The organism is Marinobacter halotolerans, from assembly GCF_008795985.1.
In the GTDB taxonomy this organism is placed as follows: domain Bacteria; phylum Pseudomonadota; class Gammaproteobacteria; order Pseudomonadales; family Oleiphilaceae; genus Marinobacter; species Marinobacter halotolerans.
The window spans coordinates 746386-804056 of record NZ_VMHP01000002.1; the positions used below are offsets into that span (position 1 = coordinate 746386).

Genomic DNA, 57671 nt, shown 5'->3' on the forward strand with positions numbered 1-57671 from the left:
CGAAGACCAGGTGGCACAGAAGCGTTGCGGCCATCGGCCGAACAAGGAAATCGTCTCCCAGGACGAAATGGTCGACCGCATCAAGGCCGCTGTGGATGCCCGTGAGAACGACGACTTTTTCATCATGGCCCGGACTGATGCCTTCCAGAAAGAAGGCCTGGAGCCAGCCATCGAGCGCGCCAAAGCCTGCATCGAAGCCGGCGCCGACGGCATCTTTGCCGAAGCGGTGACCGAGCTTGAGCATTACAAGGCATTCGCCAAAGCCCTCGACGTGCCCATTCTGGCAAACATCACGGAATTCGGTGCCACACCGCTGTATAACCGGAAAGAGCTGGCCGAGGCCGGCGCCGACATGGTGCTGTACCCGCTGAGCGCCTTCCGTGCCATGAACAAAGCGGCGCTAACGGTGTACCAGAACATACTCGACAAAGGCGACCAGAAAGACGTGGTGGATCTGATGCAAACCCGCAACGAGCTGTACGAGTTTCTGAACTACCACGATTTCGAACAGAAGCTGGATCAGCTGTTCCAGCAGAGCAAAGGCTGAAGTCTGTGTTGGATTAGGGCTTCGCCTAATCCAACCTACAAACACAATGGAAACACCGTAGGTCGGATTAGCCGCAGGCGTAATCCGACAACCCGGACAGAAATAACGAGGGAGAGACAACAATGGCTGAAGCAAAAAAACTCAGCGGCGCAGGCCTCCGCGGCCAGGTGGCGGGTGAAACTGCCCTATGTACCGTCGGCAAAAGCGGCGCAGGCCTGACCTACCGCGGTTACGAAATTGCCGACCTGGCGGAAAAAGCCCAGTTCGAAGAGATTGCCTACCTGTTACTGCGGGGCAAACTGCCAAATCGCAAGGAACTGGATGACTACAAGCGCAAGCTCATCAGAATGCGGGAACTGCCTTATGCGGTGAAATCCGTTCTTGAGCATATCCCCAAAGACGCCCACCCGATGGACGTAATGCGCACCGGCTGTTCCATGCTGGGCAATCTGGAAACCGAAACCGACTTCAGCCAGCAGGACGACCGCATCGACCGCATGCTGGCGCTGTTTCCGGCCATCATCACCTACTGGTACCGCTTCGCCCACGAAGGCAAACGCATCGACACGGCAAGCGATGTGGACTCCATCGGCGGCCATTTCCTGGAACTGCTGCACGGCAAGAAGCCCAGCGAACTGCACGAGAAGGTGATGAACGTCTCGCTGATCCTCTACGCCGAGCACGAGTTCAACGCCTCCACCTTCACCGCCCGGGTGTGCGCCTCCACGCTGTCTGATATCCACAGCTGTGTGACCGGCGCTATCGGCACCCTGCGAGGCCCCTTGCACGGTGGTGCCAACGAAGCCGCCATGGCCCTGATCCAGAAGTTCAAAACCCCGGACGAAGCCGAAGAAGGCCTGCTGGGCATGCTGGAGCGCAAGGAAAAGATCATGGGCTTCGGCCACGCCATCTACAAGGACTCCGATCCGCGCAACGCCATCATCAAGCAGTGGTCGAAAAAGCTGGCAGAAGAAACCGGCGACACGGTTCTGTACCCGGTTTCCGAGCGCTGTGAAGAAGTCATGTGGCGGGAAAAGAAACTGTTCTGCAACGCAGACTTCTTCCACGCCTCGGCCTACCACTTCATGGGCATTCCCACGGAGCTGTTCACGCCCATCTTCGTGATGTCCCGCGTGTCCGGCTGGACCGCCCACGTCAAAGAGCAGCGTGAAAACAACCGCATCATCCGCCCCAGCGCCGATTACACCGGCCCGGCGGACTCGAAGTGGGTGCCGATTGAGGAACGTCCATGAACACGAATTACCGCAAACCCCTGCCAGGCACCGACCTGGACTATTTCGATACCCGCCAGGCCGTAGAAGACATCCAGGCCGGCGCCTACGACAAGCTGCCATACACCTCCAGAATCCTGGCGGAGCAACTGGTGCGCCGCTGTGATCCCGAGGTACTGACGGACTCACTGAAGCAGCTGATCGAGCGCAAGCGCGACCTGGATTTCCCCTGGTACCCGGCTCGCGTCGTGTGCCACGACATCCTGGGCCAGACCGCACTGGTGGACCTGGCAGGGCTGCGTGATGCCATCGCCGAGAAGGGCGGTGACCCGTCCAAGGTCAACCCGGTTGTACCCACCCAGCTGATTGTGGACCACTCTCTGGCCGTGGAGCACGCCGGCTTCGAGAAAGACGCGTTCGAGAAGAACCGTCAGATTGAAGACCGCCGCAACGACGACCGTTTCCACTTCATCAACTGGACCAAAACCGCCTTCGAGAATGTGGACGTGATTCCCCCCGGCAACGGCATCATGCACCAGATCAACCTTGAGAAGATGTCGCCGGTAGTGCAGGCGAGGGAAGGCGTGGCCTATCCTGACACCTGCGTGGGCACCGACAGTCACACGCCCATGGTGGATGCCCTGGGCGTCATTTCGGTCGGTGTCGGCGGGCTGGAAGCGGAAAGCGTCATGCTCGGCCGCGCCTCCATGATGCGCCTGCCGGACATCGTGGGTGTGGAACTTCAAGGCAAGCTCCGCCCCGGCATCACCAGCACCGATATGGTACTGGCTATCACCGAATTCCTGCGCCGGGAACGGGTAGTTGGCGCCTATCTGGAATTCTACGGTGAAGGCGCCGACAGCCTGACCGTGGGCGACCGCGCCACCATCTCCAACATGACGCCGGAATACGGCGCCACGGCAGCGATGTTCTTCATCGACGACCAGACCATCGACTACCTGAAGCTGACCGGTCGGGAAGACGACCAGGTGGCGCTGGTGGAAAAATACGCCAGGCACACCGGGCTCTGGGCCGACAGCCTGAAAACCGCGGAATACGAGCGGGTGCTGACGTTTGACCTGTCCACCGTGGAGCGCACACTGGCTGGCCCGTCCAATCCCCATGCCCATCTGCCCACCTCCGACCTGGCCAAAGCGGGTATTGCCGGCGCCTGGGAACAGGAAGAGGGCAAAATGCCCGATGGCGCGGTGATCATCGCGGCCATTACCAGCTGTACCAACACCTCCAACCCCAGAAACATGGTGGCCGCCGGCCTGATCGCCCGCAACGCCAACAAATTGGGCCTGACCCGCAAGCCCTGGGTGAAATCCTCCCTGGCACCGGGCTCCAAAACCGTCAAGATGTACCTGGAAGAAGCCAACCTGATGTCCGAGCTGGAAGACCTCGGCTTTGGCGTAGTGGCCTTCGCCTGTACCACCTGCAACGGCATGAGCGGCGCCCTGGATCCAAAGATCGCCCAGGAAATCATGGACCGGGACCTGTTCTCCACCGCGGTACTGTCCGGCAACCGGAACTTCGACGGGCGGATTCACCCCTACGCCAAGCAGGCATTTCTGGCGTCGCCGCCGCTGGTGGTTGCCTACGCCATCGCCGGCACCATCCGCTTCGATATCGAGAAAGACGCTCTGGGATATGATCAGGACGGCAAGCCCGTCACCCTGAAAGACATCTGGCCGGACGATGCGGAAATCGACGCCATCGTGAAAGCCAGCGTCAAACCGGAGCAGTTCCGCAGCACCTACATCCCGATGTTCGATGTCACGAAGAAAGAGCAGGCCAAGAGCAACCCGCTCTACGACTGGCGCCCCATGAGCACCTACATCCGCCGCCCGCCATACTGGGAAGGCGGCATGGTAGGCGAGAAGGCCCTCAAGGGCATGCGCCCGCTGGCCGTGCTGCCGGACAACATCACCACCGACCACCTGTCGCCGTCCAACGCCATCCTGATGGACAGCGCATCTGGTGAATACCTGCACAAAATGGGCGTGCCGGAGGAAGACTTCAATTCCTACGCCACCCACCGTGGTGACCACGAGACAGCCCAGCGCGCCACCTTTGCCAACCCGAAACTGTTCAATGAAATGGTCCGGGATGAAAACGGCAAGGTGAAGCAGGGTTCCCTGGCGCGGATCGAACCGGAAGGCAAGGTCACCCGCATGTGGGAGGCCATTGAAACCTACATGGACCGCAAGCAGCCGTTGATCATCATCGCCGGCGCCGACTACGGCCAGGGCTCCTCCCGCGACTGGGCCGCCAAGGGCGTCGCCCTGGCGGGTGTGGAAGCCATCGTGGCAGAAGGCTTCGAACGCATCCACCGCACAAACCTGGTGGGCATGGGCGTGATGCCGCTGCAGTTCAAGGAGGGCACCACGCGCCATACGCTGAAAATCGATGGCACCGAAACCTTCGATGTGGAAGGCGCCGTGTCGCCAAGGGCGGAACTGGTACTGACCATTCACCGTGCGAGCGGCGAATCCGAACGCGTGCCGGTAATCTGCAGGCTGGATACGGCGGAGGAAGTGTCGATCTACAGGGCGGGCGGTGTGCTGCAGCGCTTTGCCGAAGATTTCCTCCAGTCGGAGGGAGCGGCATGAAACCCCAGATAAAAATCCCCGCCGCCTATATGCGCGGCGGCACGTCAAAAGGCGTTTTCTTTCGCCTGCAGGATTTACCTGAGATTGCACAGCAGCCCGGCAAAGCGCGGGATGAACTGCTTCTGAGGGTCATCGGCAGCCCTGACCCCTACCAGAAACACACCGACGGCATGGGCGGCGCCACCTCCAGCACCAGCAAAGCGGTGATTCTGGCGGCGCCTACCGAGCCGGACCACGATGTCGACTACCTGTTCGGCCAGGTCTCCATCGACAAACCCTTCGTCGACTGGAGCGGCAACTGCGGCAACCTGAGCGCCGCTGTCGGGGCCTTTGCCATTAGCGGCGGATTTGTTAGCCCGGACCGCATTCCGGAGAACGGCACCTGCACGGTACGTATCTGGCAGGCCAATATTCGCAAAACGATCATTTCCCATGTGCCCATCACCAACGGCGAAGTGCAGGAAACCGGCGATTTTGAGTTGGACGGCGTGACTTTCCCGGCGGCAGAAATCAAGGTGGAATTCATGGACCCGGCGGACGGCGAGGGCGCCATTTTCCCCACCGGCAACCTGATCGACGATCTCGAAGTGCCCGGCCTGGGCTCGCTGCAGGCGACCATGATCAACGCCGGCATTCCCACCATCTTCCTCAACGCCGAAGCCATCGGCTTCAAAGGCACCGAATTGCAGGAGGACATCAACAACGACCCGGGCGTGCTGGAGACATTTGAAACCATTCGTGCCCACGGTGCGGTAAGAATGGGTCTGATAGACAACATCGAACAGGCAGCAAGCCGGCAGCACACGCCGAAGATTGCGTTTGTCGCGGAACCGACCGATTACCAGGCTTCCAGCGGCAAACAGATCAATGCAGACGACGTGGACCTGCTAGTGCGGGCGCTCTCCATGGGCAAACTCCATCACGCGATGATGGGAACCGCCGCCGTGGCGATTGCCACCGCCGCAGCCATTCCCGGAACCGTGGTGAACCTCGCCGCCGGTGGCGGGGACCGCACTGAAGTCGTGTTCGGTCATCCGTCCGGAACCCTGAAAGTAGGCGCAGAGGCAGAGATCACTGACGGTAACTGGGCGGTGAAGAAGGCGATCATGAGCCGAAGTGCCCGGATTTTGATGGAGGGCTCGGTGCGGATTCCCGCGTCAGATTTTTTAACAGGTGAATAAAACGCCTGCTTTGTAAATATCTGACATAGGGCGCTTTCCTTTATCTGGTTTGGTTTTTGCGTTGTGAAGAATTCATCAATGGAAATCACGGAGGAAGTGACAATGATGAATCACAACGCAAAAAAACTTGCCGCAGCGGTTAGTTTCAGCCTCTTTGCCGGCAGTGCAGCCGCTGTGCCGTTTTCAGAAATCAGGATCGGTGACAACGACGGGTTTGGCTATGACGCTGACCCCAATTTCGCGAGCCTCACCGGTGATGGTGGCGCAGCCGATCGGAATTCAGATGGCCATCTGGGTCCTACGGATGTCTTGCCCAGCCACAATGGCGACAGCACCGTTGCGACCGGTTCCGGTGACGATTTCGATAATCGTAATGGGGAGTCTGTGTCAGGCACTGGTTTTACAGATACGGGAACCCAGGGCACAGAGTTTACCGATATCAGCCTGTCCACCAGTTACGATTCGTCTTCCTCGAGCAACCAGGTGTATAACGCAAACGATGGAACGTCAGGTAGCGGAGGTACTTTCCCTGCGGGTTCGTCCACAAGCCTGCCAAACCAGCCTGGTTTCTCTTTCCTTTTCGAAGTATCACAGTCAGACATTTTGGCTGGGACACCCATCTTCTTTAACATGGTCTTCGCGGACTATGACGTTACTCCGGCCGCTATCGACTTTGTTTTTGCGTCTGGCAGTAAAACAATTGGCGTCACTCCGCAGAACAACAGCTCCAACGATGGGTTGATTCAGGGCGCATTCGCCACTCTGGATTTCTATGACGTGTTCACAAACACTGGCAGTGGCATCTGGGGTGGCGAGGTAGCTGTAAACTTCGACGCTCCAAGGGAGCCTTACACCGCATTTGACTATGTTGAACTGAGTGTGGAACCTCTGGTTGTGGACGTTCCTGAGCCCGGCACTCTGGCGCTTTTTGCGCTAGGCCTGACAGGGCTTCTGAGTGTGAGAGGTATGTCGCGCAGGGCGGCGTGATGCAGATTGGTTTTGTTTAAGTGGTACGGAAAACCGGGGCAGTTGCCCCGGTTTTTGTTGTAGCCATGAAATCTCAGGCCTTGCGGCGTGAGAGGCCGAGGCCCAGCAGGCCAAGCCCCATCAGGGCCAGGGTTGCTGGCTCCGGAACCGCTGTGGCGGTGATGCTGAAGCCGGTACGGCCGCCGTGATCTTCTCTAAGCAGCTGCAGGTAGTGGGTGCCAGCGCCCAGGGTTGTTCCAAACGAATACTCCCCAGCGAAGTCGCCACCGGGTGCCATGGCACCAAAAACGTAGCCGCCGTTGATCCAGGCATAGATTCCGTTGTCGATTCCGATATCAACCGTCACTGTGGCAGACTCGGTGAGTTCGAACTCATAGATGATCGCAGTCTCGTGGTTCACGGTCCATGTAGCGGGAATGTCCATCAATCCTGACCAATTAGCCGAGAGATTCGCAGGATCGGTCAGCCAGTTGCCCAGCGCTGGGGTTGAATCCAGAGTCGGCTCGCTCAGCGGATTTTGAAGCGGGTCACCCTCAGAAACGTTTGGTGCAGGGAAATAAACCGGGTCTGATCCATCGTAGGTTGAATAAAGATCGCCCAGATTATTGTTGTAATAACCCTGTGTGGAACCGTCGATGATCACGGTCGCAGAGGCAACACTGGCAAAAAGGCTCAGGGCGGCGCCGGCGAGGATTTGATGGGATGTTTTCATAACTTACTCCGTTGACTTCATGGGGATACTACCAACCCAGTCGTCTAAGCAAGTTTGAAGCCAAGAAAATAAATCTATTTAAAACATGGCTCTAGGGGGTTTCCTGGTCAAGCTACTCCAGGAAGTGTAAATAAAACCGACGTATCTGGGTTCGCTGAACTCAGCGGCCAAATAGTCTAGGCTGATAGTAGTGCCAATCGCAGGAGTATCCAGCGTATGACCACCAACGCCGAACAGAACCAACGCCCTGATTACGATCAGGTGATCCAGCAAATCGCCGATTACACCCTTAATTACCGCATAAGCAGTGAGGAAGCCTGGAACACGGCCCGCTACTGCCTGATGGACACCCTTGGCTGCGGGCTGCTGGCCCTGCGCTTCCCGGAATGCACCAAACATCTGGGGCCACTCGTGGAAGGCACGCTGGTTCCCCACGGCGCGCGAGTGCCAGGCACCCAGTTCCGACTGGACCCAGTGAAAGCCGCCTGGGACATTGGCTGTATTATTCGCTGGCTGGATTACAACGACACCTGGCTGGCAGCAGAGTGGGGGCATCCCTCGGATAACCTGGGCGGCATTCTGGCGGTTGCGGACCATCTCTCCCAGAAGCGCATTGCGGAGGGCTACGCGCCAATCACCGTAAAATCAGTGCTGGAAGCCATGATCATGGCCCACGAGATCCAGGGCGTGCTAGCGCTGGAAAACTCCTTTAACCGCGTCGGGCTGGATCACGTGGTATTGGTGAAGGTGGCCTCTACGGCCGTCTGCGCCAAGCTCATGGGCGCCAACCGCGACCAGATGTTGTCCGCCCTGTCCCACGCCTGGGTGGATGGCCAGTCGTTGCGAACCTATCGGCATGCGCCCAACGCCGGCTCCCGTAAATCCTGGGCGGCTGGTGATGCAACCTCTCGGGCGGTAAGGCTTGCGGACATGGCCATGCGGGGCGAAATGGGCGTACCGGGTGCCCTGACCGCGCCCCAGTGGGGCTTCTACGATGTATTGTTCAGCAAGACCAACAAAGACCAGAAGCTGAAGCCGGACGACAAGCGTCAATTTTCTTTACCACAGGACTTCGGCTCCTACGTGATGGAGAACATCCTGTTCAAGATTTCGTTTCCAGCAGAGTTCCACGCCCAGACCGCGGCCGAAGCGGCTGTTCAGCTGCACCCCCAGGTGAAGGGCCGGCTTGATGAGATTCAGAAGATCGTGATCACCACCCACGAATCCGCCATCCGCATCATCTCCAAGCAGGGCAAGCTGGCCAACCCGGCGGACCGGGACCACTGCCTGCAATACATGACGGCCGTCCCGCTGATATTCGGTTCGCTAACCGCTGAACACTATGAAGACGAATTTCACCAGACCCATCCGGAAATCGATCGCCTTCGGGACGTGATGGAAGTCGTGGAAGATCCCCGGTACACCCAGGAATATCTGGAGGCGGACAAACGTTCGATCGCCAATGCTGTACAGGTGTTTTTCACTGATGGAAGCAGCACGGATCAGGTAGCTGTGGAGTACCCCATCGGACACCGCCGGCGCAGAGAGGAAGGCATGCCGGAGCTGGAAGCGAAATTCGCAAATAACCTGAGGACCCGTTTCCCGCCGCAGCACTGCGAGCGCATTCTGGAGGCTTGCCGTGGGGGAGTGGTGCTTGAGCGAATGTCGGTGAATGAGTTCGTGGGATTATTTGTGATTTAAGCTCACTGGAACGCATAATCCTGACCCGGAATCCCGAACTGCGGCTTTTTTTTGGGGGGGATTACCGTTGAGCATTCGAGAAATCCCCGAGCTTATCGGGGACCCTTACCAAAAAACATTTCAGCTGGATTTTTTTCGGCGAAGGACTCCCAGTCCAATTAAACCGAGGCTGAACATCGCCAATGTACCCGGTTCGGGAACGGAAACCGTGGGAGGTGTCTCTTCCTGCGCGTCCTGGTTGCCGAATATTTGTGTCCTTATTTCGATGCTGCCACTAGAGTTGAATTCAGGGAAAGAAAACCCGGTTAAATTCTGGTTTTCTTCCAGTGAACGGATACCGTTTTCTTCTTTGCCACCCTGGCTGAAGTAATAAGAAACACGTGTCGATATATTTGTCGTTAAGCCAAGCCCGTATGTCTTGCCTGTTTCCAGGAACAGCGACAGTGCATCTGACTGTTTGAACGTCAAACCATCGTCCGCGAAAGACTTCTCCCCTTGGTACAGCAAGGTCCCACTGTTCGAGTTTGGTCCCTGATCAACGTCATAGATCACAAAATTGACGTCGGCATTCTCGGAAAGGTCAAACTCAATAGAAAAACTGGTCAGGTTGGTTCTTTGGTCAACCTCGAAAAACGAAATGATTCCTTGATTTCCTCCAACATTAAAAGTGCGATCGAGGTTATTGCTCTCAAAGAGTAGAGTCGACATCGCGATGCTGGGAGATGCTGCCAGGACCGCCGTGAGAAGAAATGTTGGGCCTGTTCGGTTAGCAGAAAAAAACATGTTGGTTCTCCGTCCGTGTTGCTTGCAATGGATTCATTCCAAATGGGGCAATTATTGATCCAAGACTACATTAACAAGGTGAAATCAGTAACGTAGGTTATTTTCCAAATAAAAGTTTGTTGTATGTGTAAATAATGTCGACATGAATGCACACCTTCACGAATGTCACATTGATTTGCATGCGCTATTCGTATCATCTTCGGTTCGCCAACTGCTGAACATCACGAAGACGGGTTCCACCAGACCTACCCTGAAATCGACCGCCGGCGCAGAGAGGAGGGCAGGCGAGAGCTGGAAGCGAAATTCGCCGCCAACCTGCGAACCCGGTTCCCGCCGCAGCACTGCGAGCGCATTCTGGAAGCCTGTCGTGGGGGGGTGCTTGAGCAAATATCGGTGAATGAGTTCGTGGGGTTATTTGTGATTTAAGCTCACTGGAACATAACGTAAAAACCCCACCTCAGTGGGGTTTTGTAACCGCAGTGGCTAGAGCTGGAATCAGGCTTTGCGCCGGCGAGCCAGCCCAAGTCCTGCCAGGCCGAGACCCAGCAAAGCCAGTGTGCCAGGCTCTGGTACTTCAGTAATCTTGCCGGAGTACAGTAAACCGAATGGGTTAGACGTTGTATCAGTGCCTGAGCCGACTTGATAGGACACCATCTCGATGGAATAGGTTCCTGCACCGAGTGAAGTGTTGTAGTTATAGCCTTCGTCAACTTCGCATCCAATCGGGCCATTGGCGCAGGTGGATTGAGTGAAGTTGGCTCCCTTGATCAGGATTCCATCAAAATAAAAATCAGATGTGTCATCGGTCCAGATCCAGAAATCCAGCAGGCCGCTGGAAGAAAGTGTGAAGGTCTCCGTTACCTTCATGATTGACTGTTTACCGTCCGAATTTTCAGCGCTGCCAGCCCTTGGAGCAAGAACATCCCCTTGATAGCCGGTGTCGTCGTAGGAAACCCACACGGATCCTTCATAAGGATTGTTCTCCGGTGCCCATGAGGGATGTGCATCTACCTCTTGCAACGTACACGAATCGCCAGCCGATCCGCCAAACGCTGCGCCCAGTTCGCATGATGCTGTTCCACCGCCGGAAACGATCGGTGTGGCTGCTGCAAAGGCGGAAAAGCCTAATCCCAGGGCAGCTACCGCCAACGTTGTTCTGACCTTCATGTTATTTCTCCCAAAAGCTTGTTTGTGGCGATTGCTGAAATTTTTCGGGCATCGCCCCTGGGGTAAGGCGCTGCGAGTTTTATGCCAGATTTTATAAAGTAGAGACCCCTAAGGGATTTAAGTCTGTTTGTGGTTGCTTTGTCGTTATATCTGTAAAAATTATCGACACAATTCATGCTCACGATGACTTGTCAGGTATCCCGGATGGGAGATGGGTAGGCCTTTCTTTAGTTGGTTTGTTGTCGTTAAGTCTCTAGAAAACAAAAAACCTACCGCAGTGGAATTTTCTCAATGAGAGTGCCTGAGCCTGAAATCAGACTTTGCGGCGAAGGGCCAGAACCAGTCCAGCGGCTCCCCGAACTCTTCAGTTTGCTGTGACAGAGGATGCTTTGCATCGTAAGAGCCGATCAGAACCGCGCTGCTGTTATTGCTCGGTGCCGAGTCGAGGGCTGCAGTGTCTTCAAAATTCTTCAATAAATGATTCTGGGTTTAAGAATATAAGCCCTCCTCGCCTGGAACATCGCCGGTCTGGCTCAAAAGTGGTGTGTCAACATCCTTTACAGAAGCTCTTCATGAAATGTTTGGTCGAAAATTAACCAGGTGAAATCGAAGCCTTTTCTAGCGATGGCATGCGGGTTGCTATCTGGCTTGTCGAGAGCAAGGCTTTCCCAAAAGGACGGGGGCTTTGACCACCCACAAAGAAGACGTCATGCAGAGGTGAAAAGGATGAACAGATCCATCGGTTTGTTAATGGGAGCGGTTGTCGCAAGCACTTTTTCTCTGAGTGCAACGGGAGCGGAAATCAAGTTTGATGAAAAAAACTACTTTCTGCCGGGCGACCCGACTGACTATGGGGTAGAGGTGAAGTCACCGACACTCTATTACCCGGATTTTTCGGTAAGCGCTGGCTATTCCAACAAGAATCTGGCGGACGGTGTTTCCTTCAATCGCGACACGGACATAACAACAGGCGATAACGTAAAGGTCTGGAGGGATACCGGTCCGGCACATGGTGGTCTTGGTGTCGAATCGGGCTTGACTGGTGATAGTGACAACTTTGAAGGCAGTCTTAATAATAACGTCAACAACGACGAGGTTCTGTTTTTTGACTTCAAGAGCATCGTAAGCCTCACGAAAGTCTGGTTGAACGCAGGCGATGATGGAAATCCGGGCAATGTGAGCCCTGGCAACAATAGCCACCAGGATTTCTTCACCTCAGATGCAAGCGATGTGTTTGATGTGTTCTTTTCCAATGACGGAAAAAATTACACCTCGATCATGGGCAACACAGCCCCCCAGGATAGTGGATTCGGACTGGAGCTGTTAACTGTGCTGGATTCTTTGGGTAGCAGTGTTGAGTCGAAATGGTTTGCAGTTTCCCATGTTGGCCCTGTTGATTCGGTAGGCGGCTACATCGAGAAGATCGAGTACGCAAGCGTACCCGAGCCAGGTACCCTCGCTCTGCTGGGTCTTGGCCTTGCCGGTCTGGGCCTGTCCCGCAGGCGCAAGCAGGCCTGATATCAGGCTGTAAAATCCACCGACAACCCGGAAGGAATCCGGGTTGTCGGTTTTATTTATGTGCGGTTAGGCTTTAAGTTGTCGTTGCGGCGGTTGCCGCAACCGTAAATTGCAGTAAACTGCTATCCACAAAGTTTGTAGCTGGACGCATCGGATGCGTCTGATCTTATTGTGAATAGCACAAGGAGTTGACGTGGCCCACGTCAGACTGTTCAGACACTACATACATCTTCCTTATGTCATTCTTGGCCTGATCGACTTTCTGGTCCTGGTCTTCGCCTTTGCTCTGGCTGTTTTCTTCAAATATTTCGGCGATCTGTCTTTTTTCGGCGAAAATCTTCAGTTTGTGCTGCCATCCGCGGCGGTGTTCGGGCTCTTCAACCTGCTGGTGATGATCTCCCTGGGTGTTCATCAGTCCCGTATCGAAGACGGTATGTCGGGCATGATGTTGCGCACCATCATGTCCCTGATCGTGGGCATTCCATTATGTGGTTTCGGTTATCTGGTGGCCTCTGACTGGCTCTGGTACCTGGGGTCCAGCAATGTTTTGACGACCGGCACCGTGTTCGGCGTGTTTCTGCTTGGCGCCGTGCGCTCGCTTTTCTTCGCCACTGCTGGCAAGGAACGGTTCAAACGCAAGGTGCTGGTACTCGGGGCCGGGTTCCGGGCCCGGCAGATCCTGGAAGACCTCAAAACGCCCTTTAACCGCAAAGGTTTCACGCTTTCAGGTTTTGTTGCCCTGCCGGACGAGCCCGTGGAAGTGGCCCGGGAAAGCTTGCTGAATATTCCCACAACCATTCACCAGTACATTCTCAAGTACCCGGTAAACGAAATCGTGGTCGCCGTGGACGACCGCCGCAAAGGCCTGCCGATGGAAGACCTTCTGGAGTGCAAGATGGAAGGCGTAAAAATCGTCGATGGCGCCACCTTCTATGAGCGCGAATCCCGCAAGGTGGCCCTGGAAATGGTCACCCGGGGCTGGTTGGTGTTCTCTGACGGCTTCACCGTGTCTTCGGTATTCGGGATTGGAAAGCGTTCACTGGACATTCTTTCGGCTTCGGTGCTGCTTTTGGCGGGTGCTCCGCTGATGCTGCTTACCGTTATTGCCATTAAAATAGAAGACGGGCTCAAAGCCCCGGTGCTTTACAGCCAGGAGCGGGTCGGACTGAACGGCAAGGTATTCAACGTTTACAAGTTCCGGTCCATGATTACTGATGCGGAAAAAGACGGCGCCGTATGGGCAAGCAAGAACGATGCGCGGGTCACCAAAGTAGGTGAGTTTATCCGCAAGGTCAGAGTCGATGAGCTCCCGCAGATCTTCAACGTGCTCAATGGCAGTATGGCTTTTGTGGGCCCCAGGCCTGAGCGCCCTGTGTTTGTCGAGCGGCTTTCGGAAAAGATCCCCTTTTATACTGAACGCCACAGAGTCAAACCCGGGCTGACCGGCTGGGCACAATTATGCTTCGCCTATGCGGACAATGAGGAAGACACCCGGGAAAAGCTGAGATACGACCTCTACTACATCAAGAATCAGAGCCTGCTTCTTGATTTGCTGGTTATAATTCAGACAGTAGAAGTGGTATTGTTCAAGAAGGGATCAAGGTAGTTTCGGGACCAGCTCTCCCCGAGACATGGAAACAGACACGGAACCAGAGAGGATTGACAATGTCATCGAAGTATTCACGTTGGGGGCTGCTGATGTCCCTGGCAGCGGTAGCTTTTATTGCCGGCTGTGCCACTAACTCCCCCTCCTCAAGCGAGAAAATCCAGCAGGCTCTGAACCTGGAGACAACCAACAGCGTCGACCAGTACATTTTAGGGCCGACTGACGTTGTGCGCGTATCTGTCTGGCGTAACCCGGATCTGAGTATTTCAGTGCCAGTTCGCCCCGACGGCAAAATCTCGGTACCCCTGATCGGTGATGTGCACGCAACTGGTGAGACGCCAGAAGGCCTGGCAGACCAGATAGAAACTGGGTTGTCCGGCTATATTCGGGAGCCGCAGGTCAGTGTTGTGGTAACCAGCATGGGCAGCCATGAATACATTGATCGTGTAAGAGTCACCGGCGCAGTCAAGAGCCCCTTGTCCGTGCCGCATCGTGCTGGAATGACGGTACTCGATATGTACCTGACTGCGGGCGGTGGAAACCAGTTTGCAGCCGCAAACGATGCGATGCTCTACCGACCGATGGGCGGGGAAGTCGTCGCGATTCCGGTCCGGCTTGATGACATTCTGAATAAAGGCGACATTGAAACGAATTATGCAATGCGTCCAGGAGACATACTTGCTGTGCCGGAACGAAGCTTCTGATCCGTTAATGAAACCAGTAACGTTCCGCACCCCCCCCGGGTGAACATTAGTGTGAGTATTCGAATATGGCATTGCCACTATCCAGTTTACCGGTAGAAATTCTCAGGGAAATCCGCTCCCGCAAATGGCAGGTATTCCTGGCGTTTGTGATTGTGAGCTTTGTGGTGCTCGCTGCCGGTTTTGTCTGGCCTTACAAGTACAAGTCTGAAGTTGTGATCTTTGTCGATGACCAGAACATCATCCGGCCGCTTATGGAAGGCAGCGCAATTACCACAAAGGTCAGTGATCAGGTCTCCTCTGCGCGGCAAACACTGTCCAACAGGGACGCTTTGACAGAGGTAGCGACCGACCCCGGTATCTGGGGTTCGGGGTCTCAGACCGTCGATCAGGCAACGATCGAATCACGCATAGGGGCCTTGCGCGCCAATCTGGAAGTTAGCCGGGTCGGCGGAGGTTATTTCTCGATTGGTTATGTGTCGGAGTCGCCTGCTGAGGCATTTCGTATTGCGCAGCGCCTCGGCCAGTTGTTCATATCGGAAAGCTCCCAGAAGAAGCGCGTTGAAAGCCGCAGCGCCTATGATTTCATAGACAAGCAGGTAAAAAGCTATGAGCAGCAGTTGGCCCAGGTAGAACAAAGGCTTCAGAACTTCCTCTCGGAAAATAAAGAAGGAACAGAAGAAGAAGCACGAACCAGAATGGGCAATCTCAAGTCTCAACTGGAACTGGCTGAGCTGGAGAGAACGGAGCTGCAGGCAAGAGTTGAGTCGCTTCAGGAACAACTGAACAATATCGATCCAACGCTCCGCCAGGGCAGAACCGCCGATGCTTATCAGCAAAGAATTAGCGATATGGAGGCGAAGCTTGACGATCTCAGGCTGCGCTATCTCGATACCTATCCGGACATTGTGATCCTTAAAGAGCAGATCGCGGAGCTGCGTAAACAGAGGGAGAGGGCTCTGGAAGAAGGACAAGGCGTTAGCGAAGCTGTCTCTGGCCAGGAAGTCGTAAACCCTATCTATCAGGACATTCGCTCCTCTCTGTCGAAAACACGGGCAGACCTCGAGACCACCACAACCCGCATTAATTCGCTCCAGCGTCTGATCGCAGAACAGGAACAGCGGATGGACCGGATACAGGAAAACAAAACCCAGTACTCGGAAATAACCCGGGATATGAAAGTTAATACCCAGATCTACAACGATCTGCTGAAGCGCAGGGAAAGAGCACGAGTTTCCATGCACCTGGATATCGAGGGTCAGGGCCTTAACTATGAAATCTACGAATCGGCCCAGTACCCCACTCAGCCTTCCGGCGTTAAGTTTCCGATGTTCGCGCTCGCCGGCATTTTCCTGGGCGCGTTCGCACCTTTCGGTGCCATTGCCGGCCTGCTTCAGATTGATCCGCGGGTACGCGCCCGCCAGCAACTTGAGGAAGACGTGGGCCTGCCAGTACTCGCGGAAATTCCGCAAGTGCGCACCCCTTACGAGAAACGTCGGGACCGTTGGGTGACCGTCACCATTTCTGTATTTGCCGTAGTATCAGTAGCCGCATACGTTGGCATCGCAGCGGCTGCGCTGTTGGGAGTTATTTAATGGTGGACTATAAACACGGCAGAACCGGTTCAAGTAAAAATGTTGAAGAAGGCATTTTCGATAAAGCGCGTGACCAGCAACAGGAGCCGGAGGACGGCGAAACGCGGGACAGCGCGGAACTGAAGCTGCGTGACGATAGCAATCTGGATCGGCGCCCCCAACATAACGGATCATACCTTGATGGCGATGATTCGCGCATGCTGGTGCCCAGTTCGCTGGAGCTAGGCGCGGGCGCTGTTGACAAGTACGTTATCAGCAAACAGATCGTCAAGATGCAGGAGCCACGCAGGCTGACCCCTGACGATCTGGACGAGCGCCGTATTGTCTATCCCGAATCCCGCAACCGGGATCTGGTTAACCGGTTCCGTCACCTGAGGACCAAGCTGCTGGAACTCTCGGGGGGGAACAACTTTACCATGGTCGTAACCGGCACCAGCGAGGGTGCGGGTACCTCCTTCATGGCTCTGAACCTTGCAGCGGCGTTTGCTTTTGATCAGTCCAAAACAGCACTGATTATCGATTGCAACCTTCGCAACCCCACGCTGCACTCGCAGTTGGACCTTGCGGCGGAAACCGGCCTGACCGATTTCCTGGAAGATTCGGATTACGATATCGGCAAAATCATCTACCCGACAGGCATACCACGCCTTCGGCTGGTGCCCGCAGGCAGCCAACGGGAAGATGCCTCAGAGTTTTTCACTTCGTTCCGTATGAAGCAGTTCCTGCAAGCCATTCGTCGCCGTTATCCCGACCGTTTTATTGTGCTGGATACCGCGCCCATCAGCGATTCACCGGATGCCCGCATTCTCGGGGACCTGTGTGACTATTCCATGCTCGTTGTGCCCCATGGGAAAATCACCAGTGCGTCCGTGGAGACTGCGGCTCGGGCCTTTGATCCGGATAAGTTCGTAGGAGCCGTTATCAATGGATAGGTCAATCGGGGCAGGGACGCTCCGGCGCAGGCTGACAGTGCTACTCGCCGGCCTCCTGATTCTGGCACCACTGAGTACCCATGCACAGCTGCGAATCAGCGGCAACCAGTCCGCTCGTTTTACAGACAATGCAGCAAAAACACCGACAAACGAACAGAGTGACCTTGAGAGCACCACCTCACTAACCGCTGTCTACGAATCCGACCCCGGAAGGTGCAACGCCACTTTTTCCGGTACTGTTGGTTACTCCATCTGGCTGGACGAGTCGTTTGATAACGAAACCAACGCCAACATGAACCTGAACAGCGAATGCGAACTGTCCCCCGGTTTCTACTGGGACCTGGATAACAACCTGCGTGAGGTTCGCCAGGACAGCACTCAGAGCGATACCCCGGCGAACCGCACTAGGAAAAACGTGTTTAGTACCGGCCCCCGATACGTCTGGCGCCTGGGAACACTTGATACCGTTACCTTCAGCAGTCGTTATGAAGACACCGAGTTCGAAGAACCGGAAGAAACGGACAGCGAGCGATACGTGGGCCAGGTAGCATGGTCCCATCTGTTCAGCCCCACACTGACCGGCGGTGTCAGCGGGTCTTACACCAGCACCGAGCTTGATACCGGGGCTGAGGTAAACGTCCAGACAGTTCGGCTTACATCCAGCAAACAGTGGGCGACCACGTCATTTTCAGGCTCCATTGGCGTCAGTGAAATCGAAACCGAGGTAGGGAACGTCTCACAGAAGAGCGACGGACTTGTCGGTCAGCTAGAATTGACGCGAACGCTGAACCCCAGCACCCGCTGGTATATCCGCGCTTCCCGCGAACTTACGGACCGCACCTCCGACATTGATATCCAGTTTGGAGAATTTGATTTCGGTTTTAACGAAAGCATTTCCGTTGAGACAACGACCGTTGCGACCGGCCTGACTAAAAGCTTTTCGGACCAGGGCAACCTGAATATTGAGGTGTTTGCTAACCAATCCGACCAGCTTGAAAGCGATCAGTTGGAAGAGCAGGTGGGGCTCAACCTCGGTTACTCGAGGCCCATCACCGGACGGCTCAGTGGCAATGCCCGCCTCGGGTATCGTTATCTAACCTTCGAAGAGAACCAATCGGATGACGCAACAGCCAATGTGCGTGTGGGCCTCAGTTATCAGGCAAGTCGCGAACTCAGCTTCTCAGGTCAGCTGGGCCATGAACGCAAAACCAGTGATGTCAGCAGTCGGGAATATGACGAGTCCTTTGTATTGATTTCAGTAGGATACCGGTTCCGTTAACGGGCCAGCGACTTTAACAAGGTATTGAACTCATGGCAGACCAAATCGACAACGCACTCACCATCGATGTGGAAGACTACTTCCAGGTTGCTGCACTGGCTGAGGCCGTGCGTCGTGAAGACTGGCATTCCATGGAATACCGGGTAGAGGCCAACACCAACCGGTTGCTGGAACTGCTGGACCGACATAATACCCGGGCGACCTTCTTTACCCTGGGCTGGGTGGCAGAAAAGTCACCCCAACTGGTGCGGAATATTCAGAAAGCTGGCCATGAAGTGGCCAGTCATGGCTACAGCCATCAATTGATCTACAACCAGACACCAGAGGTTTTCCGCGACGAAACTCGCCGCTCCAAGCAGATTCTGGAAGACATCACCGGCGAGCCCATTACCGGTTACCGCGCAGCCAGTTACTCCATCACCAACCAGTCACGCTGGGCCCTGGATATACTCGCCGAAGAAGGCTTCGTGTGGGATTCCTCGATTTTCCCGGTACACCATGACCGCTACGGCATGCCCGGTACCCCGCGGTGGCCACACAGGCTGAAGACCGACCAGGGCCACGAACTGGCCGAGTTCCCCCTGAGCACCCTGAAATTCCCCGGTTACACGCTGCCCATTGCTGGTGGAGGCTATTTCCGGCTGTTTCCTTACTGGTTCAGCCGCTGGGGCCTGGGAAGTATCAACCGCCAGGGACAGCCCTTCGTGTTCTACCTGCACCCATGGGAAGTAGACCCGGAACAGCCGCGGCTGGACGTAAAGTGGTTCTCCCGCTTCCGGCACTACAACAATCTGGACGTTTGTGAGCACAGGCTGGACCAGTTGCTGGGGCACTTCCGGTTCACCGCCATGGGTGACGTACTCAAAAACCTGCAACTACTGGAAGGGGAAGGGTCGGCCAGGGTTAGCGAACAGAAGGTGGAATCCGCATCACCATGCTAGTGCTTCTGTTCTGGGTATCGTTTTTGCTCCTGTTTTACATCTATTTTGGCTATCCACTGTTGGCCAGAATGCTTTCCTCTGCGCGGCCCAGGCCCGTAAACGCCACCCTCGGATACCAGCCAAAGGTCTCCATCCTGATTGCGGCCTACAACGAAGCAAAGGATATCGAAACTACCCTGCAGAACAAACTGGCGCTTGACTACCCGCCGGAAAAGCTGGAAGTGCTGGTGATCTCGGACGAATCCAGCGATGGCACAGACGAGATCGTAGAGCGCATAGCCAACGGTGCGCGCTCCAGTGTCCGGCTGTTTCGTCAGGTACCCCGGCAGGGCAAGACCGCTGGCCTGAATACCCTGGTTCCGGAAACCACCGGCGATATCCTGCTGTTTTCAGACGCAAACTCCCAATGGGATACCCAGGCCGTCAACAGGCTGTGCAGCAACTTTGCCGACCCGCAGGTGGGCTATGTCACCGGCAAAATGGTCTATGTCAACGAGGACGGCTCCCTGGTGGGGGATGGCTGCAGCGCCTACATGAAATATGAAAACTGGCTGCGCCAGCAGGAAACCCGTGTCGGCTCAGTAGTGGGTGTGGATGGCGGCATCGACGGTATGCGCAAAACGCTCTATCAACCCCTGAACGCAGATCAATTGCCGGATTTTGTACAACCGCTGAAAGTGGTGGAACAGGGTTACCGCGTTATTTACGAACCGGAAGCACTGCTCAAAGAAGAAGCCCTAAACGACAGTGAAAGCGAATTCAGCATGCGGGTGCGCGTCAGCCTGCGGGCACTCTGGGCCCTCAAAAACATGCGCCACTTGATGAACCCATTCCGGGACCCGATTTTCGCCTGGCAATTGATCTCCCATAAGCTGCTGCGTTACACCGCCTTCGTGCCACTGTTCACCCTGGCCGTTAGTACCCTGTTGCTGGCCCCTACGCGGGGTATTTACACGCTGGCTGCCATCGGCTTGGTTGTCTTTGCCGCACTGGCCTGGACAGGACACAAGCGGGAAGGAGAGGGCAGATGCTTATCCGCAGCCTACTCGATACCGTATTACTTCATGCTTCTGAACATTGCTTCCTACAAGGCAACGAGCGCGTTCCTTAAGGGTGAGAAGAAGGTTGTCTGGAATCCAAGGAAGGGGTAACCGGGAGCTGTTTTCATGTAGTTTTCTGTTACAGCGATTGAAATCTGAAGGTTAAATAATGGAAGAAGGTAACCGGCCAGTGCGGTGGCTGACTAACTGCTCCCCTCTGGTCAACTGTGAAGATCATGGAAAGCGATTTATTTGTGAAACGGTACCTGACGATATCGGGGGGCTCTCGCGCCTCTGGATATTGTTCAGAGGGCTTTTCCGGAACCAGGTTGCCGTTATTCACCAGTCTGGCAAAGACATCGTAATTCTAGTCATTTTTAACAAAGTGTTTTTCCGCGGCACGCGCAAGATCGTTGGAATTGATTTTCAGTTTGCGCGGCCCGAGCCCGGCAAGGTGGGAAGGCTCAAGGCCTTGGTTTGGAAGTGGGCTTGGTCGAACGTTAACCTCGTTATTGCCCACATGCGTTTCATTAAAGAACTGAATCGTTTTTACGGCATTACAGAAGAAAACTTCATGTTCGTCCCATTTAAGATCAATGGCTTTGAGACTATTGATGCAGAGAATATTTCTGACGAAGGATATGTGTTTACAGGGGGCTACTCGCGGCGGGATTACCGTACGTTTTGTGCTGCCATGGCCATGCTCCCTGATATTCCGGCAAAGTTGGTGACCCTTAATCCGGAAGCTCTTCGCGTGCATGGTGTAAACGATAAGGATATTCGTGCCCCGCAGAATGTTGAAGTCATCAGGCATGATCAGAACCCGCAAACCTGGCAGAGATTTGTCGGTAAGTCCCGCTGTGTTGTCATCCCAATTTCAGAGGAGACAATTTGTTCTAATGGAATCAGTGTTTGTTTGAATGCCATGGGCCTGCGTAAACCCGTCGTCATTTCAAGATCTCCCGCAGTTGATGGGATATTTGAAAGCGGAAGGGAATGCGTCATCGTGGATTTTAAGGATCCAGAGGGCACGGCGTCCGCTATCCGAAAGCTTTGGGACGACACAGCCTTCAGAGAGCAACTGGCAGAGCAGGGGTACAGTGCTGCCAAGGAGTTTGGTGGCGTAAATGCTTTGATGGAACGGATCGCCCAGGCTGTACTTGCCTCTCCGGTGGTCTCATCAAAAGCAGATTAGGGAATTCAAGTATGGATAACGAGACTACTGATATCTGCATCCTGATGGATTACTACCGCGACCCATGGGCTGGTACCGAGAGCCAGGTCTTTAAGCTGGTGCAGGGTCTTCTCGAGAGGGGTGTAGGAGTCAGATTTGTGGTGCTGAGGGGGTCAGAATATACCCAAAATGGCCGTTTCCCTGTGCCCGTTGAGGTTTTGAATGTCGGGAAGATTGCAAGTTTAGGCAGTTTTTTGAAAATGTATCGACTTGGGCGATCTTTGAGGAAGCAAGGCACTGGTCTGGTTCATGTATTTTTCAATGACGCGTCCGTACTGGCTCCGCCGATAATGAAGGTTTTGGGTATTCCTTGCCTCATTTCGCGTCGTGATATGGGGTTCTGGTATACCGCTGCATACCGAAGAATTTTGCCGATCACTGGCCGCTTCGTTACGGCCGCCATCTGTAACAGTCAGGCAGTCGCAAAAGTAACCGAGGAAGTGGAATGTCTGTCTGAATCGAAGCTGAGTGTGATTTACAACGGCTATCCGGAATTGAAAGCTCAGAGCCCGGAGCCACGCATTCTGACTGTTAATGAAAAAGCTTTGAAAGTCGGTATTGTAGCGAACCTTAGACCAATTAAACGCATTGGTGATGCCATAGAGTCAGTTGCTTTGGCACGTTCGAAAGGCATTGAAATTGAGCTTCATGTAATAGGTGGTGGAGACGATGAGCCCTACCGCAGGCAGGCCACCCGCCTGGGGATCGAGGCTGCGTGCAATTTTTGGGGTCAACAGACACAGGTTGATGATTTTATTGCGGGCTTCGACATTGCGTTGCTGACCTCTGAGTCTGAGGGATTTTCCAATTCAATTATTGAATATATGCGAAACGCCAAACCAGTTATCTGTACGGATACTGGCGGGAATAGCGAGATAGTTGAACATGGAATTAATGGATACCTCTATCCAGTTGGCGATGTAGAAAGCCTGGCATCGAGACTGGTTGAACTGGCACATGAACCTGAGCGCAGAGCACAAATGGGCCAAGCGGGCCAGGGAAAGGTGTTGAGCGCCTATTCTGTGGAGCGCATGCTTGATGAGCATTTGGCACTTTATGGACGCATAACCGGCAAGAGAATCACGGAGAATCTCAGCCATGCTTGATACGCTGTCCAGGTACGTTTTTTACCCGCTCTGGGATTTAAAAGATCGAAGCAAGAGACTTGACCATTGGCGGGCGCTCGAGAAGCAGCAGTGGTGGAGCCCCAAAGCGGTATCCGAACTGCAGTGGGCGCGACTGCGAGCATTGGTTGCTCATGCAGGGAAGCACAGCCCGTTTTACCGTGATCTTTTTGCCCGCATCGAGTTTGATGGTGAGAACCTGTTTTCCACCCAGGCCTTTCAGCAATTGCCGGTGACCACCAAAGCCGATATCCGTAACGGAACTGATCGCTTTATTAGCGAAACTCACCAGAAAGATAGGCTCGTCATCGCCAAAACTGGTGGTTCTACAGGCGTGTCGCTGAATCTATATTTTGATGAGGAATGTCAGGAAAAGCGCAACGCAGCCCAACTTATGGCCGACCGCTGGGCTGGCTGGGAACTCGGGATGAAAAAAGCGGCTGTCTGGGGAAATCCCCCTGTGCCGGCTACCATCAAACAAAAGCTTCGGCACCATTTGCTCGATCGGACAATTTATCTCGATACCATGGATCTAAATGATCAGAGCATGGGGGATTTTGTCGAGCTCTGGCGTAAAGAAAAGCCTCGTGCGGTCTTCGGTCATGCCCATTCGATCTATCTTTTTGCCCGCTATCTTCTGGATAACGACATTCGAACGCTTCGTCCGGATGGAATCGTAGCGACATCGATGATGTTGCTCGACCATGAGCGCACTGCTATCGAGAAAGCGTTCGATTGTGCTGTCACCAATCGCTATGGCTGTGAAGAGGTTGGGTTGATTGCTTGTGAGTGCGAGCAACACTACGGAATGCACCTGAATCTTCCTCATGCCTATGTCGAATTCCTGGACGAGAATAATGACCCGGTAAAACCGGGTGAGCCCGGTAAAATTGTGGTGACTGATCTGAACAATTACGCCATGCCGCTAATTCGCTATCGCGTTGAGGATGTTGGCGTACCAAGCGATCGGGTGTGCAGCTGCGGCCGTGGTTTGCCATTGATGGAGCGACTGGAGGGCAGGGTGGCTGATTTCCTCGTCAAGCCAGGTGGTGGCCGGGTAGCGGGGATTTCCCTGGTTGAGCGAACGCTGACTAAGGTTCCCGGAGTCGAGCAGATGCAGCTCGTCCAGGAATCACTGGATAGGATCGAGATAAATCGTGTTAAGGGTCAGGATTACAGTAACCAAACCGACGAAGCCCTGATTCGGGAATTTCGTGACGTCTTTGATAGCAGCGTAGATCTGGTAATTAACGACGTTGACCGAATCGCCCAGGAAGCTTCCGGAAAATACCGCTTTTCGATTTGCAAGGTTTGAGTATGCAACAACCGCTCGTCAGCGTGGTGATCGCCACCTATAACATGGCCCAGTACCTGCCGGATGCTGTGGATTCGGTACTGGCCCAAAAGGACTGGGACAACCTTGAGGTAGTGATCGTTGATGACGGCTCTGCGGATGATACCGAAGACCGAATGACTCGCTTTAGCGAGGATAGTCGTGTTCGGTATATTCGCACCGAGAATCGTGGGCAGCCCAAGGCCAAGAACCGTGGCATCTATGAGGCGCGAGGTGAGTTCATTGCCTTTTGTGACGCTGATGATATCTGGCAGCCTGATAAGCTCGCGATGCAGATGCCCGTGTTTCAGGATGAGGACGTAGGTGTTGTTTACAGCGAAGTTGCGTACATCAACCACAAGGGAAGCAGCATACCCAAGGAGCCAAGTACTGATCGGGAAAGTGGTTGGGTGACCTCTCATCTTGTTATCAGAAATTTTGTTCCTTTTGGCACCGCCGTGATGCGCCGAAGCTGTATTGAACGCCAGGGAACGTTCGACGAGGACCTTCCCATGGGCATTGACTGGGACCTGTGGCTCCGGTTCTCGGTGGCCTGGAAGTTTGTGTACGTTCCTGAGGTCACATATCTGTACAGGATCTGGCCAGGCCAAATGTCAAAGAATTATAGGGGCCGCTACGACAATGCCTTCAAGATCCTGAATAAATTTCTGAAATCGAATCCAGGGGCGGTACCCTCTGCAATCGTCTCTCGTGCGTGGGCTGATATGTATGTTGGGCGGGCAATGTGTATAGCCCAGGCTGAGAGGAGCATTATTGAACCAATGCGAGACCTCATCCGCGGGCTTCGCTTTGATGTTACTTACTATCCGGCCTGGAAATCCCTGGCCAAGCTCTTTCTGCGCCGTGTGTAGCACCGGGATGTGTTGATGACGCTAAATGATCTGATCTATCGCTTTGCTAGACCCCTTGGCGGGCTTCAGGTGGCGAAATATCTTGCCCGCCGGCACCCGCGTATTCTGATGTACCACCGAATCTCACAGAACCCTGCAGATGGCGCAATTTGTGTTGATAATTTTCGCCAGCAAATGCAGACGATAAAGCGCGAACTCAACCCTATAAGCCTGGATGAGTTGATATCTGCTCATCAGCAGGATGCTGTGCCGGATAACGCGGTGGTCATCACTTTTGACGATGGTTACGCTGATTTCTACGAACATGCCTTCCCGGTGCTGAAAAAAGAAGGCCTGCCCTCTACATTGTTTGTGACCACAGGCTTTGTAAATGGACAGCTTTGGCTTTGGCCTGATCGTCTTCGTTACTGTGTTGACCAGACGACTTGTGACCACATCAGTGTCCCCGAGATCAATAAGACGATATCGATTTCAGGGAGTCGACATGAAGCCTGGAATACCCTGGCAGATCATTGTCTGGAACTGCCTGATCAGGAAAAGAACAATTTCATACAGAGAGTTGCGGACCAACTCCAGGTGGCATTGCCGGCCTCTGCTCCTGGCCGATATCAGGGGCTGAATTGGGACCAGGTGAGGGAAGTCAGTCGCGCGGGTATCGAAATTGGCAGCCACTCTGTCAGCCATCCGATTCTGACAAGCCTTGATCCGACAGAACTGGAAAATGAACTGGTTATGTCCCGCGAGACCATAGAGCGAGAGATCGGCCAGCGTGTGAAGGCTTTCTGCTATCCGAACGGCCAGCCGATAGACTTTAATGAACGGGTAAAGTCTGCGGTCCGTGCGGCTGGTTACGAATACGCCCTGGCTGCTTTTCCAGGCCGTGAAACCTTGAAAGACCCTTGGGCTATTCACCGGTATCCAGGCAGTATTTCTACCTCGATGTTCGAGAAAACCGTTTATGGCTTTAGTTACCTCAGGCTTCAGTACCATGCGTCCTGAGCTGAAAGGGCTAAAGGTGCTTCACCTGATCGACAGCGGGGGGCTATATGGCGCCGAAAAGATGCTTCTGGCCCTCGCAAAAGAACAGATTCGCCAAGGGTTTGAGCCTATGATTCTGAGTGCCGGCGAGCATGGAGTCAATGAAAAGCCCCTGGAGGCTGAAGCTAAACGGCTTAACATACCGGTGATGCCCTTCCGTATGAAGCCGGGTCTCAATTTCAAACAGGCTTGGAAAATATTGAGGTGGGCACGGGAGCAACGCTACCAACTTCTCCATTCACATGGTTTCAAATTTAATGTCCTTCTTGGGATGTTCCCAAGAAACATTAGCCGCATTCCAATAGTCACCACCCTACACGGATACGTTCATGCTCCTCGATTTTCAAATCTCTGGCTCTATCAGCAAGTCGATCAACTCGCTATCCGTCGCATGAAGGGCGTAGTACTTGTCGGAGCGGCAATGAAGAAGGAATTCCCCGGTAAACTGTCTAGTGGCCATGCCGTGGTTATCCCAAATGGGTTGGATCTTTCAGCACTTGAGATGTCATCGCTTGCTTTGATGGATGAACCATTCAAATCTTTTTTCGCAAGCCATGAACCCGTTATTCTTGGAATCGGCCGGCTTTCCAAAGAGAAAGGGTTTGATAGATTAATTTCAGCATTCTCTGAGTTCAAAAAGGACTTCCCGAGATCTGGACTAGTTATTGTTGGTGAAGGTGGATGCCGGCAACAACTTGAAGAATTAGTGAGCCAGTTAAGCGTAGAAGAAGATGTGCTTATGCCTGGTTACTGTAGCTATGTCCCAGTTCTCTTGAGACATTCGCAGGCACTAGTTATGCCTTCCCTATCGGAAGGACTGCCAATAACTCTCCTTGAAGCCATGTCGTTAAAAGTCCCAGTGGTTGCGTCTGCGGTTGGAGAAATACCAAGGGTTTTGAGTGATGGAGAGGGCGGTACTTTACTAGGCAATATTGAGCCCGATACAATTTCTAAGGCAATTAAAAATATAATAGCCAATAAAACAAATTCTTGCAGACAAATAAAAATATCACATGAGGTGGTAAATAAAAAATATTCATCCGTTGCTATGTCCCGCAATTATTTGGAATTTTATAAAAAAGTTCTTGCTTTTTAAAATAAACAGAGAACTTTTCTAATTCTTTTTACAGCCTTAATTCAAAGCATTCCCGACTGTATTAAAATATTTATATAATAACGTTACAACTATTTTCATTTTCTATTGGAGGCGTTAAATGAGAAAGGGTGGAGTATTTATAAGTTGGGAAACGCATACTCGTAGTAGAACTATTTCAAAAAAACTTAATGTTAGATTATTTGAAATAGTTGTTCCTGGAAACCTCTTCAAGCGATATTTGGTTTCTACTTTTAAGACTTGTTTTATCATTCGACGTTCTGATCCATCAGTGATAATAATACAAAATCCGTCAATTGTTCTGGCACTAATCACGTTGCTCTTCTTCTCTCGAAACCGAAAGATAGTTATGGATGCACATAATTCTGCCGTTTATCCGATGGAAGGCCGAAATAAATTTCTTAATGGGTTTGCACAATTTCTTCTGCGTCAGAGTGATCTCGTTATAGTGACTAACCACGCTTTATACGATACGCTTTTCACTCTTGGGGCTAAACCATTTGTACTATCAGATCCGATACCAACACCGCCTATTGGAAATAGAAAAATCATTGATATAAACCCCGAGATACCCGAGGTTGTTTTTATATGCACTTGGGCGCCAGATGAGCCCTACTTGGAGTTTTTAGGAGCGGCTAAGTTACTGGAAAATGAGTCGATATCGATAAAAGTCACGGGCAGACCGCCAGAAATCATCAAAAATAAATCGATGCCAAGCAATCTAAAGCTAATGGGATTTGTATCTGATCGTGACTACTGGGAACTTTTAACCAATGCTGCAGTCGTAGTCGACCTTACCACTCGTGAAAATTGCCTGGTCTGTGGGGCTTATGAGGCCGCAGCTGTTGGCGCGCCTTGTGTAGTCAGCAATACTCTTGCTACCAGGGAAACGTTCACGAGTGGATACGTATGTGTTGAGAACAAAGCCAATGACATCGCTGAAGGGATCCTGTTCGCTTTGGTGAATCAAAGAGAACTTAGAAATGCTGTCGCCGATTTTAAGGCGAGCTATACGTCCATTATCCGTCAAAAAGTTGACGAATTGAGTGGCGAACTTGGAATCTAGATCCTTGTAGACCCCCGTCGCTTTATAAGATCATTCGTAAATTGAGAGTGGTTTGGAGAGGTCTACTGTGGACGGGAGTGAATTGATGTTGAATAAATGCTTTTACGATATACCTATTTGTTTAGCGATTGCTTGCCTTCCCTCGCTAGTGTTGGCTCAGCCTGTCGTAAGTGGGATGGAAGGGACGGTCGCAGACGGCCAAACACTGACGATTTCTGGCCAAGGATTTGGCGAGTTTAATGGTCGCATCGTTTCATGGGATGACTTTGAAAATCAAGCGATCGGAAATACGGTTCACGGAAGCAAATCGAAGATCGGAGCTGGCTGGTCAACTCAATTTGGCTATCAAGGAGATGCCATAGTTTTTGACAATACACATTCGGTCAGCGGTAACAAATCCGTTAAAATCGAATGGGGATTGGAGCCCGGCTCAACTATGAAAGGGTTTGGTTGGTCGAACCAAGGACCAATAACGAACATCTACATAAGTTATTGGCGGTTTATGCAAGGGGACTATAGTGCTGCTGACGGTGATAATCACAAGCAGTTTTATTTATTCGGCACAAATGACGGGTGGCCTCAGTTTATGCCCCTGATTCCTGCCAGACAGACGTACTGGGGAATTTATAACAATTCTGGGCAATTTTCTTCCCGAGCAAGCGGAATAAGGGAGAAGAATACTGAAAATTGGGTTTATTCAAACACCATCAATGAGTTTCAACGTTGGGAGTGGCACATTGAGTTGAATGCGCCAGCAGATGCTTACAATGATTCTGTAAGGGGGTGGATGGATGGTGTGCTTGGTTTTAACTTTGATGACTATCGGACTGGACGTGTTGACGGAGCGTTCGATGACTTTCGCCTTGGGCACATGGCGATGGGTTTCATGGATACAGCAAAAGCGTGGTTTGACGATTTATACGTAGCGACTACCCCGGCCCGAGTCGAAATCTGTGCCGTTGATGTTTGGGAGAACTGTGGGAAAACAAAGGTGCTACAAGTTGTTGATCCTGCTAAATGGAGTCCGAGCACAATAACCATTGAAATTCGCGGATCTGAGAGATTCTCCGGACAGAATGGATTTGCGTATGTCGTGGATTCAGAGGGTAATGTGTCCGAGCCTTACAGTCTCAGATCAGGTGTCGCGCCACAGCCACCTTCAGCACTGAAGGTTAATTGACTGGCTCGTTAATTACGCTTTTGCTGGTAAGTAAAAAACAATTTTTTCGATTGAGCGGGCGGGCCGCTATACCTCGTTCCTGCTATTAGTTCAGCAAGCGGAGAAGAATCTCGCTCTCTCCTTGCTGGACAAATAAGCGCTACTGGGTCGATGTATGTGGCGATAACTCTCTGCCGGGTTCTGTTTTTTTGCCTGAAAGCACGGTGTAAGAAGATTTTCTGTTCTCTTCTGTAATTCGCCAAAGAGATATTGTGATACCTGCAGCGAACCACCAATAGATCTCGTAGGTGTCCATTCCGAATAGTCCGAGGAAAAGCCTTGCAAATATGAATGCGACAACAGCTTTGGAGCATGCGCGGACAAATTGACTACTTCCGTCCTCAAAATCGGGTGACGTGGTGACATGCGTTTGGATAGTCCGATTGGTACGAATAATAACCATTAAAAAATAGCCAAACGCGATAACTCCTATGATGCTTAGGTTAGTTAGAAGCTCTAGGTACAGATTGTGAGTATCTTGCATTCGACCAAACATTTCGGCGCGAACGCTTGGAAATGCCGACACACCTATGCCCCATGGATGGCTAACAAAAACAGCAACCGCATCTTTAAGTATTTGGATGCGTTTCTCGGCAGATGCGCCCTGTTCTTCCTGAAGGGTAAAGATTGACTCAAATCGGGTGATGTATTCGGGTGGAAGAAAGGAAATTGCAATTGGTGCAGCAACCATTAGAATCGCAAGAAGCTTCAGTTTTCCAGTTCCTTTCTTTTCCCACCAGAAATAGGCGATAAGCAGCCCAGTGGCCACATAGCCTGTCCGAGATCCTGTGAACACAATTATGATGGTGCAGCCCACAAGAAGCCCGGCAAGAGCCAGTTTCTGCAGTTTGTTGGCGACGGGAAAGAGATAATAAATAAATGGCAGGCACCCTACGGCCATGCCACTGAAGGAATTTGGGTGAGCATATAGCCCTGTTGACCCATGCAACCGCGGTATACCCTGATTCATCCACACCATTGAACCGGATAGCCATCCAACGAATCCCTCCTGCCCAAGTTTCAGCATAGCGAGAAGAAAGGCACCGACAGCCATTTTCAGAGCCCAGGGCGTTCGAATGAAGGCGGCAAAGAAGAGTGCGAGCATCGAGAATTTGACGACCCGCTCGTAGAAAACCGTCCAGGACTGTGAGTGGTCATAAGAAAAAATTGTGTAGAAAGCCAGAACACCAAAAAAGAAGCAGATTGGCTTTTTCAGCGGTGTTGGTGAAAGCCGTTCGTTCAGTAGACGGATTACCGCGCAGACAATCAGGAAAGTGCCGAGCAAGAATTCGAAACGGATTGCCCCGAGTATGCTGACCCGATGACCGAGCTGGAGGTACCACGCGAAAACGAAAACGCAGGTACAGATTACTAGGAATCTGCTTTCCTTTGCGTGATGATTGAGAGCGCTGTTACCACTTTTTATGGCAGCGCCACGATAATTGTTGGCAGGTGGCATAGTCATTGACGCTCGCTATTCAAGTCGAGTCTCAAGAGAGATCCCGTTTTGGAAGCAAGCGGTGCCTGAGCGCCTGAAGCTTGGAGCCGTTATAATTTCTCCAAAACCAGGCCATTAACCGCAGGTAGTTCTTTTTGGGATGCCAGATAAAAATGGGGATTAGCTGTCGAGAGATGGCGCATTCCATTTTTTGATAGGGAGTGAGTTCCGGAAATACGCTCTCCAGGAAGTCATTCACTTTTACATCCAGTACTAGATGGGTTCTGGGTTCATCTCCATCGTTACGGACATAATGCTTCTTGGAGAAGTTAACGTAGTAGAGGCGCCCCTCCTTAAGGTGATAGTTATTTCCATTAACAATGAATTTTACTTTGTCGTTGGTCACTATCGGAATATGAAGCCGGACTTGCCCGAAAGCGTAATCGGACACTTCGCTGTAAGTGTCCCTATGTTCTTTGATGATGCTGCCAGGCATCAGTTTCATGATCCTGATTCTGCCGTGGGGGCAATCGAACGCATCCAAAATCTCGTTGAAATAGGGCAATTTTTCTACGTAACGCGTGCGCTTGTATTCGCCCCACTTACCTATTCGTTGCGATTCCGCACCGTCAGCGCTTCCGTCATGAGATACAAGGGGGATTGTGGTCCATCCGTCGGCAAGAGCTTCATCGTAGTGGGAAAGCCAGTTTTCGTTCTCCAGTTCCTGGAGCTCTTTTCGCATGCGCTCCACATCAAACTTCATTGGAAATCGATCGGTTAAGTCGTAATGCTCGAACATGGTTCCCTCCCTCAATATTTCAGGCCAAGTCCCCCAAGTGGGTAGCGCACAGCCGAACGATTTGATTATGTGCCAGGCCGAGATTGCAACGTCTAATTGCTGTATTCTAGCGCCATTAGCTGGGGTATGACAGCCTATAGAGCCGCCAGATTTCATCGGTTTCTAATATCAGAGCTTAAATTTTTTACCAGGGATTTTTTACCTTTCAGAAGGGTAAAGAGGTGTAAATGAGTCTGTTCCAAACGAATGCGTGGCAGAAGGCCTGGTGGGCAGAATGGGCTGACACACCGGGTGCAACATTGGTTTCAGAGGGTGGTAACGGTCGCTCTGGACTATACGTGCATGGTTATCGGCATGGCCTCCCGGTGAAGACCCAGTGCATGCAATACGTTGGTACAAGTTACCGAAAGTTCTCGGCCCCGCGGACCGAATACAATACGCTGGGCCATCTGAATGACCTGCCTGCTGTTCTGACTGAGCTGGAGCAGGCTCAATGGACAGAAGCAGTATTCTCGGACTTGAAGTCTGAATCTGAAGAACAGCAAATGATGCAGAGCTGGGCTCGGAAGCATGGTTGGCTCTTGCGGGAGATATACCAGGATGTGGCCTACGGCATTGCTGCGACTGGAGCGTTTGAAGATTATTTGGGCACTCTGGGTAAAAATACCCGGTTAAAGCTCTTTAATCGCCGAAAAATGTTCGAATCCCTTGGCGATGTGGCAGAGGAAAACTTCTGGCCTTACAGGGCGAAAGAATTCTTTGAGTTACTGAACGGCTTTCACGAGGTGCGATGGGGTAGTCCTTGTTTTAGTCACCGAAGTGTTGCGTTTCATCTAGATTTTCTGGGCCGGGCCGCTGCAGACGAAATTCATCCACTTCTCATGGTTCTGCACATAGACCAACGTCCGGTATCTGTGCTCTACAATGCTTTGTTCCGTGGCTGCGTATACAATATCCAGGCTGGTTTTGATGAGAATTTTCACAGGAAAATAGCGCTTGGAACTCTTCACCTTGGCTATTCCATCGAATCGGCTATTCGGGATCCCTCGGTTCAGTATTTTGATCTCCTGGCGGGTGAGGGTAAAAATACGAACTACAAGGTGAACCTCGCGACTGACCAGGAATCATTGGTTACCTTTATGATCGTAAGAAACCGCCTGTTCGAGTTGCTTTATCGTACTAAAGACGCAATCACACGTTTGAAGAGGAAGGCGCGGTAATTTTGGATGCGTCCGTGTAGAATCCTAGCGGACGTAAACTAGTGTTTTTGTTCTTGCGCCAGGTTATATCCGTTATGTCAGTAAATATCAGTGTTGTCATTCCTTGCTTCAATGCTTCTGCTTATATTGCCCAGACCATCAGTTCAGTGTTTTCTCAGGATCGGGATGACGTTGAAGTTATCGTGATTGATGATAAGTCGACCGATGACACCCGGGGTATTGTTGAGCAGTTGGCTCGTGAATATCCCGGCCCAGTCCGGGTCGTTTGCGGCGCGGGTAAGGGGCCGGCAGCTGCGCGAAACGTTGGCATTTCAGAGGCTGGAGGGGCCTATGTCGCTTTCCTTGATGCTGACGATCTTTGGCTGCCTCATAAACTTGAAAAACAGTTCAGGAGGCTGGAAGAAGCTGGTGAGGAAGGGTTGGTTTACACCGACCGCTCTTGGGTGGATGGAAATGGTGAAATGCTTTCTGAATCGCCTTTGCAGGAAACCTTCCCTGAAGGATACGTATTCACCGACATGATTGCAGGGAATTACCTGGTAACCTCGTCAGTGTTAGTGCCAAAAGAAGCGCTAGTCAGGGTAGGCGGTTTCAGCGAGGCCAAAGAGTTTACGAATTGTCAGGATTACCATCTTTGGTTGCGACTGGCTGAAATAATTCCCTTCTATGCTGTAAAAGAACCACTCATAAAATATCGGGTCCACGATAACAACCGACATAAAAATGTTCGGCCGCGTTACGTTGGGCTGGTGGCCTGCCTTGAATACGCTAAAGGAAGTTCTTTTTGGAAAACTCATTCCCGCAAGCCTTTTGAGGCTCTCTTGAAGCAACGTTTGGGAGCTTTTCACGGTAGCTATGCCAGGACTTTCTTTAGGCAGGGCGATTTCCGTTGGGCCTGGCACGCTGCACTGTCAGGGCTTCGTTGCGGGATGCTTGATTGGCGGCTGCTGATCATCGCCGGTGTTGGGTGGTTGCCGGAAAATATTCTTCGTCGTCTTGCGGCTCTCAAATAAGGACATCTGTCAGTGAAGACCAGTAATTTGTCGTCCCTGCTTAATGAAGCGTCTAGTTTTGTATTATCCAATCGGGTTGGTGATTCTTTTCAATTCCGTATGTCTTCCGAGGGCCAGGTTACCCTTTATTCCTCTGTTTTTGCGGTAATGACGTTGCACTATACGGGCGCTTTGCGCCGGTTTTCTGACCACGAAAAGAGCGAATGGGCTGCATACATTAACGGCTTTCAGGATCCTGAGACGGGCATCTATAGGGCTCCAGAGATTTTTGAAGGTCAGATCAAGGGCGGCGGGCACAATCAGGAGCATCTGGCGCTTCATCTGGCAGCCCATATTCTTCCCGCGCTCGATTTACTGGGCAGCAGACCGCAATATGAACTTACTTTTGCAGAAAAATTCCTGGACATAGAGACTCTAAAAGGATGGTTATCAGCGCGGGATTGGTCTGAGGCCTGGCTGGAGGGCAACAACCTTCTTTTCGTGGGCCAACTGCTTGTGCATCTGAGAGAAAACGGGAGCCAGCAAGCAGAACAAGCCCTCGAGGTGTTCATGGAATGGCTGGATGACCAGGTTGACCCTGAGACCGGTCTTTGGGGTACAAATGGGTTCTGCGACAAATACGCTGCGATCTACGGCGGTTATCACCAGCTCTTGCTTTACTACTATTTGGGGCGTCCGCTCATTGCTCCTGATAACTTGATTGATACGGCTCTGTCGATCCAGCACGTGGATGGAGGTTATTCTCGTTGGAATGGCGGCGGAACCTGCCAGGATGTCGATGCGGTCGATATCCTGGTTAATCTCTATAAATTGACTGGCCATCGCCGCCGGGATATTCGGCGTAGCCTACGTCGCAATTATGCGTCAGTTATGAGGCGAAAAACGATTGAGGGCGGTTTCTGTGACAGGCTGGGGCATGAGTTCAACCACATGGGGATGGAAATGACGAGGACTCCGCCAGACCGAGCTAATATGTTTTCAACATGGTTTGGCGTCCATACTGTTCAGTTAATGGCTGAGATCTTTAAACAGGATCAGTCTGATTGTGAAGGTTTCGACCGTTTAATAAATTTCAACCGCTCATGTTCGATGGGATGGCATCGGAAGAAACCTTGTGGTGAGCTCCCTTCATCATCTCTGGTTGAGTGTATCTCAGATTGGCTAGTGATCCGTGTGCAGGAGTCGGTTGTCCGGCTTTATCGTCTGAAGCAGAGGTTGAGGTAAGGGAGCTTTCGCTTCGCAATGATGGAGAATTGCAATGTCTGAGGCAGAGTGGATGAGCGGTGATCTGAATCCTGAACTGAGTATCGTTATTCCGTGCTTTAACGCCGGAGAGTACCTGCCCTCAACGCTGGAGTCTCTCAAACCGCTAATGATAGCAGGTGTTGAAATCATTCTTGTGGATGATGGATCCACAGACAACACTCGAGAAGTCGTAGAGCCTTTCCTTGGGGAGAATGTTCGGTACTATACTCAGAGAAATAGTGGTGGCCCCGCCTCACCCCGCAATGTAGGAATTCAAAGAGCTAGGGGCAGTTTTATTGGTCTCTTCGATTCTGATGATATCTCAATTAGCGGTCATTTCATTCACGCTATCAAGCTAATGAAGGATCACCCAACCGTGGGCATGATCTGCGGAAACTTCGATATTTCAGACGAGACGCTTAAGATCGAGCGACCTCGTGTGCTTGACGAATACAGTGCATTGCAGAATGTTCTCGTTCAGAAAGTGGAAACTGGCGCATGGCTCTTGAGAGGAGATACGGCATTTAGTGTTCTTTTACAGAAAAATTTTGTTGGGACCTCCAGTGTAATAATCCGAAAGAAGGCATTTGAACGGGTCGGCTATTTTGACCAGTCGCTTAAAAACCTTGATGATCGGGATATGTGGCTTCGCGTGGCAAGACACTACGACGTGATTTACAGGGATGAACCCACCTATATTTATCGCAGCGTCGCTACAAGTATTTCCAAACAAGGTATAGAAAGGCAAGGGTTGGAGAGGACGAGCGTGGGTAAAAAATTAATTTCTGAGGGCCTGTCGCCCATCCATCGCAAATTGGCTAGACAGTGGATTGGCCGGAATTATCTTGAGGTTGGCTACTGCCGTTTTAAGCTCGAACAGAAGTCCGCTGCTCGAGACGTTTTTCTCAAGAGCTTTATTTATGCGCCCTCTTGGTCAGCATTCAAAGGCATTGTAAAAAGCCTTCTGCCGCGCAGCGCCTACCTTTCAATAAAAAGACTTAAGCCCTGACTTTCGTCTTTTACGGAGAGCCCCTCATTTTTGGGATCCGTCGAGTTATTGTGTCGGGCAGCATTTTTCTTATATACCCCCATTCCTCACGGCTGAGACTCAGCAGGAGCAGTGCCCAGTAAATTATGCTGATGGCTATACCGCTCGCTATTAGGGTCAAAAGGCTGTCGATAATAATAAAGTTTAAGACGACATTTTGAGCAAGCACAGTCGCGAGGAAAAGCAAAAGAAGGGGCTTCAGTATGTTGCTGTATAGGCGGAGTATTGATAGTTCAATCTGCTTTTGAATGATTAAGGGAAGTACAATGGTTCGAGTAAATAAGCCAGGTAACGCAAGCGCTGCAGCTGCACCAATGATACCGAGCTCAAGAACAGCAAGCGACAAATAAACAAGTGGCAGTGATATAGCCGCCTCGATCATTGTCAAATAAGCCATAATGCGGGGTTTGGATATGGCCAAAAGTACGTTGTTGAGGGGTAAAAAAGTAAAACCTACGATGCGGCCAATCATCATAATAGAGAGGATGTAATAAGCCTGCTGAAATTGGAATTCGCCCCCCATCCAGATCCGAATTAGCGGCTCCCCGAGCAGCAAAAGGGTATAAGCTGCATATGCACCTAAAAGCAGATTGATGCGAACAAAAAGGATGGCCTTACTTCGAAGGCCTTCGTGATCCCCGCGGGCTTCATAGGCGGCGAACACCGGAGTAGACATTCCTGTCGCTTTTGATAAAAATTGAAAACTGTACTCAGCCAGACGAGCAGCCACATAGTAGACCGTCAATGGCCCCGTGCCAATAAAGGCCGCTATCATAAATATGTCTGCTTTTCCTTTTAGAAGGTTCGTGAAGTCTATTAAAAAAGCCCAGCCGCTGTAACCGGCAAGGGAGCGGATAGTCGACTTATCGATAAAACTGTATTTTAGCTTTAGTGGTTTGAATAAGTACCGCGCGATAAAGAGAGTTGCAAGGTCACTGAGTAGCGAGCCCCCAAACTGGACAAGGGCAACCGCCACGAGTTTATAACCACTAAGTAGGGCTGCGATGGTGCAGGCTGTTGCAATAATCTTTATTGCAATCCGTGTCCATGCCATCAGGTCGTAGCGCACATACGCCGTTGCGATACCTGCAAAGGCTTTGAATGGAAAAGCAATTGCCAGACTTAGTCCAGCCAAAAATATCAATAACTGAACCATTTCCACATTGGAGGGATCTTCCACCCAAATAGGCGAAATCCAGACAATACCCAAGGTTACGGTAAGGACAAGTAGAGACAGGCCTGTGTAGATTACCAGCGCAGAGTTAATGACTCGGTTTGCTGATGCGTCATCACCTTTACTAATAAACCTTGCCATAAAGCGCGTGACGGCTGTTGCAAAGCCGAAATCAAAAAGGTAAAGACTGGCGGTAAAGCCGCCGACCAAGATCCAGACCCCGTATAAAGATTCACCAAGTTGCCCGATCATGAATGGCAGCATGAAAAAACCGACGCCAATGTTTACAAGCGTCATTAACGTCTGGGCCACAGAACCATGGAAAAGCTTTTTTGCTAGTGACATAAAATGCGGGCTCCTTCGCTAGCCCGGGTTTCCGAAAAAAAAGTGCCAGCATTGGCGATTCAGAATGCCGGAAAGAAATCTAAACGAGTGATCTCTTGAGCTCTTTATCAGGCACATGATTGTTTGCTTCCTTGTCGGCAGAGAAAATATGAGAATTGCTTGATCCGATCTAAGCTTTTTGCCCATCAGCCGAATTTTAAATGTCATTAGCTGTTCTGACTTTGGTTAAGTTTTCTCGCGCGCCCAATCTTACGCCCCTCACGTAAGCCACCGATAGTCATGGCCAGATGAACCATCTTAATCGCTCCCTCTTTTTGTCTACCAAGAACCAGGCAAAAAAGGCATTTGAGGATTTGGATGCACGCTCGACGGAGACCAAAGGAGGGGTAACCAAAAATTTTGATCCCTCCTTGCGCTTCTATCGGGAAGTTGCGGCCAATGCGAATATACCTTGAAAATACTGGCCCTATTTTGATCTGATTCGCCCGAACTATGTGCTTGACGCAGGCGTCAGGTATGAACATGATGCCTTCGCCCTGCGCAGCAACCTCCTCTGCGAAGGCCGTATCTTCTCCACCGGTTGAAGCTCCCTCTCCACAGAAATTGACTCCGGGAGTTTCCGCAAAACGTGTTTGGGTAATGGCTGAACGGCGAACCATCAAGTTAGCCCCTTTCACTGTTCCAGGAGAAACAGCCTGTTCCGTCAAATCAACGTGTGTGCCTGCATAGGAGAGTCCTTCATCTGCTAGGTGCCTTAGCCAGCCAGGCGGTGGCGCATCCCACTCATGACGTACTTGGCCCGCAAATATGACAAATCCAGGGTGACGCTTTGCAGCCTCCACATAGGCTATGAGCCAGTTTGACTCCGGAATTATGTCGTCATCAGTGAACACAATGAGATCACCCTGTGCGTGCTCAATGCCTCTGTTAAGCGCGAAGGATTTTCCCTGACGAGGCTCACGAAGCACCGACATAGGAAGTTTAGAGGTGTAAGTCTCCAAGATATTAATTGTTTCGTCTGTGCTTGCATTTTCAACCACGATAACCTCGAGCCCTTCGGCAGGCCGGGTTAGACGAGTAAGTGCATGAAGCGTCCGGGCTAGGGTGCTTGCTCCGTTATGACTAGGCAGTATTAGTGTAACCATGAATAAATCGTTAGACCCTGTGGTAATCGCGCAACTTGAGAGGTTCCGGAAAGTAGCTCTAAGGCAGTCCTGACGTTGTTATATAAAGCGTCACCGAATTTTACTCATGGGATACGCTACCTTCCGCCACCGTTCTTTTCAGCAGGTGGTACTCTCTGGCTAGATAATTTTCTATTTTCGTAAATTGCCCCGCGATAAAAATTGGAATTCCATAAGCCTTTGAGCATAGTCTCTTCATTTCCAGACAAAATGCCTAGTATTTTTATGAGCCAACCCTCGACTAGTGCTCGATACTGCCACCTTGGAGCCCCAAAGACTATGGGCATGTTTGATCGATCCCTTCGTTTATGATCGTTGAATGCATTGGCTCTCCCAAAGCGCTGCGCGCGCCCCGCAAGCCATTTATGAGATAACTGTTCTGGTCTTATTTGATGCTTAACGACGATTGAATCCTCAAACCAAAAAAGATGTCCCGCTTCCGCCAAGCGAAAGTTTAACTCGGTCTCGCTTCCCATAATATAGCTGCCAATGCTTGGACCTATGCATTCATTAAATCGAGCACCTTTTTTAAAAACATCCGATCGTATTGCCATGTTTGCACCCCAAACCATTCCGGGATCCGTTGGTCCCGAGTGCATATCTTCTTTGTGAAGAGAATAAGCAGGTCCTAGAGGAATCGTCTTTACAATAGCTTCTGGCTTGTCATCCGGCCAATGTGGAATGATTTTTCCACCAAACACCGTGTAGTCCAACTTGTTTGTTAATAGTCGTTCGTAACCAAGAAGCAAGTCTGGCGATGCAAGGATGTCGTCGTCCGTGAATACAATGATTTCTCCTAAACAATAAGGTAAAGCTAGATTTAGCGCGAAGTTTTTACCTTGTTTAGGTTGATGCAAAAGCTTTAAGGGTAGCTTTTTTTTATAAGAATTTATGATCGCAGACGAATTATCTGTGCTGGCATTGTCAACAGCGATGATCTCCCAGCCGCCTTGGGGCGGTGTAAGCGTAGTGAGGCTCTCAAGCATTGATGGTAGTGTTCGGGAGCCGTTAAAGGTTGAGAACGCGAGTGTAATCATTGATCACCATTTTTTCGTAAATAGAGAGCCACCCTAAATTAATTATCATTTTTACTGAATTTGTTTTTTTAAGACTTCCCATGTATTATAAGCGTTAAAAACATTCTCGATTTTCAGATCATTTTTATCATTTCTAAGGTTCTCGTGATGAAGGGCGATTTCCTGTGTGTCACGAATTGTAATAACGTTTTTATGATTCATTATATCCGATTCTACCTTCTTGCATTGAACTCTATTAAGGAGACTCATTGCTTTGAACCATATGTCGTCTGCACCGGGAGCAAGCGCCAGGAAGGCTTCTTCGTTAAAAACCTCATCGTTCAAAGAGTTTGGGGGATATAAAACGCCGCCGACACCTGTTGGGAATACCAGTAGACCAGGTTCAATGATACCACTCTCTAAATCCCAGTTTTTATAACGCGCGAGTTTTCCGTTATCGCCAAATTTCATGTAGTGCATTCTGTAACAATGTATGAAATTTGGGTCCCGAATATAGGATTCATAAAGTTTTCGGAGGAAGCTTCTTGGATAAATTAAGTCGTCGTCAACAGTGACTATAAGATCGTTTGGGTATTCTTTTAAAGCAGGTATGAGCTTATTATAGGGTCCAATGGGCTTTTTATAGCTTATTTTTAGTCCTCTGTCTGTTAAATTTATTAAGTCTTTTGGTAAATTTGATGCATCAAAATCTGAATCATCTAAATAAAGGGAAATTCTGTCCGCCTTCAATTCTTGATCCATTAAAGATTGAATTGTTAAATGAACTCTATCAACTCTGTAAGAATGACTTGTCAGGCTTATCGTTATATTTTTTTCTCTTTCTAGTTTGTTGAGTCCATGATCTTTACTTAGGTAAGATGAGTTCAAGGTATTTATATATATTAAATTTTTTTCATTCTGTTTTTTTATTTCCTCTAACGAATTTATTTTGCCTTGAAGCTCAAGACCGATAACGTGAATTTTTCTTATATAAAACGGAAAAAATAATAATGTTTTTAGAAAATTTATAACGTTTTTCATCCTGAATCCTTGTTCCTGTTTCGACGCTTTTATTTTTTCGATGGCATAATAATTCACGCTGATTCTCTGCTTGCTGTGATGAATTTGGCGGCGTCACAGCGTCTTTGAGTTTATTAAACGAATTCTTTCGATGTTAGCGTAAAAATTGGTCTGGTCGCTACTCTTTAATCGCCAGAGGTTTTGGTTAACTCCACCAAGTTATGCTACGTCGCAGTAGTGAAATTTGTGAGCTGTGAGTGCTATTATAGCTCCAGTTTTACGATTGCAACGCATTTAGGTTTTTTCGCGGCTCATGTGCTTTTGGCTGGCGCTAACCAATTGATACGTATAGAGTAACATCATGCCTTGGAGGCTTCCAACGGCCAATTCATTTTTTCAGGGATGTAAAGCTCAATGAGCGTCGGGTGGAGTCGAATTTCTTACAGTATTAGAGCCTGTTTCCCCTTTGTTATTATCCTCGTCGCGCTGGCTTCACTGTTGTGGAGTACAGTGGCTGGTGTAGTGAATCGGTGGTTTAAATATGATGAAGCATACTCCCATGGTTTTCTACTACTTGGGGTCTCCATTTTGCTTGTGGCTCGTTCGGCTAGGCGCCATTCGGTAACGCTAGGCTTCTATCCCATATGGTTAGTGCCCTTCGCCTTTGCTTTGGCAGCATACAGTCTGGGCGAAATTATGAGGGTACAGGCACTCAGTGAGCTGACGATTGTTCCGTTGATTCTGGGTGCCGCCGCCATACTTCTTGGTTGGAACCAAGTGAAACAGTTCATTATTCCGGTAGGCATTCTTTTTCTTGCGGTACCCTTCTGGGACTATTTGTCATGGACGCTTCAAATCATGACTGTCGAAGTAAACCGACTATTACTAGGTCTTTTTGATATTAATTTTCGGGTAGAAGGTATTTTTGTTCATCTGATCGACATCGGTATTTTCGAGGTTGCAAATGGTTGTTCCGGTCTCCGCTATTTACTGGTTGGGCAGCTGCTTGCTCTAATTTATGGTGAGCTTAATCTTAAGCGTGTTACATCCAGACTCTGGCTTTACCTGGTCGCTGTCGGGCTGGGGCTCGTCGCTAACTGGATTCGTGTGTTCGTGATTATCTATGTTGGCCACGAGAGCAATATGCAAAGCAATCTTATCAATGAGCATGACGATTTCGGCTGGATGGTTTTTGCTGTCACTCTCATTCCTTTATTTATCGTCGGACGATTATTGGAAAAAAAGGAGTCGAACGGAGAAATTGAAGCCAACAATAAAAGCCTGACTCCCAGTCCCGTATTAGCTAGTTCTTCTTCGGGAAATCCTTCGATAGCGGTTGCAGCGATCGGAGCATTACTTTTCCTCACTTGGATTGCCTTGCCTGCTGCCCCAGAATCTCGCGAAGTTGGAGCGTTTAAGCACGATGCAGTGTTAGTTTCAGAGGAGCTATGGCTTCCGTTGTTTTCTCGCAGTCTTGCCGGCTGGACTCCGATTGTCGAGCGGCCGGATCGTTTGTTGGAGCGTAGTTATGTAAGTCGAGAGGGGTTAAGTCCTGCAGGCGACCCCAATGAAACTCTTTTAGTTGGGTTGTATAGTTATGATGCTCAATGGGCCGGGCATGAGCTGGTACATTACAACAACCGGCTTTACTCATCCTCGGGTTTTGTAGTTCAGGATGTTTTTGACATTACTTCTATCGAAGGGGTGCCTATGTCCGGAATGACAATCAAGCGCCTCGGCTCGGAGGACTTTATTCATCTGGCATTTGCTTATTATGTGGAGGGCAGTTGGGAAAACAATGAACTTGAAGCAAAGCTGGCGCAACTGCCTGGAATACTCAACAGGCGGACAGATGCCTCTTTGCTTGTTGTGGCGTTACAATGTGTTGATTGCAATGCACAGGAACGGCTGGCGACATTGAGCCCCAAGATTCATTTAAGGGCGGAAGAATATCTTGATCAGCTTTATCTGCAAAAGGATTAACCGATAGGGTTTTGATGAACTGTCATACACATGACCAAAAATAAAAAACGGCACCCTCGGGTGCCATTTTTTATGTAGCGTAGACCGATTAAGCTTTGCGCTTACGAGCCACACCCAGACCTACCAGACCGAGACCCAGAAGCGCAAGGGTACCTGGCTCAGGCACTTCAACCTGGCTAACGCGGATAACCATGTCGTCGTGGTTGTCGTCATTATTATTGCCGTCATCATCGAACGCCAGGAACAGATCGCCGCTAAATTTAGTGGAACTGGTCGCAACGAAGAAATTAACAAGCGCCGTGTTTGTCGGGTTGCTACCATTTACAGCCGAGCCGTTCACCGGACTCATGAAAGAAAAGTCCAGCACGCCATCTGCAAACGTGGCAACGTGGGACTGCCCGGCAGCAAATGTGTTGTTACTGAACACTTCGACGCCGTTTACAAAGAATTTGTTGTTGAAGCTTGCTTCAAAACCCAGAAATTCGAACATAACGGTCGTACTGCCAACAGATTTCAGGTCGGCACCGAAACCGTATGGGGCGACTTCAGTAACGCTACCGAGAATGTCGTTGGTGACGCCTGGGACTGCTTGAGGAATTGTTCCACCAATTCCGTCTTCAACAATCAGCGCCGCGTTAGCTGCAAAAGACAGGCCCAAGCCAAGCGCCAGTGCAGTTACGGTGTTAGTGATTTTCATCTTTGTTGCTCCTTTAATTCTTGCCAAGGGTACTGCTCCTTTCTAATAAGAAGCATGACCTATGCCACAAACTGATTTGCTATCAAAAACAGAAAGTTGGATTTCCTATGCGGGAGCTAAAAAACGCATGATGTAAAGAAGGCTGACAGTCTCCAGCATTTATTGCTGAGCTTTCCAGTATCTTTCCGTCCTCGAGCAGAATCCACTCATCGAAATCCATAACCGTCGCGCTGGCGGGGCTTAGCTTGAGAGCTCGGTAGACAAGCTAGTAAAAAACGGCACCCGAAGGTGCCGCTTACAAGTAGTGCTATACGGTTAGGCTTTGCGCTTACGAGCAACACCAAGACCTACCAGGCCCAGACCCAGAAGTGCCAGCGTACCTGGTTCCGGAATCTGAGAAGCTTTGACCATTATGAGCATGTCATCATGGTTGTCGTCGATTTGATTATTGTCATCCAGACTGAGGATCATGTAGTCCTCTCCACCCTCAAAGATGGTGAAGTTGAATTCTGGAGCTAGGTTACCGCTACCAAGGTTCGATACTGATCCGGCAAATGCTCCGCCGCTTTTAACGGACGAGAATCCGAAATCAATATTACCGAGACCCCCTGAGTAAACGGTACTCCAAGTTGAGCCAAGCGCTGATGTGCCAGTGTTGAACCTTTCAATACCTTCATAAAGGAAAGAGTTGGTGTTGGCAGCCTCTTTACCAAGGTATGTAAAGGTCAGTCTGAAAGGGCCAGTTGAAGTTGATACAACTGAGTGATCCAGCAGTACTGAGTCACCTGCGAAGTAGAGCTGAGGGCCCAAAAATGTGCCCTGACCGTCTCCGTTCGTATAGCTGTTGTCAGCTGCAACTGCGGATGGTGTTGCCGCAGGTGCGGTGTTTGGGGCTACATCAATGAACGCAGCCTGAGCAACACCTGACAAGCCGGTAATCGCTGTGCAGAGAAGAGCCTGAGTAAATTTTTTCATGTCGAAACACTCCTCCATTGAGTGGTTTGGCTAATACGCCAATTTATCGACAGCATGCGCCATGCCAAATCCCAAGGCTTTGTTTCTACAAAACAAAAAATGGGATGTGAAGGTCGCATGTAAAAGAATTCGACATTGCATCTGTTGCGTGTTCAATGCTTTTCAGATTCGTCAGACTGAAGCCAGTCTGTTCAATAATTGCCAGTCAGCCCTGGCCGCTAATCCTCTGAAGGATTTGCTTTGCTTCGCCATCACGGCCAACAGCCTGATACGCCTCCGCCAAATGCATCGCAATCTCCTGAGAATCCGGCTGCAACTCATGCGCCTTCTCCAGGATTGGCAGGCTTTCCTCGATCTTGCCGCCTTTGAACAGTATCCACCCATAAGTATCCACAACCGCCGCGTTGTTCGGGCTCAGTTTATAGGCCCTTTCGGCCAGTTCCGTGGCGCGCTCATCGTTCTGCTCGTGGTAGATCCAGGCGAGGTTGTTCAGTGCCACCACGTTGTTGGGCGCCACTTCCACCAGCTTGGCGTAGGTCTGCGCTGCCGCGTCTGTGTCGCCGCTCTGCTGCTGCAGGATGGCCAGGTTGGTCAGCAGGGTGTCCGAGTTGGGGAAGCGCTCCCGGGCGGCCTCCAGGCTTTCCAGTGCTTTGGTTTCCTGCCCGTCGCGGGTCAGGGCCTGGGCGTAGGACACTTCCAGTTCGGCAGTGCGCTGTTTCTCCAGTGCCAGCTGGTATAGGTCGGCAGCCTGTTTGTGTTTGTCCTGCTGCTGGAGGTATCTGGCTTCCACCACGAAAGGCGCTGCGGATTCGGGGTGGCTTTGCTTGACGTCGCTGAGGATCTCCCGGGCGTTCTGGGTGTTGTCCTGAGCGAAAGCGACGATGGCGGCCTGCAGGCCAATCTGTTCGTTTTCCGGAAACAGCACGCGACCGCGCCGGAGAATGTTCATGGCGTCTTCCAGGCGATCCCGTTGTGCCATTTGTGAGGCGATGCCGTGGTACACGGTGGCCACCAGGTTGGCGGCTGGTGCCGGTTCGTTCTCGTTTTCACGTTCCAGCAGGCCGGCGGTCAGTTCGTCGGCTTTGCTCTGGTTACCTTCAATCAGCGCGGATTCCAGCAGGACCAGCCTGGGGCCGATGGCTTCTGGCTGTTCTTTCTGTAGGTCTTCCATCAGAGCAGTAATTTCCGGGCGCTCCGTCACGGCACTCAGGCCGCGCAGTGCCTGCTGGTTGTCAGGCTGTAGTTTGATGGCCCGGATGAAGAAGTTTTTTGCCTGTTCGGACTGCTCTTGTGAGAGGGCCAGATTGCCCAGGGAGACCAGCGGCGCAGCGCTGTTCGGATCGGCTTTGGCGGCCTGGTTGAAATAGGATTCGGCTTGGTCTGGATTGCCCGATCGCGCGGCGACATTGCCCAGCGCGATCATGGCGCTGATGTTGCCGGGCTGTTGATTCAACCAGGCTTCGGCGGCCTTACGGGCGGCGGGAAGATCGTTATTGGCGGCATGGGCCTGAAGCAGCAGCAACCTGGCCTGGTCCAGCTCAGGATCGTTCTGGATGACCGTCTGTATTTCGCCAATGGCTTTGTCGGCCTGGCCTTCCTGGGTCAGATAGGCGGCGTAACGAAGCCTCAGGCTGTTGTTCTCGGGGGCCAGCTCCAGGGCCCGCTCGATCATCTGTTCGCCGCTTTGCTTGTCACCGCTGACCAGCGATGCGATGCCTACCAGGGCCAGGGTTTCCGGGTCGGAATTCTGGTCTTCAAGGCCGGCAAGGACTTCTTTGGCGCCGTCCGGGTTGCGCAGCTGCAGGCGGGTGGCGGCCAGCAGTTTCTGGGCCTGTTCGGATTCTTCCAGTGCGGCCAGGGGTTCCAGCAGGGCTTCGGCTTCTTCCGGCCGGCCCTGACGGTAGCGGATGATACCCAGCATCAGCGCTGCCTGTTCATGGCTGGGCGCCTGGGCCAGGGTTTCTTCCAGGTAGCGGGCGGCGGTGGTCAGGTCGCCTTCGTTGAATGCTTCCTGCGCGGCCACCAGGTTGCTGCGGATGGTGCCCGGTGCCGACTTGGCGAGGATTTCCTCGTACACAAAGGCCTCGGCGGCCTTACCCTGTTGGCGCAGCACGTCAATCAGCGCCGACATGGTTTCAAATTTGCGATAGGTCATCACGTCGTACTGGCCAATGGTTTCCAGGGCAGTGATGTAGGCCTGTTCCGCATCGGCCCAGCGCTTTTCGGAGTGGGCAAGGCGGGCTTTCCAGAGTGCCAGTTCGGCGTTCTGGGGATCGATTTCGTTGGCTTTCTGAATGTACTCCGCAACTTCGCTTTCATTGCCTTTACTGAAAGCAACTTTGGACAGCCCGATAAGAGGCTCTACGGTGTTCGGCGCCAGGTCGCGCGCGGATTCATACGCCAGGCGCGCGTCGTCGGCATCTTCGGATGCCAGCAGGATGTGCCCCCTTAACAGGGCGGCCTCTGACTGCTGGGCCCGGTCGGCATCTTCGATACTGTCGAGGGCGTTAAGCGCGTCTTCAAACTCACCCTGCATCAGGTTGGCTTCGGCACGCACCAGGGCTGCATCATTCAGGTTCTGCTGGCTGATATTGGCCGGGTCGATTTTTTCCATCAGGGCATCGAGCTGGCGCTCGGCGTTACGGGCATCGCCGGCGGTCAACAGGTTGTTGATTATCACCAGGTAGGGTTCTACGCGGCCGGGTTGCATCTCGATAGCGCTGCGGGCTTCCAGTGTGCTGGCTTTCAGCTCCCCCTGGCGCTGGAAAAAGCGGGACTGATCCACGTGGCTGAGGTACTGGATCTGTTCCTGGCTCATCTCATCGTTTCCACCGCATCCGGCCAGTGACATCGAGATGGCGACGCTCAGAAGGGTGGCTTTAAACACTGGAAATGATTTCATGGCCCTGTTCCTTTTTTACCGCGGGTCTTGTTGTAATGTCCCTGACTGCTCTGAAGATGTTTCGATCCGGTATTTGTCTGTCAGGTTGTAGAGTGTTGGCCGGGTTATTCCCAGCATCCGTGATGCCTGTGCCATATTGAAGTGACTGCACTGCAATGCCTGAACAATGGCGGCGCGTTCGGCTCGTTCCCGTACCTGACGCAGGTTCAGCTGGTCTTCAGGTTCGTCGACGCCACAACTGAGTTCCAGGTCAGCAGCTGTCACGCGCTTGCCGTCGGCCATGATGGTCGCGCGCTTCACCTTGTTGATCATTTCGCGGACGTTGCCCGGCCAGGGGTGGGCGTTGATGGCCGCAATGGCGTCTTCAGAGAAGGCCAGGTTGGGGCGGTCCATCTGTTTGCCCAGGGATTTGAGCAGGGACTGGGCGATCACCAGGCAATCGCCGTCACGGTCCCGCAGTGCCGGGACGTCCAGGGTTATTTCGCTGATCCGGTAATACAGGTCTTCGCGGAACTCGCCCCTGTCGATCAGATCCTGCACGTTACGGTGGGTGGCGCACACCACGCGCACGTCGACTGGTATGGGTTTTACCGAGCCCACCCGGTCTACCACCCGTTCCTGCAGGAAGCGCAGCAGCTTGGCCTGCAGTGCCATGGGCATATCGCCGATCTCATCCAGGAAAAGGGTGCCGCCATTGGCGCTTTCGATTTTGCCTTTCTTGCTGGCAGTGGCGCCGGTGAAGGAGCCTTTCTCGAACCCGAACAGTTCGCTTTCCAGCAGGTTTTCCGGGATTGCTGCACAGTTGATGGCGGCAAAGGGCTGGTCTGAGCGATGGCTGAGGTCATGAAGGCCCCGGGCCAGCAGTTCCTTGCCAGTGCCGGTTTCACCGGTGATCAGGGTGGTGACATCCGTGGGGGCGACTTTTTCCAGGGTGCGGCAGATGTTGAGCATCTGGGAACTGGCCGCAACGATGCCTTTGATGCTGGTGCCATTGCGATGGGTAGACAGTTCCCGGTTGTCCCTTTCAAGTTCTGCCAGGCGGAAGGCCCGGTTGACCACAAAGGTGAGGATGTCGGCGTCCAGGGGTTTCTGGTAGAAGTCGCTGGCGCCCATGCCGATGGCTTTGACGGCGTTTTCTTTTTCTTCCCGGCCGGTGACCACGATGACTTTGGCCATGGGGGCCAGGCGAAGGATGTCTTCCAGCAGCTTGAAGCCTTCGGTAGCGCCGCCCGGATCCGGCGGCAGGCCAAGGTCCAGGGTGATGACTTCCGGTTCCAGGCGTCGGAGCGCGGTCAGCGCCGCTTCCCGGTCGGCGGCCACGGCCACGTCGAGATCGTCACTGAAGCACCAGCGCATCTGGCTCTGAAGCCCTGGGTCGTCTTCAACTATTAAGAGTCGTCTACTCACAACGGCAGAAAGTCCTTTTTGTTTCTCTGGAGCGTTTTATCGAATCCTGAACCCCGATTCTTGCCCGAACATTGACACTTTGCAATGGTTGACTGAGTTACTGTAGCCGTTCGTCAATCATTTGGCATCCGCTCTGTACTATCACCTGACGCTTTAAGCGGTTCAATACGATGAATTTCCGGCATTCTGGGGCCGTGAACGGCCGCGCGCACCAGCGGAAACCGTATGGAAAAACAGGAGCCCACGCCCGGTTCGCTGGTGACGTCGATGTTGCCGCCCACGTTACGCACATATTCCCGGGCCTGGTAGGCCCCGATGCCCATGCCGGTCAGGCCTTTGGTACTTTCGAACGGCTTGAACAGGCGTCTTTCGATAAAGTCTTCAGTCATCCCGGCACCTGTGTCCTGAATAAAAAGCACCACGTTATCGCGGGCGGTTTTCAGGGTTAGGGTGATTTCACCCTCTGGCGGTGTGGCGTCCTGGGCATTCTGGATCAGGTGGCCGAGTATGCTGTAAAGCTGTTCGGTATCGGCATTGATAAATATGCTTTCCGGGTGGCTGGTCACCCGAGGGGCGGGGCGGCCTTTGGCGTACTGCTCGGCTATGGCATCCACCACCTCGCCCAGTTCAAGCACTTGTGTTTCCAGGGTGGCGTCGGCGGGCCTGCGGATATGGTCCACCAGGCCGGCCATTTTCCTGACCGCGTGGTCGGTGGTCTTGATCATGTCGTCGATGAAATCGGGGTTATTCCGGTGCCTGGGGGCGTTTTTGACCAGCAGTGACAGCTGTGCAATCAGGGTTTTCAGGTCGTGAACCATAAAGGCGGAGGCCTTGCTGACCGCTTCGAACTGCATGGCCTGGGAAAGCCGGTTCTGGGCGTCGGCCTGGGCCAGCAGGTTGCAGGTCTGCCGGGCTACAACTTTTACCAGGTCAAAGTTCTCCCAGTTCAGCTCCACCCGGGCGTAGGGGTTGCCGATAGCGGCGATGCCGTAGAGATCGTTGCTCAGATAAAGCGGGATCACCAGCCAGACTCCGCTGATCTGGGAGATGGGGTCGGGGATCTCCAGCAGGTTGTAGCGCACCGGGTCGTTTTGATATTCGTGCAGGTCTACAATCCACTCGCGCTCCCCGAAAAATCTCACTAGTTCGGAGTTGGCATCAATGGTGGTGTATTTTGGCGGAGCCAGGTTTATCGCGCCCTTGAGGACGAAATCACCCCGGTCTCCTTTTACCCATATGGCGCCGGCATTGCTTTCCACCAAACCTGCAAGAATGCGGATCACCCGTTCCGGGAGCGGCGGGTTATCGCTGAGGTCGGCCAGCTCCCGGGTCATTTTCAGCCACTCGTCCCGGTAGTCGTATTTGTAGTCAAAGAAGTTCTGGCCGATGAACACCATCAACCTTGCCCGGACCCGGCGGGAAGAGGCCAGCGCAGCCAGAAAGATAAGTGCTGCAGACAGGAACAGCACTCGCAAGGCCTCGCCCCAGTCGCCGCCCATCACCTGCACGTAATAGCCGCCGATCGCCAGGAACAGCAGGTAACCACCGGCCAGAATCAGTGCGCCGGCATGGAAAACGGCGGACCGGGACAGCTGGAAATCCACCGGCTGCTTGCGGGTGTTGATCACGTTGACGGCGAACAACGGCACAATGGCGGCATTGACCAGGCCGCGGGCATCCCAGAAAGACGTTGCCACCTGGCCGAACAGCAGGGCGTCGGCGTACATGAAGAAGTCATAGGCAAACAGGCTGGCAACGGCAATGCAGACGTACTTCATGCTTGATCGGCGGAAGGAGACCGAGTTACGCCAGATCTGCTCCACCAGCGACAGGCCCAGAAGCGACAGGGCAATTTGTCCCAGTACTTTGGTTTTGCCGTCCAGGAGGGTGGTTCCCATGGCGTATTCCAGCGCGCCGGAGCCGAGCAGGGCAATAATCAATACCAGGGTGGCGGTCGCCATGATGCGCCTGAGCCTGCCCTTGATGTTTCCGGAGCGGAAGGCGTCGCGGAGCAGGGCGAACAGAACGGTAATGAGGGCGGCGTCCCGCAACAGTTCCAGCAGGTAGCGGGCGAAAAACCCCGGCTGCTGCCACAGCGACTGGGTAACAAGGGAAGTCGCCCATAGCGCCGAGACCAGGGATGCCAGAAAGATGGAGCGGTCAATGTCCCGCCGCAGATACCGTGTTGCCACAAGCCCGGCCAGCAGCGCATAGGCGATGGCTGCGGTGGCGTAACTGATCAGGCCTAAATCGTTGAGCATGGCGCGCGTCCTGCGTGCAAAGCCGGGTCAGACCGGCTCTTTGTTTTCCCGGTAGAACCGGAATATTTCCTTGAGCGGTCGTTTGGGTTTGAAGCCGAATTCCCGTGCGAACGCTCTGCCGTCAATGACGACAGGATACTTGAAAAACGCCATCAGATACGACGGAAAACTTCGCAGACGCAGGGTCTTCAATATCAGCTTCGGCAACAACGGTGGAATCGACGGTATCGGCACCGTTTTGCAGCCGCAGAGCTTCAGCGCGTGCTGATAGGCTACCCAGTCTTCCGGTGCCACATTGAAGATGCCGCGCTGGGTCTTGTTATAGGCCAGCACGATGGCATCGGCCATGTCGTCAATGTGAATGAACTGCATCATCGGTGAAAAGCCCGCCAGTACGGGCGCGTTCTGGCTGGCCAGCAAAGTGCTGATGGAGTTGCGCACGCCGGGGCCGACGATGTTGCAGGGGCGCAGCACCGTGATGTTCAGGTCCGGATAGCGCCACAGGTAGATGTTGGCTAGGTTTTCCAGCTCTACTGAATCGATCAGGTCGGCACTCAGCCCGGCGCTTTTCAGGGGCGCTTCCTCGTCGATCAGGGCGGGGTTGTAGGCCACGGCACCGTAGACGTGGAAGGTGGACAGCACGACCACCCGGCTAATGCCGTACTTGTGGCTCAGATCCAGCAGCTTCTGGGTGCCCAGCACGTTGGCGTTATAGCGTCGCATGCGGGTGAGCTGGCTGGACATGATGCGGCCCAGGTGAATCACGCCGTCGAATTTGTAGCGCCGGAACAGGTCTTCAAAGGACCGCTGGTTGAAGTCGATGCAATAGCTGGGGATGTCGTCCCCCAGGTAAACCTGCTCGCGGAAATCCACGGCGACGATATCGCAGTGGTCCCGCAGCCGGTTGATCACCTGCTGGGCCAGGGCACCGGCCGCGCCGGTTATCAGAATGTGCTGTCTTCTTTGTTCTGTCATCAGAAAAGCCTTTTGCGTTCGCTTAGCCCGGTATCGATCAGCTCGCTGATGGCTGCTTTTACATGCTCCACCCGCTCGGTTACCTGCTCTTCGGGGATTTCCCGGTTATCGAATCGGAGGGGGTCGCCTACGTTCAGGTGGACCTTGGCCGGGAACACCACCGGCAGCGCCACCGGTGCATAGGGAATACCCAGCATCCTCGCCAGGGGCTTGATGTTGGCAATGGCCGGGATGGTTTCCTCGCAGCCCACCACGCCCACCGGCACAATCGGGGCGTTGTATTTCATCGCCAGGTGCATAAAACCGTTGCCGAAGCGTTTGAGCTGGTAGCGGTCCTGATAGAGTTTGCCCGAACCCCGCACGCCCTCGGGAAAAACGATCACCGCTTCGCCGTTGGCCAGCATCTTGGCGCAGTTGGTGGGGTCGCCCAGTACCGCGCCGAACTCGTTGAGCAGGTTGCCGAGATAAGGCACGGTGGGGAAGAACCGCTCGATCATGGCCCGGGGTATGCGCGGGTTCCGTTTGCGGGATGCCAGGGCATAGCCGATTAGCAGACCGTCGATGGGCAGCTGTCCGCTGTGATTAGCAACGATCAGCACCGGGCCTTCGGCGGGTATCTTGTCGATGCCGGTGGTTTCAACCCGGAAGTATTTCTCGTAGAGCTGGTGAGCCATTGAAAAGCCCAGCTTCATCGATTCGTTGTTAAAGCCCCAGGGGTCATACCCCAGCGAACCGATGGGTTTGCGGATGCGGTCGATCTGGTTGCTCAGTTCTTCCGGCACCAGTTTTGATCGCAGGTAGGATGTCAGGCCCATGAGTTCTCCCAAAACTTAACGTCGGCCAATCATAACGCCAATGGTGTGGCTTTGCCCTTCATTGAGCACGCGGTAGTCCGATAGCGCGTTGGCGGTTTCCACACACAGCATATGTTGCCAGGCGGAGTCGGGGAAATCCGACAAACGTGCCGCTTTCTCCGGCCCCGGGTTCCACACCACTGTCGAATCGCTGCCCACCGCATCCACTGTGCTGGTGTGGCCGGGCGTGATTATCTCAAGCGGCTGGCCGCTCAGGTAGATGCGGTCGGTTTCGCCGGGGAAATCCACAGGCCCGCGCTGGGTGAAGTCGCTCCAGTTCTCCACGGCATCGGTATATTCGCAGCCGTCCAGGCCTTCGATCCGGGTGCCAATAATGTCGGCGGTGGGCAGATAGGTGTGCAGTGCCTGGGTCATGGCCAGGGGCTGGGTTGCCAGGTTGGTGGTAGTCAGCGCAATACGGAAGCCGGCGGCGGAGAAGCTAAAGGTCAACAGACACAGGGCACTGCCGGTCCAGGCATCGGCAAAATCCTGGTTGGCCAGAAGCGACAGGCTGACTTCCACTTCCCTGGCGGTTTCCCTTACATCCTCCAGTTTCCACAGGGCAGTGCGGGCAAAGCCGTGGGATGCACCTGTGAGGATGCGTCGGCGGACTTCCGGCGGGTTTCTGTCGGGAACCCCAAACCAGGGCCAGCAGATTGGCACGCCACCTCGAATGGCATGGCCCGGTTTGAAAATGGCCTTGTCGCTGAGCCACAGCCAGTTGGACTGGTGGCGCGGTGTGAATTCGGTGAGATGGGCGCCTTGTATAAATAGCCTCGCCTCGAAAAGAGGGTGGTGTACCTCCAGAGCCTCAAGTTGGCCGACGGTGGTCCATCGGGTAAATGACCATTGACCGGGTTTAAGTGGCACAGATTGCCTCGTTGTTGTGGTTTCGGCATTTTCGTATCTGCAGGGTAAATTAAAACGTCGTGCCGGGCGAGAATCGGGCATAGAATCGCTAACTATGTTTTCTCTCTGTGATTCTCGCCGGGGCGCCGTTCAATGACTCTTTCCACCGCATCTGTTTTGCAGCCAGTCGGCAACCCGGTTGCCCCTGAGGGTGACTGGCTTGATGCGCTGGCTGACGGGTTGAGCGAGCACGGCTGGCTAAGCCTTGATGCCCGGCCGCTGCTGGGTGACGAGCTGCTGGCCTCGCTGTGCGAGGAAGTGCAGATTCTGGATCGAACCGATGCCTTGAGAGTGGCCGGAATCGGCCGTGGCCTGGATAAAACCCGGGACCGTTCGGTGCGGCGGGACAAGATTGCCTGGCTACAGGGAGAGACGGCTGCTCAGGCAGGCCTGTTTCAGGTATTCGAGACCATTCGCTGCGGGCTTAACCAGCAGTTGTTCCTGGGGCTGAAGCGTTTTGAAACCCATTACGCCACCTATCATCCCGGCGACTTTTACCGGAAACACGTAGACAGCTTCCAGGGCAGGGCATCGCGGGTGGTCAGCGTGGTGCTGTATCTCAATGAAAACTGGCAGCAGGCAGACGGTGGCGAACTGCAGGTATTCAACCGCGACAGCGAGCAGGAAATCTGCGGACGGGTATCGCCGGAACTGGGGCGACTGGCGGTTTTCATGAGTGAGGAAATCCCTCACGAAGTGCTGCCGGCGAACCGTACCCGCTACAGTGTGGCCTGCTGGTTCCGCCAGGATGAGATTCCGCTGCCTTTGAGTTTATAAAGCTCGTTGTAGTGAACGGGGGCTTTTGCTACTATGCGCGCCGTTCTGAGGGATTCCAATCCCGGACGTTATGGTGGCTCCATCGGTGCCTCCGCAACGATAAACCGTGAACCCGGTCAGGCCCGGAAGGGAGCAGCCGAAGCGGTGGACTTGTGTGCCGGAGTGTTGCTGGTGGAGTCACCCCCAGATTCTCCCCCCGTAATTTCCAGATTTCTCCGCATGTTATAGAATGTCGCCTTCTCGAATGGATGATCGATAAGGATGTCTCGTGCTGATAAGGATATGCCTCGCTTTTCTCGTGTTTATCTCTGCCTCCGTGAATGCCGAAATCTATCGCTGGGTTGATGACCAGGGCCGGACTCATTTCGGTGATCGTCCCTCGCCGCAGGCCACCGCGAAAAGGCTGAGTGAAGACTCCGAGCCCGTTGGGACAAGCCGCTCCGTTGAGCAGCGCCAGGAAGGTATCCGGAAATTCCTCGACCAACGACAGCGTGAGCGGGATAGCGCGCAGGCTGCCAAGGCCAGGGCCGAAGAGAAGCAGGCCAAACTTGCGTCCCATTGCCGCGAGCTTCGGGCCCGTCTGATACATATGGACCGAATCTCTACTTTCTATGATCTCGACGAAAAGGGAGAGCAGGTGTTTGTCAGCGAGGCCGAAAACAGAAAGCTTCGCGAGCGTTTCCGGGCAAAAGTTGAGGCGACCTGCGGGCGTTAACCGACTTCTTATCAACCCATGACCATGCTAAGGTTAAGCCCGTTTTTTAGCGGCAGTTGATGGAATATGAGCTATCAGGTTCTCGCCCGAAAATGGCGCCCCAATACCTTCGAGGACATGGTTGGCCAGGAGCATGTGCTTCAGGCCCTGATTCACGCGTTGGACAATCAGCGCCTTCACCATGCCTATCTGTTTACCGGCACCCGGGGCGTGGGCAAAACCACCATCGGCCGCCTGCTTGCCCGATGCCTGAACTGTGAAACCGGGGTTACCTCGAAGCCCTGCGGTACCTGCTCAAGCTGCCAGGAAATCCAGGAAGGGCGATTTGTTGATCTGATTGAAATCGACGCGGCGTCGCGCACCGGCGTGGACGATATGCGGGAACTGACGGATAACGTCCAGTACGCGCCCACTCGAGGCCGCTTCAAGGTATACCTGATCGACGAAGTGCACATGCTGTCGAATCAGTCCTTCAACGCTTTCCTGAAAACCCTCGAAGAGCCCCCGGAGCACGTCAAGTTCCTGCTGGCTACTACCGATCCCCAGAAACTGCCGGTGACCGTTCTATCCCGCTGTCTGCAGTTCAATCTCAAGCGCATGACGCCGGAGCACATTGCCGGCCATCTTCGCCATGTACTGACCCAGGAAGGCATTCCGTTTGAAGAGCCAGCACTTTGGTTATTGGCCAGGGCCGCCGATGGCAGCATGCGGGACGCGCTAAGCCTGACCGATCAGGCCATTGCCTTTGGCAACCAGACCCTGAACGGCAGTGACGTCAGCAATATGCTGGGCACCATTGATCAGGGCGATATCGCCCGACTGGTGGACGCACTGGTGGCCGAGGATGGCCCGGCGTTGCTGTCGGAGATTCAGCGCATATCGGATTTCGCGCCGGATTACAGCATCATTCTTGCGGACCTTCTGTCGCTGTTTCACCGGGTTACCATGGAGCAGGTGGTGCCGGGCAGCGCAGATAATGCCCTGGGGGATGCGACCATGGTGCAGAGCCTGGCCAGGCAGGTCAGTGCCGAGGATGCCCAGCTTTTCTATCAGGCTGCCCTGATGGGGCGGAAAGACCTGGCGGTGACGCCGGATGCCCGCATGGGTTTCGAGATGACCCTGTTGCGGATGCTGGCTTTTCGTCCGGGCGCTGACCGGCGCGGGCCACCGGCTGGCGGCGCCACGCCATCGCGCACCGAGGGTGAAAGCCGGGACGACCCCGAGCCGGCACCGCAGCAGGAACAGGCTCCTCAGCCAGCACTAGCGCCGGAGCCCGAGCCAGCCCCGGAACCCGAGCCAGTACCCGAAGCCGAACAGCCCCCTGAGCCGGAGCCTGTGCCTGTGCCTGAGCCAGCACCGGAACCGGCGGAAGAACCGCCGCCCTGGGAACCGGATTACGAACCCGCCCCGGAGCCCGATCCGGCACCGCCGCTGAATATGGAAGCGGTTGACGATCAAGCTCAGCCAGAATCACAGCCTGAGCCCGAACTAGAGGCAGAGCCAGAGGCAGCGCCAGAGCCAGAGCCATCGGACTTCTCCTGGGAACGGGATTTTCGCAGCCTGAATATTGTCGGTATGCCCGGTAACCTGGCCAGCAACGCCGCCATGACCCGCTCGGGCAACGACATTGTGCTAACGCTGGATGAAGGGCACGCACGGCTTTTGAACGATCGTCATAAGGAAAAAATCCTCGAGGCGTTGAGGAATCGGTTTGGCGACGCCATAAACGTTAAAATAACGGAAGGTGAGACCAACGGCAGAACGCCGGCGGCCTGGGAAGAAAGCCAACGCCAGGCAAGGCAGGCGGCGGCGGAAGAGGCGATTAATAGCGATCCGCTGGTCAAGTCTATTGTCGAACGTTTCGAGGCACGGGTTGTCGAAGGCAGCATCCGGCCGAGCAAGTAGTTCGGAAAGCAAAGCATTCTGACAGAGGGTATGAGCGATGAATAATATGGGCGATTTGATGCAGAAGGCCCAGAAGATGCAGGAAGAAATGCAGAAGGCCCAGGAAGAGGCGGCCAAGGCGGAAATCACCGGTGAAGCCGGTGCCGGCCTGGTAAAAGTCACCATGAACGGTCGCCACGACGTGCGTAAGGTGGATATTGATCCGTCGTTGCTGAGCGAGGACAAGGAAGTTCTGGAAGACCTGCTGGCAGCGGCCATCAATGATGCGGTGC

General features: G+C 52.9%; 46 protein-coding genes, 1 other RNA gene and 2 pseudogenes (2 of these 49 only partly in view). 32 read left to right on the forward strand and 17 right to left on the reverse strand.

Annotated features, from left to right (window positions below):
- The 5 genes from prpB to FPL19_RS13800 form a co-directional block, all read left to right on the forward strand.
- Window positions 1-547, forward strand: the 3' portion of a protein-coding gene (prpB, locus tag FPL19_RS13780; protein ID WP_150913176.1) for a methylisocitrate lyase. It extends 341 nt beyond the left edge of the window; 547 of the gene's 888 nt are visible here — the last part of the coding sequence; the start codon falls outside the window, past its left edge; its stop codon occupies window positions 545-547.
- 122 nt (window positions 548-669) lie between these two features.
- Window positions 670-1800, forward strand: a complete 1131-nt coding sequence (prpC, locus tag FPL19_RS13785; RefSeq protein ID WP_150913178.1) for a bifunctional 2-methylcitrate synthase/citrate synthase — start codon at window positions 670-672, stop codon at window positions 1798-1800.
- Window positions 1797-4394 carry a Fe/S-dependent 2-methylisocitrate dehydratase AcnD gene (gene acnD / locus FPL19_RS13790; RefSeq protein WP_150913180.1) on the forward strand — a complete coding sequence of 866 codons (2598 nt, stop codon included), beginning with the start codon at window positions 1797-1799 and terminating at the stop codon, window positions 4392-4394. Before prpC ends, acnD begins: the two co-directional genes overlap by 4 nt.
- On the forward strand, window positions 4391-5575 hold the full coding sequence (gene prpF, locus FPL19_RS13795; RefSeq protein ID WP_150913182.1) for a 2-methylaconitate cis-trans isomerase PrpF: 1185 nt from the start codon (window positions 4391-4393) through the stop codon (window positions 5573-5575). Before acnD ends, prpF begins: the two co-directional genes overlap by 4 nt.
- A 102-nt stretch (window positions 5576-5677) precedes the next feature.
- Window positions 5678-6562, forward strand: a complete 885-nt coding sequence (locus tag FPL19_RS13800) for a PEP-CTERM sorting domain-containing protein (RefSeq protein WP_191965282.1) — start codon at window positions 5678-5680, stop codon at window positions 6560-6562.
- Window positions 6563-6635: 73 nt separating this feature from the next.
- Here FPL19_RS13800 and FPL19_RS13805 read toward each other — a convergent pair whose 3' ends face one another.
- Window positions 6636-7274, reverse strand: coding sequence for a PEP-CTERM sorting domain-containing protein (locus FPL19_RS13805; protein ID WP_150913186.1), 639 nt, complete (start codon window positions 7272-7274; stop codon window positions 6636-6638).
- Between the two features lie 216 nt (window positions 7275-7490).
- Here FPL19_RS13805 and prpD point away from each other — a divergent pair, with 216 nt between their 5' ends.
- Entirely contained in the window at window positions 7491-8975 is a 1485-nt protein-coding gene (gene prpD / locus FPL19_RS13810) for a 2-methylcitrate dehydratase (protein WP_150913188.1), read from the forward strand.
- 120 nt (window positions 8976-9095) lie between these two features.
- On the opposite strand, the gene FPL19_RS13815 is transcribed toward prpD, so the two are convergent.
- Window positions 9096-9758 (reverse strand): PEP-CTERM sorting domain-containing protein, encoded by a 663-nt coding sequence (locus FPL19_RS13815; protein WP_150913190.1) that lies wholly within the window; start codon window positions 9756-9758, stop codon window positions 9096-9098.
- 495 nt (window positions 9759-10253) lie between these two features.
- Window positions 10254-10334: pseudogene (locus tag FPL19_RS17855) on the reverse strand (PEP-CTERM sorting domain-containing protein); the annotation flags it as partial.
- Between the two features lie 1191 nt (window positions 10335-11525).
- Here FPL19_RS17855 and FPL19_RS17670 point away from each other — a divergent pair.
- From FPL19_RS17670 to FPL19_RS13900, 16 genes are all read left to right on the forward strand, one after another.
- The gene (locus FPL19_RS17670; protein ID WP_225314430.1) at window positions 11526-12443 is read left to right on the forward strand and encodes a PEP-CTERM sorting domain-containing protein; all 918 of its coding nucleotides are present in this window, start codon (window positions 11526-11528) and stop codon (window positions 12441-12443) included.
- A 193-nt stretch (window positions 12444-12636) separates the two neighbouring features.
- Window positions 12637-14049: a TIGR03013 family XrtA/PEP-CTERM system glycosyltransferase gene (locus tag FPL19_RS13830; RefSeq protein ID WP_150913192.1), complete on the forward strand. Its 1413-nt coding sequence runs from the start codon at window positions 12637-12639 to the stop codon at window positions 14047-14049.
- Window positions 14050-14108: 59 nt separating this feature from the next.
- Entirely contained in the window at window positions 14109-14753 is a 645-nt protein-coding gene (locus FPL19_RS13835; RefSeq protein WP_150913194.1) for an XrtA/PEP-CTERM system exopolysaccharide export protein, read from the forward strand.
- 65 nt (window positions 14754-14818) lie between these two features.
- Complete coding sequence (locus FPL19_RS13840; protein WP_150913196.1) at window positions 14819-16345, forward strand: XrtA system polysaccharide chain length determinant; 1527 nt, start codon at window positions 14819-14821, stop codon at window positions 16343-16345.
- Window positions 16345-17277 (forward strand): P-loop NTPase family protein, encoded by a 933-nt coding sequence (locus FPL19_RS13845; RefSeq protein WP_225314431.1) that lies wholly within the window; start codon window positions 16345-16347, stop codon window positions 17275-17277. Before FPL19_RS13840 ends, FPL19_RS13845 begins: the two co-directional genes overlap by 1 nt.
- On the forward strand, window positions 17270-18556 hold the full coding sequence (locus tag FPL19_RS13850) for an outer membrane beta-barrel protein (RefSeq protein WP_150913198.1): 1287 nt from the start codon (window positions 17270-17272) through the stop codon (window positions 18554-18556). Before FPL19_RS13845 ends, FPL19_RS13850 begins: the two co-directional genes overlap by 8 nt.
- A gap of 32 nt (window positions 18557-18588) precedes the next feature.
- Window positions 18589-19497 (forward strand): XrtA system polysaccharide deacetylase, encoded by a 909-nt coding sequence (locus FPL19_RS13855; RefSeq protein ID WP_150913200.1) that lies wholly within the window; start codon window positions 18589-18591, stop codon window positions 19495-19497.
- Window positions 19491-20648, forward strand: a complete 1158-nt coding sequence (locus tag FPL19_RS13860) for a glycosyltransferase family 2 protein (RefSeq protein WP_150913202.1) — start codon at window positions 19491-19493, stop codon at window positions 20646-20648. The genes FPL19_RS13855 and FPL19_RS13860 overlap by 7 nt, the downstream gene beginning before the upstream one ends.
- Window positions 20649-20706: 58 nt before the next feature.
- Window positions 20707-21732: a glycosyltransferase gene (locus tag FPL19_RS13865; protein WP_150913204.1), complete on the forward strand. Its 1026-nt coding sequence runs from the start codon at window positions 20707-20709 to the stop codon at window positions 21730-21732.
- 11 nt (window positions 21733-21743) lie between these two features.
- Window positions 21744-22877, forward strand: a complete 1134-nt coding sequence (locus tag FPL19_RS13870; RefSeq protein WP_150913206.1) for a glycosyltransferase family 4 protein — start codon at window positions 21744-21746, stop codon at window positions 22875-22877.
- Window positions 22870-24210 carry a phenylacetate--CoA ligase family protein gene (locus tag FPL19_RS13875; protein WP_150913208.1) on the forward strand — a complete coding sequence of 447 codons (1341 nt, stop codon included), beginning with the start codon at window positions 22870-22872 and terminating at the stop codon, window positions 24208-24210. Before FPL19_RS13870 ends, FPL19_RS13875 begins: the two co-directional genes overlap by 8 nt.
- 2 nt (window positions 24211-24212) lie before the next feature.
- The gene (locus FPL19_RS13880; protein WP_150913209.1) at window positions 24213-25100 is read left to right on the forward strand and encodes a glycosyltransferase family 2 protein; all 888 of its coding nucleotides are present in this window, start codon (window positions 24213-24215) and stop codon (window positions 25098-25100) included.
- A gap of 15 nt (window positions 25101-25115) precedes the next feature.
- Window positions 25116-26099: a polysaccharide deacetylase family protein gene (locus FPL19_RS13885; RefSeq protein WP_150913211.1), complete on the forward strand. Its 984-nt coding sequence runs from the start codon at window positions 25116-25118 to the stop codon at window positions 26097-26099.
- Window positions 26089-27234: a glycosyltransferase gene (locus FPL19_RS13890; protein ID WP_191965283.1), complete on the forward strand. Its 1146-nt coding sequence runs from the start codon at window positions 26089-26091 to the stop codon at window positions 27232-27234. The genes FPL19_RS13885 and FPL19_RS13890 overlap by 11 nt, the downstream gene beginning before the upstream one ends.
- A 118-nt stretch (window positions 27235-27352) precedes the next feature.
- Window positions 27353-28318 (forward strand): glycosyltransferase, encoded by a 966-nt coding sequence (locus FPL19_RS13895; RefSeq protein ID WP_150913215.1) that lies wholly within the window; start codon window positions 27353-27355, stop codon window positions 28316-28318.
- Between the two features lie 85 nt (window positions 28319-28403).
- Complete coding sequence (locus FPL19_RS13900; RefSeq protein ID WP_150913217.1) at window positions 28404-29498, forward strand: hypothetical protein; 1095 nt, start codon at window positions 28404-28406, stop codon at window positions 29496-29498.
- A 139-nt stretch (window positions 29499-29637) separates the two neighbouring features.
- On the opposite strand, the gene FPL19_RS13905 is transcribed toward FPL19_RS13900, so the two are convergent.
- Together FPL19_RS13905 and FPL19_RS13910 are read right to left on the reverse strand one after the other, a co-directional pair.
- The gene (locus FPL19_RS13905; protein ID WP_150913219.1) at window positions 29638-31002 is read right to left on the reverse strand and encodes an O-antigen ligase family protein; all 1365 of its coding nucleotides are present in this window, start codon (window positions 31000-31002) and stop codon (window positions 29638-29640) included.
- Window positions 31003-31027: 25 nt separating this feature from the next.
- Window positions 31028-31774: an aspartyl/asparaginyl beta-hydroxylase domain-containing protein gene (locus FPL19_RS13910; RefSeq protein ID WP_191965284.1), complete on the reverse strand. Its 747-nt coding sequence runs from the start codon at window positions 31772-31774 to the stop codon at window positions 31028-31030.
- A gap of 227 nt (window positions 31775-32001) precedes the next feature.
- Here FPL19_RS13910 and FPL19_RS13915 point away from each other — a divergent pair, with 227 nt between their 5' ends.
- The 4 genes from FPL19_RS13915 to FPL19_RS13930 all read left to right on the forward strand — a co-directional run bounded on the left by FPL19_RS13915 (window position 32002) and on the right by FPL19_RS13930 (window position 36261).
- The gene (locus tag FPL19_RS13915) at window positions 32002-32994 is read left to right on the forward strand and encodes a GNAT family N-acetyltransferase (protein ID WP_150913223.1); all 993 of its coding nucleotides are present in this window, start codon (window positions 32002-32004) and stop codon (window positions 32992-32994) included.
- Window positions 32995-33068: 74 nt separating this feature from the next.
- Entirely contained in the window at window positions 33069-34007 is a 939-nt protein-coding gene (locus FPL19_RS13920; protein ID WP_150913225.1) for a glycosyltransferase family 2 protein, read from the forward strand.
- A 12-nt stretch (window positions 34008-34019) separates the two neighbouring features.
- A complete protein-coding gene (locus FPL19_RS13925) occupies window positions 34020-35231 on the forward strand; it encodes a hypothetical protein (RefSeq protein WP_150913227.1) in 1212 nt (403 codons plus the stop codon).
- A 34-nt stretch (window positions 35232-35265) separates the two neighbouring features.
- Complete coding sequence (locus tag FPL19_RS13930; protein ID WP_150913228.1) at window positions 35266-36261, forward strand: glycosyltransferase family 2 protein; 996 nt, start codon at window positions 35266-35268, stop codon at window positions 36259-36261.
- Between the two features lie 10 nt (window positions 36262-36271).
- Here the strand turns inward: FPL19_RS13930 and FPL19_RS13935 are convergent, their stop codons facing one another.
- The 4 genes from FPL19_RS13935 to FPL19_RS13950 all read right to left on the reverse strand — a co-directional run bounded on the left by FPL19_RS13935 (window position 36272) and on the right by FPL19_RS13950 (window position 41060).
- Window positions 36272-37819, reverse strand: coding sequence for a lipopolysaccharide biosynthesis protein (locus FPL19_RS13935; protein WP_150913230.1), 1548 nt, complete (start codon window positions 37817-37819; stop codon window positions 36272-36274).
- A 206-nt stretch (window positions 37820-38025) separates the two neighbouring features.
- The gene (locus FPL19_RS13940) at window positions 38026-38964 is read right to left on the reverse strand and encodes a glycosyltransferase (protein WP_150913232.1); all 939 of its coding nucleotides are present in this window, start codon (window positions 38962-38964) and stop codon (window positions 38026-38028) included.
- A gap of 116 nt (window positions 38965-39080) precedes the next feature.
- On the reverse strand, window positions 39081-40040 hold the full coding sequence (locus FPL19_RS13945) for a glycosyltransferase (protein ID WP_150913234.1): 960 nt from the start codon (window positions 40038-40040) through the stop codon (window positions 39081-39083).
- A 51-nt stretch (window positions 40041-40091) separates the two neighbouring features.
- Window positions 40092-41060 carry a glycosyltransferase family 2 protein gene (locus tag FPL19_RS13950; protein WP_191965285.1) on the reverse strand — a complete coding sequence of 323 codons (969 nt, stop codon included), beginning with the start codon at window positions 41058-41060 and terminating at the stop codon, window positions 40092-40094.
- 393 nt (window positions 41061-41453) lie between these two features.
- Between FPL19_RS13950 and xrt the strand changes: the two genes are divergently transcribed.
- A complete protein-coding gene (xrt, locus tag FPL19_RS13955) occupies window positions 41454-43022 on the forward strand; it encodes an exosortase (RefSeq protein ID WP_150913238.1) in 1569 nt (522 codons plus the stop codon).
- 88 nt (window positions 43023-43110) lie between these two features.
- Here the strand turns inward: xrt and FPL19_RS17860 are convergent.
- The 8 genes and pseudogenes from FPL19_RS17860 to FPL19_RS13995 all read right to left on the reverse strand — a co-directional run.
- Window positions 43111-43191, reverse strand: a pseudogene (locus FPL19_RS17860) (PEP-CTERM sorting domain-containing protein); the annotation flags it as partial.
- A gap of 843 nt (window positions 43192-44034) precedes the next feature.
- Entirely contained in the window at window positions 44035-44694 is a 660-nt protein-coding gene (locus tag FPL19_RS17675) for a PEP-CTERM sorting domain-containing protein (RefSeq protein ID WP_225314433.1), read from the reverse strand.
- A gap of 205 nt (window positions 44695-44899) precedes the next feature.
- Window positions 44900-47596: a tetratricopeptide repeat protein gene (locus tag FPL19_RS13970; RefSeq protein WP_150913240.1), complete on the reverse strand. Its 2697-nt coding sequence runs from the start codon at window positions 47594-47596 to the stop codon at window positions 44900-44902.
- Window positions 47597-47611: 15 nt separating this feature from the next.
- Entirely contained in the window at window positions 47612-49003 is a 1392-nt protein-coding gene (gene prsR / locus FPL19_RS13975; protein WP_150913242.1) for a PEP-CTERM-box response regulator transcription factor, read from the reverse strand.
- A gap of 113 nt (window positions 49004-49116) precedes the next feature.
- Window positions 49117-51264, reverse strand: coding sequence for an XrtA/PEP-CTERM system histidine kinase PrsK (gene prsK / locus FPL19_RS13980; RefSeq protein WP_150913244.1), 2148 nt, complete (start codon window positions 51262-51264; stop codon window positions 49117-49119).
- 27 nt (window positions 51265-51291) lie between these two features.
- Window positions 51292-52239 carry an SDR family oxidoreductase gene (locus FPL19_RS13985; protein ID WP_150913246.1) on the reverse strand — a complete coding sequence of 316 codons (948 nt, stop codon included), beginning with the start codon at window positions 52237-52239 and terminating at the stop codon, window positions 51292-51294.
- Window positions 52239-53054, reverse strand: a complete 816-nt coding sequence (locus FPL19_RS13990; protein ID WP_150913248.1) for a lysophospholipid acyltransferase family protein — start codon at window positions 53052-53054, stop codon at window positions 52239-52241. The genes FPL19_RS13985 and FPL19_RS13990 overlap by 1 nt, the downstream gene beginning before the upstream one ends.
- A gap of 15 nt (window positions 53055-53069) precedes the next feature.
- The gene (locus FPL19_RS13995) at window positions 53070-53963 is read right to left on the reverse strand and encodes a D-hexose-6-phosphate mutarotase (RefSeq protein WP_225314434.1); all 894 of its coding nucleotides are present in this window, start codon (window positions 53961-53963) and stop codon (window positions 53070-53072) included.
- Window positions 53964-54095: 132 nt separating this feature from the next.
- Between FPL19_RS13995 and FPL19_RS14000 the strand changes: the two genes are divergently transcribed.
- From FPL19_RS14000 to FPL19_RS14020, 5 genes are all read left to right on the forward strand, one after another.
- Complete coding sequence (locus FPL19_RS14000) at window positions 54096-54779, forward strand: 2OG-Fe(II) oxygenase (RefSeq protein ID WP_150913252.1); 684 nt, start codon at window positions 54096-54098, stop codon at window positions 54777-54779.
- A gap of 80 nt (window positions 54780-54859) precedes the next feature.
- Window positions 54860-54956: signal recognition particle sRNA small type (gene ffs / locus FPL19_RS14005), an RNA gene on the forward strand.
- A gap of 91 nt (window positions 54957-55047) precedes the next feature.
- Window positions 55048-55494 carry a DUF4124 domain-containing protein gene (locus tag FPL19_RS14010; protein WP_150913253.1) on the forward strand — a complete coding sequence of 149 codons (447 nt, stop codon included), beginning with the start codon at window positions 55048-55050 and terminating at the stop codon, window positions 55492-55494.
- A gap of 66 nt (window positions 55495-55560) precedes the next feature.
- The gene (gene dnaX / locus FPL19_RS14015; RefSeq protein ID WP_150913255.1) at window positions 55561-57399 is read left to right on the forward strand and encodes a DNA polymerase III subunit gamma/tau; all 1839 of its coding nucleotides are present in this window, start codon (window positions 55561-55563) and stop codon (window positions 57397-57399) included.
- A 37-nt stretch (window positions 57400-57436) separates the two neighbouring features.
- Window positions 57437-57671, forward strand: the 5' portion of a protein-coding gene (locus FPL19_RS14020) for a YbaB/EbfC family nucleoid-associated protein (RefSeq protein ID WP_150913257.1). The gene runs 86 nt beyond the window's last position; the window shows 235 of its 321 coding nt (coding positions 1-235); it begins with the start codon at window positions 57437-57439; its stop codon lies beyond the right edge, outside the window.

What these genes read in the sequence shown, in the direction of transcription:
- prpC (WP_150913178.1), top strand. Translation starts at nt 670, where the DNA reads ATGGCTGAAGCAAAAAAACTCAGCGGCGCAGGCCTCCGCGGCCAGGTG.
- acnD (WP_150913180.1), top strand. Translation starts at nt 1,797, where the DNA reads ATGAACACGAATTACCGCAAACCCCTGCCAGGCACCGACCTGGACTAT.
- prpF (WP_150913182.1), top strand. Translation starts at nt 4,391, where the DNA reads ATGAAACCCCAGATAAAAATCCCCGCCGCCTATATGCGCGGCGGCACG.
- FPL19_RS13800 (WP_191965282.1), top strand. Translation starts at nt 5,678, where the DNA reads ATGATGAATCACAACGCAAAAAAACTTGCCGCAGCGGTTAGTTTCAGC.
- FPL19_RS13805 (WP_150913186.1), bottom strand. Translation starts at nt 7,274, where the DNA reads ATGAAAACATCCCATCAAATCCTCGCCGGCGCCGCCCTGAGCCTTTTT.
- prpD (WP_150913188.1), top strand. Translation starts at nt 7,491, where the DNA reads ATGACCACCAACGCCGAACAGAACCAACGCCCTGATTACGATCAGGTG.
- FPL19_RS13815 (WP_150913190.1), bottom strand. Translation starts at nt 9,758, where the DNA reads ATGTTTTTTTCTGCTAACCGAACAGGCCCAACATTTCTTCTCACGGCG.
- FPL19_RS13835 (WP_150913194.1), top strand. Translation starts at nt 14,109, where the DNA reads ATGTCATCGAAGTATTCACGTTGGGGGCTGCTGATGTCCCTGGCAGCG.
- FPL19_RS13840 (WP_150913196.1), top strand. Translation starts at nt 14,819, where the DNA reads ATGGCATTGCCACTATCCAGTTTACCGGTAGAAATTCTCAGGGAAATC.
- FPL19_RS13845 (WP_225314431.1), top strand. Translation starts at nt 16,345, where the DNA reads ATGGTGGACTATAAACACGGCAGAACCGGTTCAAGTAAAAATGTTGAA.
- FPL19_RS13850 (WP_150913198.1), top strand. Translation starts at nt 17,270, where the DNA reads ATGGATAGGTCAATCGGGGCAGGGACGCTCCGGCGCAGGCTGACAGTG.
- FPL19_RS13855 (WP_150913200.1), top strand. Translation starts at nt 18,589, where the DNA reads ATGGCAGACCAAATCGACAACGCACTCACCATCGATGTGGAAGACTAC.
- FPL19_RS13860 (WP_150913202.1), top strand. Translation starts at nt 19,491, where the DNA reads ATGCTAGTGCTTCTGTTCTGGGTATCGTTTTTGCTCCTGTTTTACATC.
- FPL19_RS13865 (WP_150913204.1), top strand. Translation starts at nt 20,707, where the DNA reads ATGGAAGAAGGTAACCGGCCAGTGCGGTGGCTGACTAACTGCTCCCCT.
- FPL19_RS13870 (WP_150913206.1), top strand. Translation starts at nt 21,744, where the DNA reads ATGGATAACGAGACTACTGATATCTGCATCCTGATGGATTACTACCGC.
- FPL19_RS13875 (WP_150913208.1), top strand. Translation starts at nt 22,870, where the DNA reads ATGCTTGATACGCTGTCCAGGTACGTTTTTTACCCGCTCTGGGATTTA.
- FPL19_RS13880 (WP_150913209.1), top strand. Translation starts at nt 24,213, where the DNA reads ATGCAACAACCGCTCGTCAGCGTGGTGATCGCCACCTATAACATGGCC.
- FPL19_RS13885 (WP_150913211.1), top strand. Translation starts at nt 25,116, where the DNA reads ATGACGCTAAATGATCTGATCTATCGCTTTGCTAGACCCCTTGGCGGG.
- FPL19_RS13890 (WP_191965283.1), top strand. Translation starts at nt 26,089, where the DNA reads ATGCGTCCTGAGCTGAAAGGGCTAAAGGTGCTTCACCTGATCGACAGC.
- FPL19_RS13895 (WP_150913215.1), top strand. Translation starts at nt 27,353, where the DNA reads ATGAGAAAGGGTGGAGTATTTATAAGTTGGGAAACGCATACTCGTAGT.
- FPL19_RS13900 (WP_150913217.1), top strand. Translation starts at nt 28,404, where the DNA reads ATGTTGAATAAATGCTTTTACGATATACCTATTTGTTTAGCGATTGCT.
- FPL19_RS13905 (WP_150913219.1), bottom strand. Translation starts at nt 31,002, where the DNA reads ATGACTATGCCACCTGCCAACAATTATCGTGGCGCTGCCATAAAAAGT.
- FPL19_RS13910 (WP_191965284.1), bottom strand. Translation starts at nt 31,774, where the DNA reads ATGTTCGAGCATTACGACTTAACCGATCGATTTCCAATGAAGTTTGAT.
- FPL19_RS13915 (WP_150913223.1), top strand. Translation starts at nt 32,002, where the DNA reads ATGAGTCTGTTCCAAACGAATGCGTGGCAGAAGGCCTGGTGGGCAGAA.
- FPL19_RS13920 (WP_150913225.1), top strand. Translation starts at nt 33,069, where the DNA reads ATGTCAGTAAATATCAGTGTTGTCATTCCTTGCTTCAATGCTTCTGCT.
- FPL19_RS13930 (WP_150913228.1), top strand. Translation starts at nt 35,266, where the DNA reads ATGTCTGAGGCAGAGTGGATGAGCGGTGATCTGAATCCTGAACTGAGT.
- FPL19_RS13935 (WP_150913230.1), bottom strand. Translation starts at nt 37,819, where the DNA reads ATGTCACTAGCAAAAAAGCTTTTCCATGGTTCTGTGGCCCAGACGTTA.
- FPL19_RS13940 (WP_150913232.1), bottom strand. Translation starts at nt 38,964, where the DNA reads ATGGTTACACTAATACTGCCTAGTCATAACGGAGCAAGCACCCTAGCC.
- FPL19_RS13945 (WP_150913234.1), bottom strand. Translation starts at nt 40,040, where the DNA reads ATGATTACACTCGCGTTCTCAACCTTTAACGGCTCCCGAACACTACCA.
- FPL19_RS13950 (WP_191965285.1), bottom strand. Translation starts at nt 41,060, where the DNA reads ATGAAAAACGTTATAAATTTTCTAAAAACATTATTATTTTTTCCGTTT.
- xrt (WP_150913238.1), top strand. Translation starts at nt 41,454, where the DNA reads ATGAGCGTCGGGTGGAGTCGAATTTCTTACAGTATTAGAGCCTGTTTC.
- FPL19_RS17675 (WP_225314433.1), bottom strand. Translation starts at nt 44,694, where the DNA reads ATGAAAAAATTTACTCAGGCTCTTCTCTGCACAGCGATTACCGGCTTG.
- FPL19_RS13970 (WP_150913240.1), bottom strand. Translation starts at nt 47,596, where the DNA reads ATGAAATCATTTCCAGTGTTTAAAGCCACCCTTCTGAGCGTCGCCATC.
- prsK (WP_150913244.1), bottom strand. Translation starts at nt 51,264, where the DNA reads ATGCTCAACGATTTAGGCCTGATCAGTTACGCCACCGCAGCCATCGCC.
- FPL19_RS13985 (WP_150913246.1), bottom strand. Translation starts at nt 52,239, where the DNA reads ATGACAGAACAAAGAAGACAGCACATTCTGATAACCGGCGCGGCCGGT.
- FPL19_RS13990 (WP_150913248.1), bottom strand. Translation starts at nt 53,054, where the DNA reads ATGGGCCTGACATCCTACCTGCGATCAAAACTGGTGCCGGAAGAACTG.
- FPL19_RS14000 (WP_150913252.1), top strand. Translation starts at nt 54,096, where the DNA reads ATGACTCTTTCCACCGCATCTGTTTTGCAGCCAGTCGGCAACCCGGTT.
- dnaX (WP_150913255.1), top strand. Translation starts at nt 55,561, where the DNA reads ATGAGCTATCAGGTTCTCGCCCGAAAATGGCGCCCCAATACCTTCGAG.